Source organism: Pseudomonas sp. 29, from assembly GCF_002754355.1.
Taxonomy (GTDB): domain Bacteria; phylum Pseudomonadota; class Gammaproteobacteria; order Pseudomonadales; family Pseudomonadaceae; genus Aquipseudomonas; species Aquipseudomonas neuropathica.
Genome location: NZ_PEEY01000001.1, coordinates 1,805,344 through 1,863,014, shown reverse-complemented (window position 1 = coordinate 1,863,014; position 57,671 = coordinate 1,805,344). Strand labels below are relative to the sequence as shown.

The window sequence follows — 57,671 nt, the reverse complement described above, 5'->3', positions numbered from 1 at the left end:
ACCGAATCAGAACGGTGCGCCTCTGCGCTTGGTGGTGCCATGGAAGTACGGCTTCAAGAGCGTTAAATCCATCGTCCGTATCAGCCTGGTCAGCGAGCAGCCGAAGACGACCTGGCAGAGTATCGCGGCAGATGAATACGGCTTCTATGCGAATGTGAACCCGACGGTTGATCACCCACGCTGGACCCAGGCGCGGGAGCGGCGATTGCCAAACAGTCTGTTCAAGCCAAATGTGCGGGATACGCAGATGTTCAACGGCTACTCGGATGAAGTCGCTTCTTTATACACAGGGCTCGATCTGCGGAAGAATTACTGATGCGATTCCCGTACTGGCGTATAGGCGTTTTCATTGCGGCGGCAGTCTGGCCGATGCTGTGGTTGTATCAGGCTCTCGGGGATTTACTCGGGCCCGATCCTGGCAAAGTGCTGGTGGATCGGCTGGGCTTGGGGACGTTGGTGTTGTTGTTGATCACTCTGAGCATGACACCTATGCAGAAGCTCACCGGTTGGGCTGGGTGGATTGCAGTGCGCCGACAACTGGGGCTCTGGTGTTTTGCCTATGTGGTTTTGCATCTGTGTAGTTATATTGCGTTTATTCTGGGTTTCGATTGGTCGCAGCTGACTGTCGAGTTGCGTAAGCGGCCCTACATAATAGTGGGGGCTTTGGGTTTTCTCGGATTGTTGGCGCTGGCGGTGACGTCAAATCGCTACAGTCAGCGTCGTTTGGGTTCGCGCTGGAAGAAGCTGCATCGTCTGGTCTATGTGATTCTTGGCCTGGGTTTGCTGCATATGCTGTGGATCGTGCGTGCTGATCTCGAGGAATGGGCGATCTATGCCTTTGTAGGCGCGGTGCTTCTGTTGCTGCGTATTCCGCCAGTGATGCGTCGGATCCCGCGTTTGCTGGCTAAAAAGCAGGTTTTGCAAGAAAAGCGAAATTAACGGTTGACGGCAGATTCAGGATGTCTATAATTCGCCCCACTTCCGGCGCAGTCGAAACGGAAAACTCCTTGAAATTCAATGAGTTATGTAGGTTTCGGCGGCAGGTTGCTTCAGTTCATCGAAGCCAAAAAGAAGTTGAAAAAGAGGTGTTGACAGCAGCGTGTAACGCTGTAGAATTCGCCTCCCGCTGACGAGAGATCGGAAGCGCAAGTGGTTGAAGTTGTTGAAGAATTCTTCGAAAACTTCTGAAAATAATCACTTGACAGCAAATGACGCTGCTGTAGAATGCGCGCCTCGGTTGAGACGAAAGATCTTAACCAACCGCTCTTTAACAACTGAATCAAGCAATTCGTGTGGGTGCTTGTGGAGTCAGACTGATAGTCAACAAGATTATCAGCATCACAAGTTACTCCGCGAGAAATCAAAGATGTAACCAACGATTGCTGAGCCAAGTTTAGGGTTTCTTAAAAACCCAAAGATGTTTGAACTGAAGAGTTTGATCATGGCTCAGATTGAACGCTGGCGGCAGGCCTAACACATGCAAGTCGAGCGGATGAGAGGAGCTTGCTCCTGGATTCAGCGGCGGACGGGTGAGTAATGCCTAGGAATCTGCCTGGTAGTGGGGGACAACGTTTCGAAAGGAACGCTAATACCGCATACGTCCTACGGGAGAAAGCAGGGGACCTTCGGGCCTTGCGCTATCAGATGAGCCTAGGTCGGATTAGCTAGTTGGTGAGGTAATGGCTCACCAAGGCGACGATCCGTAACTGGTCTGAGAGGATGATCAGTCACACTGGAACTGAGACACGGTCCAGACTCCTACGGGAGGCAGCAGTGGGGAATATTGGACAATGGGCGAAAGCCTGATCCAGCCATGCCGCGTGTGTGAAGAAGGTCTTCGGATTGTAAAGCACTTTAAGTTGGGAGGAAGGGCAGTAACTTAATACGTTGCTGTTTTGACGTTACCGACAGAATAAGCACCGGCTAACTCTGTGCCAGCAGCCGCGGTAATACAGAGGGTGCAAGCGTTAATCGGAATTACTGGGCGTAAAGCGCGCGTAGGTGGTTCGTTAAGTTGGATGTGAAATCCCCGGGCTCAACCTGGGAACTGCATTCAAAACTGTCGAGCTAGAGTATGGTAGAGGGTGGTGGAATTTCCTGTGTAGCGGTGAAATGCGTAGATATAGGAAGGAACACCAGTGGCGAAGGCGACCACCTGGACTGATACTGACACTGAGGTGCGAAAGCGTGGGGAGCAAACAGGATTAGATACCCTGGTAGTCCACGCCGTAAACGATGTCAACTAGCCGTTGGGAGCCTTGAGCTCTTAGTGGCGCAGCTAACGCATTAAGTTGACCGCCTGGGGAGTACGGCCGCAAGGTTAAAACTCAAATGAATTGACGGGGGCCCGCACAAGCGGTGGAGCATGTGGTTTAATTCGAAGCAACGCGAAGAACCTTACCAGGCCTTGACATCCAATGAACTTTCCAGAGATGGATTGGTGCCTTCGGGAACATTGAGACAGGTGCTGCATGGCTGTCGTCAGCTCGTGTCGTGAGATGTTGGGTTAAGTCCCGTAACGAGCGCAACCCTTGTCCTTAGTTACCAGCACGTTATGGTGGGCACTCTAAGGAGACTGCCGGTGACAAACCGGAGGAAGGTGGGGATGACGTCAAGTCATCATGGCCCTTACGGCCTGGGCTACACACGTGCTACAATGGTCGGTACAAAGGGTTGCCAAGCCGCGAGGTGTAGCTAATCCCATAAAACCGATCGTAGTCCGGATCGCAGTCTGCAACTCGACTGCGTGAAGTCGGAATCGCTAGTAATCGTGAATCAGAATGTCACGGTGAATACGTTCCCGGGCCTTGTACACACCGCCCGTCACACCATGGGAGTGGGTTGCACCAGAAGTAGCTAGTCTAACCTTCGGGAGGACGGTTACCACGGTGTGATTCATGACTGGGGTGAAGTCGTAACAAGGTAGCCGTAGGGGAACCTGCGGCTGGATCACCTCCTTAATCGACGACATCAGCTGCTCCATAAGTTCCCACACGAATTGCTTGATTCATTGAAGAAGACGAAAGAAGCAGCCCGAAATTGGGTCTGTAGCTCAGTTGGTTAGAGCGCACCCCTGATAAGGGTGAGGTCGGCAGTTCGAATCTGCCCAGACCCACCAATTTTGTGTGGGAAACGCCTGTAGAAATACGGGGCCATAGCTCAGCTGGGAGAGCGCCTGCCTTGCACGCAGGAGGTCAGCGGTTCGATCCCGCTTGGCTCCACCACTACTGCTTCTCTTGTATAAAGCTTAGAAATGAGCATTCCATCATGATGATGGTGAATGTTGATTTCTAGTCTTTGACTAGTTCGTTCTTTAAAAATTTGGGTATGTGATAGAAAGATAGACTGAACGTTACTTTCACTGGTAACGGATCAGGCTAAGGTAAAATTTGTGAGTTCTCTTAATTGAGAAATTCGAATTTTCGGCGAATGTCGTCTTCACAGTATAACCAGATTGCTTGGGGTTATATGGTCAAGTGAAGAAGCGCATACGGTGGATGCCTTGGCAGTCAGAGGCGATGAAAGACGTGGTAGCCTGCGAAAAGCTTCGGGGAGTCGGCAAACAGACTTTGATCCGGAGATGTCTGAATGGGGGAACCCAGCCATCATAAGATGGTTATCTTGTACTGAATACATAGGTGCAAGAGGCGAACCAGGGGAACTGAAACATCTAAGTACCCTGAGGAAAAGAAATCAACCGAGATTCCCTTAGTAGTGGCGAGCGAACGGGGACTAGCCCTTAAGTGGCTTTGAGATTAGCGGAACGCTCTGGAAAGTGCGGCCATAGTGGGTGATAGCCCTGTACGCGAAAATCTCTTAGTCATGAAATCGAGTAGGACGGAGCACGAGAAACTTTGTCTGAATATGGGGGGACCATCCTCCAAGGCTAAATACTACTGACTGACCGATAGTGAACTAGTACCGTGAGGGAAAGGCGAAAAGAACCCCGGAGAGGGGAGTGAAATAGATCCTGAAACCGTATGCGTACAAGCAGTGGGAGCAGACTTTGTTCTGTGACTGCGTACCTTTTGTATAATGGGTCAGCGACTTATTTTCAGTGGCGAGCTTAACCGAATAGGGGAGGCGTAGCGAAAGCGAGTCTTAATAGGGCGTCTAGTCGCTGGGAATAGACCCGAAACCGGGCGATCTATCCATGGGCAGGTTGAAGGTTGGGTAACACTAACTGGAGGACCGAACCGACTACCGTTGAAAAGTTAGCGGATGACCTGTGGATCGGAGTGAAAGGCTAATCAAGCTCGGAGATAGCTGGTTCTCCTCGAAAGCTATTTAGGTAGCGCCTCATGTATCACTGTAGGGGGTAGAGCACTGTTTCGGCTAGGGGGTCATCCCGACTTACCAAACCGATGCAAACTCCGAATACCTACAAGTGCCGAGCATGGGAGACACACGGCGGGTGCTAACGTCCGTCGTGAAAAGGGAAACAACCCAGACCGTCAGCTAAGGTCCCAAAGTTATGGTTAAGTGGGAAACGATGTGGGAAGGCTTAGACAGCTAGGAGGTTGGCTTAGAAGCAGCCACCCTTTAAAGAAAGCGTAATAGCTCACTAGTCGAGTCGGCCTGCGCGGAAGATGTAACGGGGCTCAAACCATACACCGAAGCTACGGGTATCATCTTCGGATGATGCGGTAGAGGAGCGTTCTGTAAGCCTGTGAAGGTGAGTTGAGAAGCTTGCTGGAGGTATCAGAAGTGCGAATGCTGACATGAGTAACGACAATGGGTGTGAAAAACACCCACGCCGAAAGACCAAGGTTTCCTGCGCAACGTTAATCGACGCAGGGTTAGTCGGTCCCTAAGGCGAGGCTGAAAAGCGTAGTCGATGGAAAACAGGTTAATATTCCTGTACTTCTGGTTATTGCGATGGAGGGACGGAGAAGGCTAGGCCAGCTTGGCGTTGGTTGTCCAAGTTTAAGGTGGTAGGCTGAGATCTTAGGTAAATCCGGGATCTTAAGGCCGAGAGCTGATGACGAGTGTTCTTTTAGAACACGAAGTGGTTGATGCCATGCTTCCAAGAAAAGCTTCTAAGCTTCAGGTAACCAGGAACCGTACCCCAAACCGACACAGGTGGTTGGGTAGAGAATACCAAGGCGCTTGAGAGAACTCGGGTGAAGGAACTAGGCAAAATGGCACCGTAACTTCGGGAGAAGGTGCGCCGGTGAGGGTGAAGGACTTGCTCCGTAAGCTCATGCCGGTCGAAGATACCAGGCCGCTGCGACTGTTTATTAAAAACACAGCACTCTGCAAACACGAAAGTGGACGTATAGGGTGTGACGCCTGCCCGGTGCCGGAAGGTTAATTGATGGGGTTAGCTAACGCGAAGCTCTTGATCGAAGCCCCGGTAAACGGCGGCCGTAACTATAACGGTCCTAAGGTAGCGAAATTCCTTGTCGGGTAAGTTCCGACCTGCACGAATGGCGTAACGATGGCGGCGCTGTCTCCACCCGAGACTCAGTGAAATTGAAATCGCTGTGAAGATGCAGTGTATCCGCGGCTAGACGGAAAGACCCCGTGAACCTTTACTATAGCTTTGCACTGGACTTTGAATTTGCTTGTGTAGGATAGGTGGGAGGCTTTGAAGCGTGGACGCCAGTTCGCGTGGAGCCATCCTTGAAATACCACCCTGGCAACTTTGAGGTTCTAACTCAGGTCCGTTATCCGGATCGAGGACAGTGTATGGTGGGTAGTTTGACTGGGGCGGTCTCCTCCTAAAGAGTAACGGAGGAGTACGAAGGTGCGCTCAGACCGGTCGGAAATCGGTCGTAGAGTATAAAGGCAAAAGCGCGCTTGACTGCGAGACAGACACGTCGAGCAGGTACGAAAGTAGGTCTTAGTGATCCGGTGGTTCTGTATGGAAGGGCCATCGCTCAACGGATAAAAGGTACTCCGGGGATAACAGGCTGATACCGCCCAAGAGTTCATATCGACGGCGGTGTTTGGCACCTCGATGTCGGCTCATCACATCCTGGGGCTGAAGCCGGTCCCAAGGGTATGGCTGTTCGCCATTTAAAGTGGTACGCGAGCTGGGTTTAGAACGTCGTGAGACAGTTCGGTCCCTATCTGCCGTGGACGTTTGAGATTTGAGAGGGGCTGCTCCTAGTACGAGAGGACCGGAGTGGACGAACCTCTGGTGTTCCGGTTGTCACGCCAGTGGCATTGCCGGGTAGCTATGTTCGGGAAAGATAACCGCTGAAAGCATCTAAGCGGGAAACTTGCCTCAAGATGAGATCTCACTGGAACCTTGAGTTCCCTGAAGGGCCGTCGAAGACTACGACGTTGATAGGTTGGGTGTGTAAGCGCTGTGAGGCGTTGAGCTAACCAATACTAATTGCCCGTGAGGCTTGACCATATAACACCCAAGCAATTTGCGTCGAAGAGACCAGATTGCGGTGTGTGAAGACGAAACGAACCGAAAGTTCGATGTTCACAAACGCCGAAAGCTGTCACATACCCAATTTGCTGAAGCGAGACCACAAGGTCACGAGTCAGTACCCGAATTTCTTGACGACCATAGAGCGTTGGAACCACCTGATCCCATCCCGAACTCAGCAGTGAAACGATGCATCGCCGATGGTAGTGTGGGGTTTCCCCATGTGAGAGTAGGTCATCGTCAAGATTAAATTCCGAAACCCCAATTGCGAAAGCAGTTGGGGTTTTGTTTTGCCCGCAGGAAAGTTTTTTACTCGCGACAACGAACAAATTTGCACAGTTATTTTCGAATCAGAACACTAGAATAGCCCCACCTTATTCGGAGCCAGAGCCTTTATGTCAGAGTCGGTTGACGCCCCCGGGCTGTCAGATTTACCGCTGGAAGACTTGGTGGCCTGTCACGAGTGCGACCTGCTGATGCGTAAGCCAACGCTTGCCCATGGCGAGAAAGCGCTCTGCCCACGCTGCGGTTACGAGTTGTATGCCCACCGCCATAACGTGGTGCAGCGCAGCCTCGCCTTGGTGATTGCAGCATTATTGCTGTACATCCCGGCAAACTTTTTACCGATCATGCAACTCAATATCCTCGGACAATCTTCGCAGGATACGGTCTGGAGCGGCGTGCTCGGCCTGTTCAACACCGACATGCAGGGTGTTTCCATTGTCGTATTCCTGTGCAGCATGGCCATACCGCTGCTCAAGTTGCTGTGCCAGTTATTCGTATTGCTGACGATCCATTTCGATATCGGCCGCAGTTACGGCTTGTTGCTCTATCGCATTTACCACCACCTCAAAGACTGGGGAATGCTCGAGGTCTACCTCATGGGCGTACTGGTGGCGATCGTCAAACTGGCTGATATGGCAGCGATCACCGTTGGTCTTGGCCTGGTATGTTTCATTGGTTTGTTGTTGGTACAGGTCTGGCTGGAAGTGGTGATGTCACCGCATCAGATCTGGCAGGCGTTATCAGGAGAGGACGCTCATGCGGGCGATTGATGCGGGCATTCTGGTGTGTACCGAATGCCACGAATTGAACAAGCAAGAAGCCGACACCGACGAGCAAACCTGCACCCGTTGCGGTGCACTGGTTCATGCCCGGCGTCCAAACAGCCTCACCCGCACCTGGGCACTGCTGATCACGGCAGCGATCATCTATATTCCGGCCAACGTCTTACCAATCATGACTGTCAGTTCTTTGGGTCAGGGTGATCCGAGCACTATCATGTCCGGCGTGATCCAGTTGGTGCAGCACGGCATGATTCCGATTGCTGCGGTGGTGTTTATCGCCAGTATTCTGGTGCCGACCTTCAAACTGGTGGGCATCGCGCTGCTGCTGTTTTCGGTGCAACGACGTCAGCCGTTGTCCGCCCGTCAGCGCATCTGGATGTACCGTTTTATCGAGTTTATTGGCCGCTGGTCGATGCTCGATATTTTTGTGATCGCCATTCTCGTGGCGGTCGTCAACTTCGGCCGGCTTGCCAGTGTCGAAGCCAATCTTGGCGCCATCGCCTTCGCCAGTGTGGTGATTCTGACGATGCTCGCCGCAGTAACTTTCGATCCCCGACTGATTTGGGATAACACGGAGTCGGACGACGACCATGACTGATTTGCCCGTAGCGAAAACCCGACCGGCCTCGAACTGGTCTGCCATTTGGGTACTGCCTCTGATCGCGCTGATCATCGGCGGCTGGCTCGGCTGGCGTGCCTACTCCGAAACCGGTATCGAGATCCAGATCCGCTTCGAGAGTGGCGAAGGCATCCAGGCCAACAAGACCGAGGTCATGTACAAAGGCATGTCGGTCGGGAAGGTCAAGGCGCTCAAACTCGACGACGAAGGCAACTCCAAAGGCGTGATCGCCACCGTCGAGATGAACAAAGACGTCGAGCAATACCTCAAGACCAGCACGCGTTTCTGGCTGGTCAAGCCGAGCGTGACCCTGGCCGGCATCACCGGTCTGGAAACCCTGGTCTCCGGTAACTACGTGGCCATCAGCCCTGGCGAAGGCGAACCTGTGCGCAAGTTCAAGGCGCTGGCCGAAGAGCCGCCGCTGTCGGATGCCAAACCCGGCCTGCATCTGACCATCAAGGCCGATCGTCTCGGTTCGCTGAACCGTGGCAGTCCGGTGTTCTACAAACAGATCAAGGTTGGCCAGATCAAAAGCTACGTGCTTTCGGAAGATCAAAGCACCGTTGAGCTGAAAGTCTTCATTGAGCCGACCTACGCCAAACTGGTGCGCAAACACACGCGTTTCTGGAACGCCAGCGGCATCAGCATCGACGCCAACCTGTCCGGGGTGAAAGTGCGCAGCGAATCGCTGGCCAGCATCGTCGCCGGTGGTATCGCCTTCGCCACGCCGGAGAACCGCAAGGACAGCCCGCCGACCGATCCGAGCCTGCCGTTCCGTCTCTACGAAGATTTCGATGCTGCTGCGGCCGGGATCCGGGTGAAGGTCAAACTCAGCGACTTCGAAGGCCTGCAGGCTGGCCGCACGCCAGTCATGTACAAAGGCATTCAGGTCGGCAACCTGAAAGCATTGAAGATCGACCCGGATCTGAACAGCGCCACTGCCGAGCTGACTCTTGATCCGTTGGCCGAAGACTATCTGGTCGATGGCACCCAGTTCTGGGTGGTCAAACCGTCGATTTCTCTGGCCGGTATCACCGGGCTGGAAGCGCTGGTGAAAGGTAACTACATCGCCGTGCGCCCGGGTGACAAGGGCGCTGCGCCGAAACGCGAGTTCGAGGCTCGGCCGAAGGCGCCGCCGCTGGATCTGCGTTCGCCGGGGCTGCACCTGGTGTTGTTCACCGATGTCCTTGGCTCCATCGATGTTGGCAGTCCGATTCTGTACAAGCAGGTCAAGGTCGGTTCGGTGCAGAGCTACCAGTTTTCCAAGACTCGCAAGCAACTGGTCATCGGTGTTCACATCGAGAAGGAATACGAAAACCTGGTCAATGCGTCGACGCGCTTCTGGAATGTCAGCGGCATCACGCTGACCGGCGGACTGACCGGCGGCATTCAAGTGAAGAGCGAATCGCTGCAGACCCTGATGGCCGGTGGCATCGCTTTTGAAACACCGCAGGCCAAGGCGCCGTTGCAGAAGCGTATTCCACGTTTCCGCCTGTTCGCCAACCATGATGAGGCGAATCAGAAAGGCGCGGTGGTGACGATCAAAGTCGATCGCGCTGATGGTCTGCGCAGTGGCACCCCGGTGCGCTTCAAGGGACTGGATGTCGGCAAGATTGAAAGCGTCGATCTGACCGATGATCTGCAATCGGTGATCCTCACGGCGCGGATTACCGAAGTGCCGGAGAAGATCGCCCGGGTCGGCAGCCAATTCTGGGTGGTCAAACCTGAGCTGGGCCTGATCAAGACAGAAAATCTGGAAACCCTGGTGACCGGAAAATACGTGGAAGTGCAACCGGCGGCGAAGAATCTGGGGCCGCAGAAGAACTTCGTGGCCCTGGCCAATGCGCCGGAAGTGACCAAGCAAGAGGCGGGTCTGAGTCTGGTCTTGAGCGCGGCCCGTCGTGGTTCGCTGAAACCGGGTGTGCCAGTGACTTACCGTGAAATTACCGTGGGCAAAGTCACCGGTTATGAACTGGGCCAGACCGCTGATCGAGTGTTGGTGCACATTCTGATCGAGCCGAAATACGCACCGTTGGTGCGCAGCGGTAGCCGTTTCTGGAACACCAGTGGTGTCGGGTTTGATATCGGTTTGTTCAATGGGCTGACAGTGCGCACCGAGTCGCTGGAGACGGCGATTCAGGGTGGCATCGCCTTCGCCACGCCGGACGGTGAGCGCATGGGCAATCCGGCGCGCCCTGAGCAGACGTTCCCGTTGTTCGACAAGTTTGAGGATGAGTGGCTGACGTGGGCGCCGAAGATTTCCCTCGGTAAGTAACCCGAAGTTGATGTGGCGTCTATTAAGACGCCTTCGCGAGCAAGTCGAATCGTCGCACCGTCGCTCCCACATTTGGAATGCGTTTCATGTGGGAGCGAGCTTGCTCGCGAAGAGGCCCTTTAATTCAACACAAACCCCAAACCATAAAAAAGGGCCGCGATCCCAGCAGATCGCGGCCCTTTTTTTGCCTTCAGTTAATGCCGATCAAACCGCATCCAGCTCCGGTTCATCCGCTTCAACATTCAGCGTTGCCTTGACCACATCATGGCGACGGATGTACTTCCAGTCCGCCTCATCGATGTAGATGCCCGCCGGGCCGCTGCCGCCTTCCAGGTCGATCGCGACACTGGCGCAGACCTGCGGCTTCACACTCGCCAGAATCGGCACGAAACCCAGTTGCAGACTGGTTTCCAGCAGCGCAGCCTGGTTCTTCTCGTCGATATCCGCTGCTTCATCAAGGTAGTACGGCAGACGTACGCGACCGGCCTGATCGCGGTCCATCAAGTGCAGCAACAAGTACATGTTGGTCAGCGCTTTGATGGTCATGGTCGTGCCGTTGGACGCCGCGCCATCGATGTCGGTGTGGATCACTGGCTGGCCGTTGACCTTGGTGATCTCGAAGGCCAGTTCGAACAAGTCCTTGAGGCCGAGCTGGTTGTGGTTTGCCGCCACCAGCCGTGCCAGGTATTCCTTGGCCTCTTCGTTCTTGTTGTCCTGCTCGGCGCTTTGGCTCAGATCGAACACCGACAGGGTTTCGCCTTCTTCGTACTGACCGGCGCTGTGGATGATCTGGTCGATGTGCTTGAGCGCTTCCTTGTTCGGCGCAAGGACGATGCGGAAGCTCTGCAGGTTGGACACCTGACGCTTGTTGATCTCGCGGTTGAACAGCGCCAGTTGATGCTCGAGGCTGTCGTAGTCGCTGCGAATGTTGCGCAGGGTCCGGGCGATGTCGGTGACCGCCGCGCGACGGGCCTTGCCCAGGGTCAGCGCCTCATCGGTACGGTGCGCGTAAGCGTTGATCAGCAGCGACAGACGGCGCTCCATGTCGTCTTCGCTGTCGAACTTGGCCACGCCTTTCAGACGCACTTGCGCGTACAGCGCTTCGATCTGACCATCGGCGCGAAGCAAGCCTTGCCAGCTGTCCTGATAGTCGTTGAGCAGCGGCAACAGGTTGTCCATCGAATCATCGACCGGATCCATGAACGGCGTACCGAACGGCAGATCCGCCGGTAGCAGCTGACGACGGCGCAGCGCATCGTCGAGGGTGCGTTGCTTGGCTTCCATGTCAGCGATCTGGCGGCCGACCAGTTGCAGCTTGGCCGACAGTTGCTGGACGCGCTCGGTGAACGCATCGCTGGAACGCTTGAGTTCGTCCTGGGCGCCTTCCATCTGCGCCAGTTGCTCGAGCTTGTCGCCTTCCTCGGCACTCAGAGTCTGGGTGCGGCGGAAATCTTCCAGCGCCTTCTGCGCGTCCAGCACTTGCTGGTACAGCGCTTCGGTCTGGGTTTTGCTCGCGGCGCGGTCGGCGGCTACAGCCTGTTGAGTCTTGAGTTGCTTGAGCTCTTTTTCCAGACGCTCTTTCTGATCGCGCAGCGCGGCACGGTCAGCCAAGGCTTGCAGCGCCGGCGGCTCGATGTGCGAGATGTCGATCGACAGGCCAGGCACTTCAAAACGCTCGCCCTTGAAGCCGTCGAGAATCAGCTCAACCGATTTGACCCACTCGCCATCGTCGTCGAGGGTAATGCCGTGTTCGCCCAGCGGCAGACTGAACAGCGCGCTGTTGAACAGGCGCATCAAACGCTCGACGTCCTGCTGCGAGAACTCTTCGCGCAGACGGGCGTAGCTGTTGTTGTCGGCGTGATCGAGTTGTTGCTTCACCGACTTCAGGCGTTTTTCCAGATCGCGCACGCGCTCTTCCAGATCTTCAGCACTGAACTGGCGCGATTGCGCCAGAGCACCGGCCAATTCGTCATGCGCGTCTTTGGCCGCGAGCAATTGTTGCTCGAGCACTTTGACGTCATCTACCAGCGCGAAGCGATTCTTCAGTACCGACAATTCGCCGAGCCAGCGCTGGATGCCGGAAATCTCCCGCTCCAGACGCATCAACTCCTGAGTGCCGCCGCGCTGATCGTTTTGCAGGCTGTCCTGCTCGCCACGGTAGTGGTCAGCCTGAATGGTCAGTTCTTCTTTGCGCGCACTGGCGTAGTCCGACCAGGTGCCGAGCAACGAATCGAGCAGCGGCGATAGGCGATGCAGTTTGCCGCGCAGCACGTCGCGCTGTTTCACGCCGTTGGCCAAGGCCTCAACCAGCGGGCCAGCGGCGACCAGCGAGTTGTAGTCCTGTTCCATCCGGCGCACGTCGCGGAAAGCTTCTTCGCACGCGGCGATGTAATCGACGCTGCCGGAACGCAGGCTGTGTTCGAAGGCGTCGAGGAACAACTGCTTCAACTTGGCCGCAGTGATTTCGCGCATGTGCAGCAGGTTGATGAACAGCGCGCGGAAGGTCTTCAGGCTCTGCTCGCTGGTGGAGCGCAGCGGGATCAGCGTCAGGTCGAGCGGGATCGACGTGTGACCGCCAACCAGCAAACGACGCAGTTCGTCCGGCTTGAGTTCGTAGGCTTTCAGGCCTTCTTTCTCAAGGTTGCTGAACAGCTCTTTCTGGCGCAGGCAGGTGTCGTTCTTCTGGTAATGCGCCAGATCGAGTTTGCCGGCATAGGCAAAGAACTGGTGACCGAAACCACCGCCCGGGCCACGACCGACCACGCCGATCACGTGCGGACCGTGCGGCAGGTTCACTTCGACAAGGATGTAGCTGGTGTCGGAAGCGAAGTAGAAGCGCCGCGATTGTTCGAGGCTGTACTTGCCGAAACTCATGTCCGACATGCGCGCCAGAATCGGGAATTGCAGGGCGTTGATCGACGCCGATTTACCGAGGTTGTTCGCGCCGTAAACCGACAGCGGTTCTTCCAGCGGGAACAGGCCGAGGCTGTAACCGGCGGTGTTCAAAAGGGCAAAGCGGCGGATGCCGTAGCGTTCCTGGCTCATGCGTCGGACTCCTGTTCTTCGGCAATGGCGCGGGCCAGTGCGTCTTCTTCGCTTTCCTCTTCAAACTCTGAAAGATCGAGCGGATCGTCGGTTTCGAGGAATTTGGCTTCCGCCGCTTCGTCGATCAGCACCGGTGCCGGCAGCGGCAATACGCTGTGCACGCTGGCCGCCAGATCGCGGTCCTGCTGTACCGACAGGCACACGTCGAGGAAACGGTGCATTGGCGGCAGGAAGCGATAAACGCCGTTTTCTTCGCTGGCAAAACCGAGTTGAGTCATGCGGCGCATGATCTTTTCTTCGAGCTCTTCAACGGTCTGCACCTCGGCCTGAATGAACAGGTCGCGGTACTTCTCCAGCAGCGATGGCAGTTCTTCACGGCCGAGGCTGCCGCCATCGAGCACGGCGATCGGATCGCGGCCCTGATCGGCCAGATGCTCGACGAGGATAAAGGTGAACAGCGCCAGACGCTGCGCAGTCTTGTTTACCGCCGCAGCGGCCATGTCCGGCACAAAGTAGTAGAAACCACGGGTGTCGCAGACCAGTTCAAAACCCAGCGCCTTGAACAGCGTGCGGTACTGATCCTGGAAGTTCGACAGTTGCGCGTACAGCTCCGGATCGCGGCGGCTGACGTGGTAACCCTTGAACAGCTCGCGGAAGATCGGCGCGAGTTGCGACAGTTCGGAAAGATCAAGATGCATTGGGGATGCTCGCAGAATTCTCGGCGGCGCTGTCGCTGGCCGAGAGCAGGGCGAAGGAGCGCAGGCTGACCTGGTGCTCGTGAGTGTGGTATTCGCGGCGTTCCAGACGCTCGCGCTTGAAGCGTTTTTCCCGCGACAGGCGCGAGAACCAGTAGAGCAATTCGTCGGTGGCGCCGTCCGGTTCCTGCTCGAGCAGCCAGGTCATCAGATCCGGCATCGGCAAGGCTTCTTCGCAGCGGTCGACCATCTCGCGCACGGTGCGGGGCGCGCGTGGGGCTTCGCCTTTCTGGGTCTTGTGCGCCTTGGGGAAACGCGCCGGTTTTGGCTCGAAACGCGCCAACGCATAGACGTAGGCTTCGACCTGACTGGCGCTGCCGAGGAAGGTGCTTTGCGGGCGGGTGAACAGCGGCATCGCGGCTTGCGGCACGGCGTCGATGCCTTTACGGCGAATCGCTGCCAGGGCTAACGCGGCACCACGGGTCACCGCGTTGTGCCGGCGCGCTTCTTCACGCAGCGGCAGCAGCAGTTCGCGGGCGTGACGCAACGTCAGTTGGGCGCTGGTCTGCATCTCGAGGATGCGTGCGTGGGTGCGCAGCAGCATGTCGTCATCGACCAGATGGCCGAGACGCTGCTGTTCGCTGAGCATCTTCAGCAATACGGTTTCGACTTTGCGCACGCCTTGTTCGAAGGCGCCGTCGGCGTTCACCAGATCGATCATCGGCTCGACGTATTCGTCCCACGTTGCCAACACTTCGGCATAACGCTGACGCAATGGAATCTGCCGGTCGCTGGTCTTCGCGCGCTCGGCGACGGCGACCAGCGCCTGTTCGTCGTTGTCGAGCTTCTTCAGTACGTCGCGCACGCGCATGTCGAGCAGGCGCAACTGGCGGGCGAGGTCGTGGCCATCGCGGACTTCGAATGCGTCCTGGATGTAACCGGCCAGACGTTCGAGGTGACGCAAATAGGCTTCGATTTCCAGGCACAGGCCCAGTCGGTGCTCGCGACGCAGATAAGCGAGGAAATCGTGGATCTGTGCGTTCAGCTCGAAACGGTTCGGGCTTTTCGCCACCGGAATCAGGATATCGAGGCGAATCCACACGTCGAGCAGGCTGGTGATGTCCTGCGGCGTGCTGTCCAGTTGTTGGGCGGCCAGTTGCGAGCGCAGTTCGTTGAGGCTCAATGTGCCTTGGTCGAAGTGCTCACACAGTGGCTCAAGCAGTGCCCAGTGTTCAGCGAGGGCGCGCAAGACGCGCTTGGGTTCGATCATCGGAATGCCCGGCTGGTTGGCAATGAAAAGCGGCGATTGTACTGCATCACGAAGGATGCGATTCACTCTCGGGACGGGCTGTCGCATTCTTTGTATAAAGAGCGTGGGTAAAGCGCCTCGTGAAAGAGTATCGATCTACAACGGGCGATCTTGAACGAAGGGCGGTAGAATCAGCGCACTTCAGTTATCCACAAGTGGCCGACCCTTGCTAATCGAGTCCCGCCGCCGCGCCTATTTGAACGCCATGCAGGTGGTCAACTGGCTGCCGCGCACCGAATTGCCCTTCGCCGCACCGTCGCGGCCCGAGCTGCTGGACATGCCCGAGCCCGAGGTAGAGGCGCCGGTCGTGCTTGCTCCGCAGGCCGAAGCCCCGGCAGCACCGGCTGCGCGTCCGAGTGAGCGGCCGAAGATCGAGGTGCCGCGTCCTTCGCTGGCCAGCACACGAACCAACGCCAAACCGGTAGAAGAGGCCGACGACACGCCAGTCGTCGCCAAACCGGCACCGGTGCCACCACCGCGTTTCGCCCTGCAATTACTGCGCGCCGGGCGATGCCTGCTGCTGGTCGAGTTACCCACAGGCGAACCGTTCCAGAGCCGTGATCCCGCCTATTTGCTGCTGAAAGACATGCTGCGCGCCGCCGGTCTGCCGGATGCGCCGCAAATCGTCGGTGAGCCGGTGCGCTGGCCGTGGCTCAATCGCGGCACCATGGATCAAGGCCCGGAGGCGGCGCGTGATTTCGTTCAGGGTTTCCTTTCCGTGCAAATGGAAGCCGCACCCTGCGCCTGTCTGTGGCTGATCGGCTTGCCGGCGGTGCGTTTTGCCGGTGAAGCGGATGCCGAAGCGTTCAATCGTGAATTGCAGATCGAAGGTCTGCGCTCGGCCTGGGCCATTCCCGGTCTGGAATTGTTAATGGAAGAGCCACAGCGCAAGGCCGCTGTGTGGCAAGCCATGCGTCGGCTGATGGCGCGCTGGATAGAATCGAATGAGTGACGCTGTATCGTTCCGCCCGATGACAGAGGCGGATCTGGAAACCGTGCTGAAAATCGAGTACGCCGCGTACAGCCATCCGTGGACCCGGGGGATTTTTCTCGACGGCCTGGGTAAATACCAGATCTGGCTGATGTTCGAAGGTGAGCAACAGGTTGGCCACGGGGTGGTGCAGATCATTCTGGATGAGGCGCATCTGCTCAACATTACCGTCAAACCGGAAAATCAGGGGCGCGGGCTGGGGCTGACGTTGCTCGAGCATCTGATGTCGCGGGCCTATGCGGCTTCGGCGCGGGAATGTTTTCTGGAAGTGCGTGACAGCAATACGGGGGCGTTCAAGTTGTATGAACGTTATGGCTTCAACGAGATTGGCCGGCGTCGGGATTATTATCCGGCGGTGGGTGGGCGCGAAGATGCTGTGGTCATGGCCTGCACCCTGGTTGACTGATCCTGCTTAAAAGCTTCGTCGGAACGCCCCCCGGAGCAAGCTCGCTCCCACAGTGGATTTGATTCGCACACAAATTTTGTGATCAAACCAAAAACCTGTGGGAGCGAGCTTGCTCGCGAAGACGTCCTCTCAGGCACTGATGATCAACGGTTGCCATCCAGCGGATCGCGCCGCGCCAGTTCCGCCTCATCCAGCCCGTTGCCTCCGCCAATGTCATCTTCATCGACGATGCTCAAGTCCCAATCGGCCTGATTGCCTTCCCCGGCCTCTTCGGCGTCCCGCGCGCCATCTTCATGGATCAGCGTTTCCGGGCTCAGGTCATCGTCAGTCGGCTCATGATCACTGACCGAAGCCCCGGTCATGCCCGCCTCTCGTACACGCTCACGGGGCATCAACTGTTCACGTTCACGCTCGGGGATTTCATCACCGATTTTCGCACTGGGTTCGTCTTCGTCGAAATCCAGCTCATGCACCGAACCCATGCGGTCTTCGTTATCATCGATGGGCTCTGGTTGCACCGCATCGTAAGGGCGTTGTGAATCAGTCATGGCAATTCCTCATACTGTGGGCCTTACTTAGGTGGACTCACCGGGCACACGAGAATTCCAATGAAATCACTTGCGGTGACGGCGTGACCCCGACGGGCGGTCGTCTGTCAAAGCAGCGCATCTTTCTTGAGGCCTTACAGCATGCACGACTTACAAGACCTGATTGATAACAACGAGCGTTGGGCTGACGCGATCACCAAGGAAGACCCGGATTTCTTCGCCAAGCTGGCGCGCCAGCAAACGCCGGAATATCTGTGGATCGGCTGTTCCGACGCACGTGTGCCGGCCAACGAGATCGTCGGCATGCTGCCGGGTGATCTGTTTGTGCACCGCAACGTCGCCAACGTGGTGCTGCACACCGACCTCAATTGCCTGTCGGTGATCCAGTACGCGGTCGACGTGCTCAAGGTTAAACACATTCTCGTCACCGGCCACTACGGCTGCGGCGGTGTGCGCGCGTCGATGCAGGACCGTCAGTTCGGTCTGATCGACGGCTGGCTGCGTTCGATCCGCGATCTGTACTACGAAAAACGTGAAGAACTGGCCAAGTTGCCGACTGAAGAAGAGCAGGTTGATCGCATGTGCGAACTCAACGTGATCCAGCAAGTGGCCAACGTCGCCCACACCAGCATCATCCAGAACGCCTGGCATCGCGGGCAGAGCCTGTCGATCCACGGTTGCATCTACGGCATCAAGGACGGTCGCTGGAAAAGCCTGAACACCACCATCAGTGGTTTCGAGCAATTGCCGCCGCAATACCGTTTGCGTCCGGTTGGCGCGTTGTAAACGGCCTTTCAGCGCAAACCCGAGTGCCGCCAGCGCTGTAAAAAGTGCTGGCCCTCGATGCTGGGCGGTTCGTCGTAACCGGTGATCCACCCTCGACAGCGTTTGGCTCCGCAGCCGCAGGCAAACTGATGCAGCAGTTTGTCTTCGGTGGCGGCGTAGTCCATGGTCAGCCGCTCCCCCCTGTGGATATCTTTCAACGCCCACAACCACAGCTCGCTCATGTCGAGAAACACGTTGGGGTCGCAGGCGTGTTCGATCAAACCGCAAAAGCGCGGATCGTAAATGTGGATGCCCGTCAGCATCTGTCGGGTCTGTCGGCAGCGATAGGGCAGAAGTTGCCCTGACACCCGGCACATCCGATGGCTTTGCAGAAACTCACGCCGCGCCGCGACCCCCATAGGGCTGGCGTGCGCATCGTGGATGATTTCGAAATCGGTACTGGCGGGAAATCCCAGTCGCACGGGAAGACCGGCGAAGGGATAAATGCCCTCTGTGTCGCGTGGCGACGATTGCGCCATGGCGTGGATATTCATAACAGTCCTTGTCGCAAGGTTTCGCGACTTCCTGGGTTGACGTCCTGTCAGTGCTGCAACACTTCTGTTTGGATCCAATCTTGTCGTATTAGGTATAGCTGGTCTACTGTCAGATCTGACAGGCGAGTTAGACGCTTTCCCGCGTCAGCATTGGCTGACACGGGAGCGCTTCAAGCGATTACAGGTGCGGGGCGGGAACGGCGGTGGCAGGCAGCGGTGCCTGCAACTGCTTCAGTTGTGCCTTGATCGGAGTGGTCGCGCACTTGGCGACAGCCTGTTCCGGGGTCAGGTTGCGGATCGAGGTGTAGAACAACTCGCAGGTTTTGACCTTCTGCGTCACCTGCCACGTCTGCGTGCAACTGTTGAGCGTGGCCTGTGCATCGCTGCCTGGTTTGCTGCCCATGCCCGCCTGCCAGCAGGCCGCGCTCAAATCCTGGCCCATGACTTTCAGGCCCGCAGCATCAGCCTTGGCCTGTGCGTCGTCGCCGGTGTAGCTTTTCGGGTCAGCGGCGTACCAGATATAACTCGGGTGGTTGGAACCCAGCACCGGCACTTTCACGCCTTCGCTCGGGCTGATCGTCGCCAGGCCCAAGACATTCACGGTTGGCCCGTATTGCTGCTTGATCCAGTTACGCACCGGCGCGCCGAACGCGACCATCGGCAGCGTCGTGCCGCTGGCGGTCTGGCTGAACTGTTTGACCAGGGTGGTCTGGTAGTCCTTGAAGTAGTCATACACGCCTTCCAGATCACTGCCAGCATTGGACGGCGCAGCGATCGGGGCGATATCGATGATGGTTTGATAGGCCGGCGTCTGCTCGGCAGGAATGCCATTGTCAGTCAGCAGCGTCGCCCAACGATCGGTGGTGTTCGAACGCAAATAGTCCTGCGCTTGGGTCAGCGAGTAATCCGGCGGGAAGTGCAGCAACTCGACACTTTTACGGTTTTCCAAAGCCATGCCCAGCGGCAGGAACAGGTACCAGCTGTAGGCCCATTTACCGTCGGCGTTGAGTTTGCTGGCGCCGGTGTAGGCCAGATCTCCCGCGTCCAACAGCGCCGACAGCGGTTTGTCGTAATCCTTTGGCACGCCGGTGATCTCGGCGTAGAGCTGGCCGTTATCGGTTTTTACCAACACCTTGGCATCGGCATAACCATCGCGTTGCACGCTCTGGCTCAGGTAATGGGCGACGGTCTGTTCCAGCGTCCAGTTGCGGAAGCAGATTACGCTGCAATTGTTGGGGTAAGCGAACAGGCGGGTAACGCGTTCGGTGCTGCCCAGTTTCAGATCGACATCGGCGTGGGCGGCCGCGCTCAGCGTCAGCGCGGCAAGTGTGAGTCCTGCGAGTTTGAACATGCTCAGATCCTTTTCAGCGTGGGTTCCCCGCGTGTCGGGGGCGCCTCATAGTGGATCAGCCGCGTTTGACAGAGAAGCTGTCATCCGCAGATTTTTGCGCAAACTCGCTGGGCTGGGTTTCAGGCCGGAAAATGCAGGGCGTTGGTCAAATCGCCCATGGGTTGCTGGCCCCGGGCAACCATCGCCTCGTCACGTTGTTTGAGACCGTCGAGCGTTTCCAACTGGAAGACACGGGTGATCAACCGCAGGATCGATGCCGTGTCGTAGACCGTATGATCCACAGTGCCCCTGCGTGCAAACGGCGACACTACCAGCGCCGGCACTCGCGAGCCCGGCCCCCAGCGGTCGCCCTTGGGCGGCGCGACGTGATCCCACCAGCCGCCGTTCTCGTCGACCGTGACGATCACCACCATGTTTTGCCACTGTGGACTTTCACGCAACACCTTCAGCGCACGCACGATGTGCCGATCCCCGGACGCCACGTCGGCATAACCGGCGTGCATGTTCAGGTTGCCTTGCGGTTTGTAGAAGCTCACTGCCGGCAACTTGCCCGCTTCGGCATCGGCGAAGAATTTGTTGCTGCTCGACTCATCGCCCAGGCCAGCATCGCGCAGGCGTTTATTGCGCTCGTCGGGGTTCTCCGGGCCTTGTTGCTTGAAGTAGTTGAACGGCTGATGGTGATACTGGAAGTTGGGGATTTTCGGAATGCCGCCGGAATCCTTGTATTGCTCCAGCGTCGCCTGCCACGCGCCGGCATACCACGCCCAGTCAATGTGCTTTTTCGACAGCTTGTCGCCGATGTGTTCGTGGGTCTGCGGCACCATCACGTTGGGCAGATCCGCTTTTGAATACGCCGGGCGTTCAGGGTCGCGAATCCACGTCGGCCAGTAGGGTGGGGCGAGGGTGTTGACGCCGAAGCCATCCGGGGTCAGTGCACTTGGGCCGAACTGCGGCGGGCCGGTCATGGCGCTGGCCGGCGATTGCTCCAGCGGCTTGAGGCGCGGGTCGCTCGGATCATTGCTTTGCAGCGCGGCGATCTGCGATTTGGCCACCGAATTGGCCGCGTCAGGATAGAACGGCGCGGTGGCGCTGATCAGGTATTGGTGGTTGAGGAACGAGCCTCCGAAGGCGCCCTGGAAGAAGTTGTCGCACAGCACGAATTCCTGCGCGACATCCCACAGGCGCAGGGAATAGCGGCTCTGGGCGTAGTGGCCCATGGTCAAGCCGCCGGAGTCGGCCCAGGCGACGAAGCCATCGTTCTTGCCGCCATTGATCTGCATTTGGTTTTGATAGAACACGTGCCACAAGTCGCGGGTCACCAGGCCGAACGGCAAGTCCTCCCCGTTCGGGCCTTTGAGGGCGAACGGTGCGTTGGGCAGGTTTTCCTGAAACTGCGTGGCGTTGGGGTAAGTCACGCCATCAAGGGTTTGCGGGCCGATCTGCAGCACACCGCCCCAGACCGTAGGCAGGGTTTGCAGCAGCGAGCCGTCGCGATCACGTTGTTGATAGTCGCCGGGCTTGAGCGCGGCCAGCGGCTTTTCGACTCCGGGGAAATCACCGAACAGGTTATTGAAACTGCGGTTCTCGGCGTAGATCACCACTACGGTTTTCACTTGGTCGCGCAGGGCTTTGTCCAGCTCGGCGGGCGTCAGCGGGCGTTCGGTCGGTTTGCCCGGTTGATCGCTGGCGCTGCCACACCCGGCCAGCGTGGCACCGACACCGAGCACCGCGACGCCGCCGAGAAAGCGGCGGCGACTGGTGTCGGTGGGGTGATTGGATTCAGGTGCGTCAGTGCCGTCTGTTTCATCTTTCATCGGTCAGCCCGCTTGCTTAATTGTTTCAGTATGTTTCGGGCGGACGCTAGCAAGGCAATATGACGGTTGGGTGACAGAGCGTTTTGTCGTTGCGCTCCTAGCCGGGCATGAGCTGGGTGAGCGAATAGCCGAGCCTGCTCGCCGCTGTTACGGCGGTCATGACCACCAGAAACAGCAATTGCAGCGGACTGAAGTGCGCCCAATGCAATGCGGTCAGCCAAGGGTGGCGGCTGCTCAGTTCTGGATCGAGCGAACCGATACGGCGTTTGTGCACCAGCCCGATCAGGAGCGTGCCGACATAAGTGAGCGCGCCCAGCGGCCCGAGCATCAGCGAAAACAACAGCAGCATCACCACCTGCGGAACCCCGTGGCGTATCACCAGCCAGCGCGTGTCAGGGTTCCATTTGCGCGGAATCAGTCCCTCGGTGAGCCACAGATCCGGCACGATCACGTGGGCCGTGAGCACCACCCACCAACTCAATGCAAAGCGAAAAAACCATACCGGTACGCAGGCAAAGATCATCGGAATGAAGATGAGATTGGCGGCATCCCTTTTCTCAATACCCAGATAGAACAGGCACAGCGCCAAGGCAATTGCCGCCCATACCCGTACCCAGGTCTCGGCGGCGATGGGCCGTGGAAAGAACCGTCGCCAGTAAAAAACATCGGCATAGGGCAAACGTGCGAGCAGCTCGGGGAAGCGCCAAGCAAGCTTTTCCGACAAGTCATGGCAGGCCTGCCATTCATTCTGGCCAAAGCCATCAATGATCTTCTTCTGCTGCAGGGGCTTGAGCGGATTGATCAACAGATGCGCGGCCTGAACGTCGGCCGCCCACGTGCGGTCACTTTCCGCCTTGCCCCGCAGATTGTCATAGAAGCTTTCCTGATCGCAGCGTTCGATCAGTCTGTCCCAGAGCCAGTCCGGTTGCGGGTGCAGGCCTTTGTTGTGATCCCAGCCGAACAGTTGGCCGATGCGGTCGAACAGCGGCACGCTCCACTCGCTGTCATTGAGCAAGTGCAGCAGGGTTTGCTGCCATTGTTCGCGGCGATCGAAAACCTGCAGCCACGGTTGGGCGCTGTAGCGTTTGAGCACGTTGAGGAATTCGCGCTCGCTCTGGCTTTCCAGCAGCGCTTGCAGGGTGTTTCGGTAATCGGCCATCAGGCTCTCGGCGAGCCCGTCACGCTGACGATCATTCATCAGCACGTCTTGCCACGGCCCCAACCATCCCAGTTGCTCGACGGCCCAGTGCAGCACTGGGCTGCGCAGATGTGGCTGGTCAAAACACCGTTGCAGCAACAGCCTTTCGAACGCCTCGGCGCAGCCTTGCTGTTGCGCCTGATCCCAACGCTCGTCGAGGTTGTCTGGCGACAGGCCTTCGAGCAGTTGCTGTGCGGCTTGCGTTTCAAGCACATACGCTTCTGTGTCCGGGGCCGCCGTCAGAGGCTCGACAGGCAAAGCATCATCCTTCGCCGGCGGCGCAAAAGGCTCCGGGGCTGCCGGGTTGACGGGCGGAATGTCGAGATCGGCAAAATCCCACGCGGTGTTTTGCGGGTGGCTGCGGTTGTTTGCCAGCGCAGCATCGAGAGCCAGTGCGGCAAAGGCGCTGGAAGCCGTGGCCACGGCGACGTCGTCTTCGTCCGCAGGCTCAGCGTTTTCAAGGCGCCACCGGGCAATCGCCAACGCTTGTTCGTAGGCTTCGCGCAAACGCTGGAAACCCTCGGCATCCTCATCGGGGCGGAAGGTTTTCAGCAGACGCGCATAGGCGCGTTTAATGTCGCGCGCTTCAGCGTCATCGTGCAGGTGCAGCACCGACCAGCAATCCATGGTCAGGCTCCTTATTGCCACGGGGTGCGGTCAAGTTCGCTCAGGCGTCGGCTCAAGTCGGTGCGCACTTCGCGGATCTGGCGCTCGTCCTGAGAGTCGAGGGCTATCTGGAATTGCTTGGCCCAATCGCCCATCAGATCACGCATATCGCCCAGGCTTTCCTGATAGAGGCGCTCCAGACGTGCAGTCAACAGCGTGTTGACCTGCTGCTCGCGCGGATGAATTTTCAGCTGTGCCAGGTTCTGCAGGCGTTGCTGGATTTCCTCCGGCGAGAGCACGCCGGGGTTGTTCTCGATCACCAGCGAATGCTGTTGCCCAGTCAGGGGGATTTTCACCTGGGCTTCAAGCAGGCCGTTGTTGTCGTAGGTGAAACGCACATCGAGAGCGACTTCGCCGGCCTTGCGTTTCGGCACCTTGATGTCCAGTTCGCCGAGTGCCACGTTGTCTTTGACCAGGCGGCTTTCGCCCTGAAAGATGCGCACGACCACCTGTTCCTGATTGTCGTGCAGGGTGTACACGGTTTTCACCCGACTGACCGGGACGATGCTGTTGCGCTCGATGATCGGCAGGTAGTGGCCGCTCTCATAGTTACGGCCGACTTGTGTGGAGGTCTCGATGCCCAGGGTGTAGGAGCAGACATCGGTCAGCACCACCTCTTCCAGCGCTGCAGCGCGAGCCTTGAGTGCCGCTTGAATCGCCGCGCCCTGTGCCACGACCTGATCCGGGTCGAGGGTGATCGACGGGAAGCGGCCGAACAGCCCGGCAGCGAGTTTGCGCACCAGCGGCATGCGCGTGGTGCCGCCGACCAACAGAATTTCGTCCAGATCGCTGACGCGGATGCGCGCATCGCGCAGCGCCCGCTCAATCGGCGCACGTAGGCGTTCGAGCAGCGGCATGTACAGCGTTGCCAACTGTTGTTGGGTGATGGTGTGCGTCCACTGCCGCTCACCGAGTTGCAAGCGGAATTCGGCGCTGTCGTCCTGGCCCAGCGCCTTGCGCACGCGCTCGGCCTCGCGACGCAGCGGCTGGATGACGCTGCTGCGCTCAGGGAAGTCGGCGGCCGAGCGGTGCTGGCTGATGAAGTGCTCCAGCAGCACCGTGTCGAAGTCTTCGCCACCGAGGAAGTTGTCACCGGCGCTGGCGCGTACCTCCATCACCCCTTCAAACAGCTCCAGAATCGATACGTCGAACGTGCCGCCACCGAGGTCGAAGACCAGGAACGAAGTTTCCTTGTCGCGTTGGTGCAGTCCATAGGCGAGGGCGGCAGCGGTCGGCTCGTTGATCAGCTTCTCGACCTTCAGCCCGGCCAGTTCGCCGGCGATGCGCGTGGCTTTGCGTTGAGCGTCGCTGAAGTAGGCCGGTACGCTGATCACGGCTTCGGTGACGGTTTTGCCATAGGCGCGTTCAACGTCTTCTTTCAGACTCTTGAGCACCAGCGCGGACAGCTCTTCGGGGCGAAACGCCTTGTCGGCCAGATACGTTTGCGTGGCGCTGCCCATGTGGCGCTTGAACAGCGACGCGGTCAGGCGCGGATGCGTGTGCAGACGCTCGCGCGCCGCCTGACCCACCAGAATCCGGCCCTGATCATCCAGGCCGACAACGCTCGGTGTCAGGAACTGACCCAGGGCATTGGGCACCAACTCGGTGGCATCGCCACGCCAGACGGCGACCAGGCTGTTGGTGGTTCCCAGGTCAATCCCTACGATCATTGCAACGAACTCCCTTTGCGCTTGGTAAAAAATGGAAACATTTATGGGCGCGCAGAATATTACCGAGGGAGCGATGCGGTAAAGCAGGATGATGGCTCTGAGCCATTATTTGCGACAGGCAGCCCGACACAGAGCTGTTTCAGGAGAAAAGTGTGGGGCGCGGCCATCATGACTGCGCCCCGCTTGGGTTAAGGCATCACTGGCGGCGTATACGCCAGCGTCGTCCCCAACGCCCACAGCAACAGTAGCACCAGCGGCGTGTGCACCAGCAATTGCACAAAGGAGAATCCGATCAGGTCCCGCGCTTTCAGCCCGAGTACGCCGAGCAGCGGCAGCATGTAGAACGGGTTGATCAGGTTCGGCAGCGCTTCGGCCGCGTTGTAGATCTGCACTGCCCAGCCGAGGTGGTACTGCAGATCATTGGCGACCTGCATCACGTACGGCGCCTCGATAATCCACTTGCCGCCACCGGATGGAATGAAGAAACCGAGAATCGCCGAGTACACGCCCATCAACAGTGCATAAGTGTCGTGGGAGGCGATGCTGACGAAGAACGTTGAGATGTGGTGCGCCAGGGTTTGCGCATCGGCGCCTTTGACCGTGGTCATCAGCGCGGCAATCGAGCCGTACAGCGGGAACTGGATCAACACGCCTGTGGTGGTCGGCACGGCGCGGGCGACGGCATCGAGGAAACTGCGCGGCCGCCAGTGCAGCAAGGCGCCGAGCATGATGAACAGGAAGTTATAGGTGTTCAGCCCGGAAATCGCGGTGATCGCCGGTTTGGTTGAAAACTCATGGAACAGCCATCCCGCTGCCAACAGCACCAGCACGATGATCAGCAGCGGACTGTGTTCCAGCCATTCACCCGGACGCGTACGCGGTTGCAGCGGTGGCAGGTTGAAGGCCGGGTCGATGCCACAGGCCTTGGCGTCGCGCGCCGAATTCGGCCCGGGGGCGGTGGCGTAGGCGATGATGATCGAGATCACTATCAGCGCCAGCAACATCACGCCGGACTGCCAGAGGAAAATCGTTTCAGTGAATGGAATCACCCCGGTGATCGACAGGATCGACGGCGGCAGGCTGGCGGGGTTGGCCTGCAACTGTGCAGCCGACGACGACAAGCCCAACGCCCACACCGCGCCAAGGCCCAGATAAGCTGCAGCACCGGCGGCGCGGTAATCCATTTTCAGATCAGTGCGGCGGGCGAGGGCGCGCACCAGCAAACCGCCGAACACCAGCGACAGGCCCCAATTGAGCAGGGACGCAACCATTGAGATCAACGCGACCCAGGCCACGGCGGAACGGCCGTTTTTCGGGATCCGCGCCAGCCGGTCAATCAGTTTTACAGCGGGCGGCGAACTGGCGACTACATAGCCGCCGATTACCACGAAGGCCATTTGCATGGTGAACGGGATCAGGCTCCAGAAGCCGTCACCAAACGCCATCGCCGCATCGGTGGGTTTCGCGCCCATGGCCAGGGTGGCCAGGGCGACGATGATCACGGCCAGCGCGGCGAAAACCCAGGAATCGGGAAACCAGCGTTCGGCAAAGCTTGAACAGCGCAGGGCAAAGCGCGCAGAGCGGCTATCTTCGATATCAACGGCCACAGGAAGTACCTCGGATTTTTTATGGTTATTTTTGATCCGGCAGGCGAAACGCAGATCTCCTGTAGGAGTGAGCCTGCTCGCGATGGCATCGGCACGTTCAACATGGAGGTGACAGACACACCGCTATCGCGAGCAGGCTCACTCCTACAAGGTTCCCGGCTCGGCTCGAGGTCGGTGGGTTTCACCTGGCAGGACAGGCTTCAACAGTAAATCAAGCGAAGACGATTTGTGAGCAGGTTTTGCAAAACCGGGACTATGGTCTAACGGGTTGTCCATCCGCGCATTTGCGTAGACCATGGGCGCCTTGGTTTTTTGCCTGCCAGAGTTCTTTGCCATGACCGCCCAATCCACGGCCAAACCCTTGCCGTTCAGCCGCTCCGACTACAAGACCCTCGGCCTTGCGGCCCTTGGCGGGGCGCTGGAGATTTACGATTTCATCATTTTCGTATTCTTCGCCCTGACCCTCAGTCAGTTGTTTTTCCCGCCGGAAATGCCTGAGTGGCTGCGTCTGCTGCAAAGCTTCGGGATCTTTGTCACCGGCTACCTGGCGCGGCCGCTGGGCGGGATCCTGATGGCGCATTTCGCCGACAGACTCGGGCGCAAGAAAGTCTTCAGCCTGAGCATCCTGATGATGGCGCTGCCGTGCCTGCTGATCGGGATCATGCCGACCTATGCCCAGATCGGTTATTTCGCGCCGCTGCTGTTGCTGGCGCTGCGCATCCTGCAGGGCGCGGCGGTTGGCGGGGAGGTGCCGAGTGCCTGGGTGTTTGTCGCCGAGCACGCACCGGCCGGCCATCGTGGTTACGCGTTGGGCTTTTTGCAGGCCGGGCTGACCTTCGGTTATCTGATCGGCGCGTTGACTGCGACGTTCCTCGCGCAAGTCTTCACCCCGGCGGAAATCCTCGATTACGCCTGGCGCTATCCGTTCCTGCTCGGTGGTGTGTTCGGCGTGATCGGCGTTTACCTGCGGCGCTGGTTGAGCGAAACCCCGGTGTTCATGGCCATGGAAGCGCAGCGCGAGGCGCGGGTTGAACTGCCGCTGCGCACGGTGCTTCGCGAGCATCGATTGGCGATGCTGCCGGCGATGCTTTTGACGTGCGTGCTGACTTCGGCGGTGGTGGTATTCGTCGTCATCACCCCGACCATGATGCAGAAAACCTTCGGCATGACCGCCAGCCACACCTTCGCCCTCAGCGCATTGGGCATCGTCTTCCTCAATATCGGCTGTGTGATTGCCGGTCTGTTGGTTGATCGCCTCGGTGCCTGGCGCACGGTCATGCTCTACAGTCTGCTGCTGCCATTGGGTATCGGTGTGCTTTATGGCTGCCTGATCAGCGGTGGCGAGTGGATTGGCATTGCGTATGCCATTGCTGGTCTGGCGTGCGGTGTCGTCGGCGCTGTGCCATCGGTGATGGTCGGCTTGTTCCCCGCGCGTATCCGTGTGTCCGGCATTTCCTTCACCTACAACATTGCCTACGCGGCGTGGGCGAGCATTACACCGCTGTTGCTGATCGGCCTGATGCCGTGGAGTCCGTGGATCTGTGTGATGTTCTGCGCGGTGATGGGCGTTGTGGGGCTATTGACGGCAGCGTATTTTGGCTCGCGAATGCCGCGCACAGGACAATGTCAGGTGGCCGGAGCTGCCTGACAGCGTGCGCTCGAACTATTTTTGACCGACGGGTCGCAAACGCTCTTCAGAAAAGCTTTTCAAGGCCGATGGCTAGGCTGTATCCCGCTTTCTATCCTGCCCATCGGTACTTTCCCATGTTCAACAAACGCCTGAAGCAAGAGCTGGCCGCTCTTCGTGAAGAACTCTCCAGCCTTGTGCAGGTGAAGGAAAGCCTGGAAAGCGAGATGCTGGTGCTGTGCCTGGAACCTGACGGGCGCATTCAATCGGTCAACCAGAACTTCCTTACCGAGATGCTCTACAAGAGCCAGGACCTGATCGGTCGAGCGATTGAAGATATCGTCCCGGCCCACGTAAAGACCGACGAATTCCATCACCGCTTCAAAAACGCCATGACCCGCGGCGAGCATTTCGCCGGTGCCGTGCGCCTGTTGCGCGGCAATGGTGAGGAGGCGTGGCTGCGTTCGATCGTGCAACCGGTGCGTTCTTCGGACGGGCGGATCAAGCACATTTCGCTTTACGCCAGCGACCTGACCCGCACCATCGAAGCCTCGCGTGAACACGAAAACCTGATCGGTGCGCTGGTGCGTTCGACGGCGGTAATCGAGTTCGACCTTAACGGTAATGTGCTCAACGCCAACGATCGCTTTCTCAGCGGCATGGGTTACAGCCTGGCGCAGATCAAGGGCAAACATCACCGCATGTTTTGCACGCCGGAGGAATACAACAGCACCGAGTACCAGAACTTCTGGCGACGTCTGAACAACGGCGAATTCGTGGCTAACCGCTTCAAACGTGTCGACAGTCATGGTCGTACGGTCTGGCTGGAGGCATCCTACAACCCGGTGGTCGATGCCAACGACAAACTCTACAAAGTGGTGAAGTTCGCCACGGTGATCACCGATCAGGTCAACCGCGAGCAAGCCGTCGCCGACGCGGCGAGCATTGCCTACAGCACCTCGCAGCAAACCGACAGCACCGCCCAGCGCGGTACCACGGTGGTGACTGAAGCGGTAAACGTAATGCGAGATCTGTCGCGACATATGCAAGCCGCCGGTGAGGGTATCGAAGCACTCAACGAGCAGTCGCAGGTGATCGGCACCATCGTCAAAACCATCAGCGGCATTGCCGAACAGACCAACCTGCTGGCGCTCAATGCTGCCATCGAAGCGGCCCGTGCCGGCGAGCAGGGCCGTGGTTTTGCGGTGGTGGCCGACGAGGTGCGCCAACTGGCCTCGCGTACCAGTCAGGCGACCGAAGAGATTGTCACCGTGGTGCGGCAGAACCAGGAAATGGCGCGCAATGCGGTGGCGCTGATGACCGACGGCAAGCTCCAGGCCGAACAGGGCCTGGCGCTGGCGGCAGAGGCGGGCACGGTGATTGTCGAGATTCAGGACGGTGCGCAGAAAGTCGTGAATGCTGTCGGCCAGTTTGCCAACCAACTCTCCCACTGACCTGCACTGGTCCCATGTGGGAGCGAGCCTGCTCGCGAAGGCGTCAGTTCACTCAGCAGTGCTGTTGACTGACACACCGCTTTCGCGAGCAAGCTCGCTCCCACAGGTTCTGTGTTTCTTCAGTGGCAGCGCTACAATCGGCTCCTTTTCCCCCGGAGCAGATCCCATGAGCGATTCCCACCGCCGCCCGGTGCCCCTGAACAAAGCCTACCGTTTGCTCAACCACGGGCCGACCGTGCTGGTCAGCGCCGCTCACGACGGCCAGCGCAACATCATGGCTGCCGCTTGGGCCATGCCGCTGGATTTCGAGCCACCGAAAGTCGCCGTCGTCCTCGATAAATCCACCTGGACCCGCCAGTTGCTCGAAGCGTCCGGCACCTTCGTGCTCAACGTCCCGTGCGTCAATCAGGCCGACATCGTGCAAACCGTTGGCAATACGTCGGGCCTGGACATCACTCAAACCCAAGGGCAAGACAAGTTTCAGGCCTATGGTTTGCAGACTTTTGCCGGTGAACAAGTCGAAGCGCCGCTGCTTGACGGCTGCGTCGCATGGCTGGAATGCCGCTTGCTGCCTGAGCCGCGCAATCACGAGCAATACGACCTGTTCCTCGCCGAAGTCCTCGCCGCCCACGCCGATGAACGCGTATTCAGCGAAGGGCGCTGGCATTTCGAAGGGCATGACGGTTTGCGCACCTTGCACCACGTGGCGGGCGGGCATTTCCTGAAGATTGGTGATGCGGTGGATGGCAAGACGCTAGCGGTCTGAATGGCGGCTGATGGCAAAACATTGCCGGATGTTGCAAGGTAGAGGGCATCGTCGAACCGATCAGGCGCATGCCCCATGGATCTTTCCCTTTCAAGTTATCTGGCGCCGCTGTTGTCGTTGGCCCTGTTATGGACGGTGGCCGTGGTCACGCCCGGCCCGAATTTCTTCAACATCGCGCAACTGGCGGTCAGCCGTTCCCGCCGCCACGGTGTCGTCGCGGCACTCGGCGTGGCCAGCGGGACCGTGGTGTGGGGGCTGGCGGGTGGCCTGGGCATTCAGTCACTGTTCAGTGCCGCGCCGACGCTGTACCTGAGCTTCAAGATTGCCGGTGGCTGCTACCTGATCTACCTCGGGCTCAAGCAGTTCAAGCGCAAGGCGCCGATTGTCGCGGGCACGCTGGATGACTCGCAGCAAACGTTGCTCGGCGCTTACTGGCGGGGCTTTCTGGGCAACATGACCAATCCCAAATCGGCGTTATTCGTCGCCACCGTCTTCGCCACCGCCATGCCGGCTCACATCCCGCCACTGTTGCTGGCGCTGGCGGTGCTGACCATGGCGACGTTGTCGTTCAGTTGGTATTGCTGCGTGGCGCTGTTCTTCGCCAGTCGGCGGATCGCCGGTGTGTATGAGCGGTCAAGGCAATGGCTGGATCGGCTCGCGGGTGGATGCTATCTGTTGTTTGGTGCGCATCTGGTGGCGAATCGCTGAGCCATAGATTTTGGATGGGAAAGCTGTGTGGCCTCGTAGGCTTCGATAAGGCTGATCATGATGTCGAAGTGATCGCCTTCAGCAGTGCCCGGTACTGGCTCGTTGTCGAAAAGTGCAGACACGTTCTTAAGCGCCGCACGATAGTCGTCTTCGTTATGAATCGGGCGTACTTTCATGGATTACTCCACTTCAAAGGAGTCCGCCTAATAGGGCTAAAAGGGACACCAGGTTTATTCCGGGCAACGCCAGGAAATAAGAATCCGATGCCTGCACGGCATCGGATTTTTTATGCATTGCGAAAACTACGTAACCGGCTGAACGTTATCCAGCGCCTGATTCACCGCCAGCTCACTCAGCATGACGATTTGTGCGATACCCAGCGCGGTCTTGCGGTGCGCGCTATCCAGCACAGCGGCGAAATTGTTGAGCATCTCGGTGACCGAGCCCAGGGTTTCGCTGGCATTGGCCAGCAGGGATTCGGTGTCGTACACCGGGTTGGCGAGGTACATGGGTTCAGCTACGCGGGTGGACGCCATGATGTGAATGGTCGGTTTGAGGTAGTGGTCGAGGGCGCGGTCGGCCGCTTCGTTGAGTTTTTTGCTGTCGATGGTTGCGTACGGGGATGTTGGGTCGGTGTTTGTTTCGGGGGGATTGGGTGTTGGTTTTTTCATGGTGTTCTCCGATCAGGATTGGAGCTGGCCGATTCGGTTTCCGAACGAATAGGTGGCAGCTGTACGCAGGTTGGAAACCCGGGGAACGGAGAACCCGGTTGACCCGAAGGTCTCCCGCGCACAGCCGCCATAACGGAGTGCACACCATGAAGGTGCGCAAGGATACGTTATGAAAGGCGCTTGTGCGCTCGGTTCTACTCGGGGTTTCCAATCCCGGTCACTGAATTGGCAGCGACGAGTACAGGCTAGAGAGCTGACGTCCGACGGACAACCTGAAAACCTTGTGGGACGGTTCTCTGTTTACCTCGCAGTTTTTAAACATCCCGATTTGAAATACGCAGTGTGCTAAGCAAAAGGCCTACCTCCCGGTAAGCCTTTTTTGTTTGCGTCCTAGCCTCAATCCCCCAACGCTTCGCCTTCACGCCGTGGATCCGCGCCACCCTCCAACGACGCTTTCCCCTGCGCATCCTTGACCCGCACGATGGCCTGGGTGCCGCTGGTCATGTCGATTTCATTCACCGCGTGGCCCTTGTCTTTCAGTGCCTGAATCAGCGCCGGGCTGAACTGGCCTTGTTCCAGTTCGGTCGGGCCATTGCGGCTGCCGAAGTTGGGCAGGCTGATGGCGCTTTGCGGGTCGAGGTTCCAGTCGAGCAGGCCGACGGTGGTTTTCGCCACGTACTCGATGATTTGCGAACCGCCCGGCGAGCCGACGCTGGCGAGGAATTCGCCGCTGTGGCGATCGAAGATCAGCGTCGGGGCCATCGACGAGCGTGGGCGCTTACCGGGTTCGACGCGGTTGGCGACTTTCTGGCCGTTCTCTTCGGGGATGAACGAGAAGTCGGTCATCTGGTTGTTCAGCAAGAAACCTTGAACCATCAGGTGTGAACCGAATGCGGCTTCGATGGTGGTGGTCATCGACACCGCGCCGCCGAGGTCATCCACCGCGACCACTTGCGAGGTGGAGATGCGCAGCGGCGAACGGTCCGGTGCGTAGGCGACCTGCACACCCGGTGGCGTGCCCGGTTTAGCGCTGCCCATGCTGCGTTCGCCGATCAGGCTGGCGCGGCTGGCCAGATAACCCGGGTCGACCAGGCCTTTGACCGGCACTGGCACGAAGTCGGTGTCGGCGACGTATTGCGCGCGGTCGGCGTAGGCAAGACGCTCGGCCTCGGCGATCAGATGCACGGCTTGCGGATCCGGTTCAATGCCGGCCGGTTTATCGGTCTTCAGCGGTTTGAGCGGCGTCAGGGAAAGACGTGGATCGCGGGTTTCCAGCGCCTGCAACGTGCCGAGAATCTGCGCCACGGCGATCCCGCCCGACGACGGTGGCGGCATGCCGCAGACCTGCCAGCGTTTGTAATCGGTGCACAGCGGCGCACGTTCCTTGGCCTGATAGCGCTGCAGATCGTTCAGCGACAGGCTGCCGGGGTTGGCGTGGCCCTGCACCTTGGCGACGATTTCTTCAGCGATCGGGCCTTTGTACAACGCATCCGGGCCTTCGTTGGCAATGCGTTTGAGCACTGCGGCCAGAGCCGGGTTTTGCAGGCGCGTGCCGACGGCTTTGACGCTGCCATCGGTGTTGAGGAAGTACTTGGCCATATCCGGCGACTGGCGGATGACTGGATCTGATTCCAGCAGCGAGTGCAAACGCGCAGATATCGCAAAGCCTTGCTCGGACAGTTTGATCGCCGGTTCAAACAGCTTCGCCCACGGCAGGCGACCGTGTTGTTTATGTGCCATCTCCAGCGCGCGCAACACGCCCGGTGTACCGACCGAACGACCGCCGATCTGCGCCTGCGGGAACGACATAGGCTGGCCATCGGCACGCAAGAACAGCTTCTCGGTGGCTCCGGCCGGTGCGGTTTCGCGGCCGTCATACGTGCGCACCTGTTTACCGTCCCACAACACGATCATCGCGCCTCCGCCGATCCCGGAAGACTGCGGCTCAACCAGCGTCAGCACCGCTTGCATCGCAATCGCCGCATCAATCGCCGAACCGCCCTGACGCAGCATCTCCCGACCGGCCTCGGCGGCCAGTGGATTGGCAGCGGCGGCCATGTGTTGGCTGGCGTGACGGGTTTGCAGATCGGTGCGGTAACCGGACGCGGCTTCCGGTGCAAGCGGCAAGGTTGAGGAGGGCGGGGCGTTGCAGGCGGTGAGGGTCAGGGCGCTGATGATCAGCGTCAGGGCTGGCAGGCGCAAGCGGCTCAAGGGCAAGGCTGAAAACACGCGGGCTCTCCGTCCGTGGGATAAAAGTCTCAGGGACTTTATCGACCGCCCGGTCGCGACGCAAACCGATGGGCATTTTTGTCTTTCTTTTCGGGGCGGATGTTCGCTAGGGTCAACCGCAAATTTATGGAGCACCAACATCCCCTGTAGGAGTGAGCCTGCTCGCGATAGCGGCATTACGGCCAACATCAGTGTTGACTGAACCACCGCTATCGCGAGCAGGCTCACTCCTACAGGTAAAGGCATAAAAATCACAAGAGGCCAGGCATGCACAGCGAGTTCCCCACCAAATCCAGCTACCACGATCAACGCGAACAGTTCATCGCCGCCGCCAATGCCGCCGGTGCCGCGCTCACCTCCTACGCACATCCACGCTGCGGGCCATTCGGCGAACCGCTGAGCACCGACGTCGCCGTGCTCGGCGATCCGCTGGCCAAGCGCCGGCTGGTAGCGCTCAGCGGTACCCACGGAGTCGAGGGCTATTACGGCTCGGATTGCCAGATCGAATGGCTGAAAACCTTCGCACCCGGATCGCTGCCCAAGGATGTCGCAGTGGTGATGGTGCACCTGATCAACCCATGGGGTACGGCGTGGTTCCGCCGGGTCAACGAAGACAACATCGACCTCAACCGCAATCACCTCGATTTCACAGGACCCTTACCGGATAACCGCGCGTACGCGGCACTGCATGAAATCTACGCCTGCACCGATCTGCATGGCCCCGAGCGCCAACGCGCGGATGCCTTGCTCGATGCGCAGATCAACGAACACGGCTGGCCGGCAGTAATGTCGATTGTCGAGGGCGGTCAGCACAGTCATCCCGATGGACTGTTTTACGGTGGCCGCGCGCCGAGCTGGTCGAATCGCACCTTGCATCAAATCATCGACGCGCATCTGGCGGGAGCGGAAACCGTGATGTGCTTCGACCTGCACACCGGCGCCGGCGAGTACGGTCATCCGATGTTGCTGACCATCACCCAGGCGCCTTACCCGGCACTCGCGCAGGCCCAGGCAATTTATGGCCCATGGCTTTACACGCTGCACACCGGCGCCGACACCTTGAGCGAAACCGGAGTGGCCGCGACTGCCACCGGTTACACCTCACAGGCGTTGCTTAATGCATTGCCGGACGTGCAATTGATGCCGTTCGTGATCGAGTGCGGGACGTATCCGGGGCCGGCTGTGCATCGGCATTTACGTGATGACCATTGGCTGCATTTGCACGGTGATCCGCTGGATGCGGTAGGGCGTGAGATCAAACTGAATCTGCTCGAGCAGTTCTATCCGGCTGATCCGGATTGGCGAGCAATGGTCGGTTTGCGCACGCGGCAGATCTGGGTGAAAGGGTTGGCGGCGCTGACAGGCTGAAAACCAGATGAGGGGAGAAATCCCCCATCACGAAATCGCACTTTTCTCGAAGCATAAAAAAACGGCCTACCTTTCGGTAAGCCGTTTTTAGTACTTGGTGGCTACACAGGGACTTGAACCCCGGACCCCAGCATTATGAATGCTATGCTCTAACCAACTGAGCTATGTAGCCAAGTGGCGCGCATTATTCCCCTGAAATGGAAAAGCGTCAAGCGTAAATTTAAAAGTTTTTTCTACGCTTTCAACCGTTTATCAAAATCACCGACTCAGCAGCGGCGAAGGGCAGCGTTGGAACCAGCGGCTGGCCTGCTCATAAGCGTGCGCCAATTGCAGGACAGCGAAGTCGGCCTGGTGCTTGCCGATGATTTGCAGCCCCATCGGTAAACCGTCCGAATTGAACCCCGCCTGAACATTGGCGACCGGGCAACCCGACAACGTGCCGGGGATGACCACCTCCATCCAGCGGTGATAGGTGTCCATCGCCACGCCTTCGATAGACGTTGGCCACGGCTGGGTTTTATCGAAAGGGAACACTTGGGCGCTGGGCAGCAGCAGGTAATCGTACTTTTCGAACAGCCGAGAAATCGCCCGATACCAATCGCTGCGCATCACGGAGGCGGCGAACACTTCACTGGCCGATAGCTTCAAACCGTTTTCCACTTCCCAGATCGCTTCCGGTTTCAGCAATGCGCGTTTCTGCGGATCGGCATACGTCGCGCCCAGCGACCCCGCGACCATCCAGTGCCGCAACGTCCGCCAACTGCTCCACAGCCGCTCAGGCGCGAAATCCGGCTGAACGGACTCAACGTGGCAGCCGAGGCTTTCAAAGTCGGCAAAGGTCTTCTCACACAGCGACAGAACGCCGTTCTCCATCGGCAGATAACCGTTGAAGTCGCCCAGCCAACCCAACCGCGAGCCCTTGAAATCACGCTCCAACGGCGCCGCAAACGCTTCACCGGATTCAGCGATGGACAACGGCGCCCGCGCATCGCCGCCAGCCTGCACCGACAACAGCAACGCCGCATCCTTCACGCTGCGCGCCATCGGCCCTTCATAACCGAGCTGATCAAAAAACAGATCCGCGCTGTCATCGAACGGCACTCGCCCCTGCGACGGGCGAAACCCAAAGATGTTGTTGAACGCCGCCGGATTACGCAGCGAACCCATCATGTCGCTGCCATCCGCCACCGGCACCAGATGCATCGCCAGTGCCGCCGCCGCGCCGCCACTGCTGCCGCCCGCAGTTTTGCTCGAGTCATACGCGCAAGCGGTGGCGCCAAACAACGGGTTGTAACTTTGCGAGCCGAGGCCGAATTCCGGGGTGTTGGTCTTGCCGATGATGATCGCGCCGGCCGCCTTGATCCGCTCGACCATGATGCCGTCGCGATCAGGCACAAAATCCTTGTACAGCGGCGACCCCAGCGTGGTGCGAATACCTTGGGTCAGCGACAGATCCTTGATCGCGTGAGGCAAGCCATGCATCCAGCCACGGTACTCGCCGCGCGCCAGTTCGGCATCGCGCTCATTGGCCTGAGCCAGCAGATGTTCCGGCGATTGCAGGCTGATCAGCGCATTGACCAACGGATTGAAACGTTCGATATGGGCAAGATAAGTCTGCATCACTTCCCGGCAGGACACCTGGCGCAGGCGGATGCGGTCGGCGAGCGCGTGGGCCTGCAACAGGACCAGTTCGCTGATGTTATTAGAGTTCATTGCAAGCGGCCTTTCAGACGGCTGGAAAAGCGCCCCGCCAGTGCGACGGGGCGGTAAAGATCAACGCATCAGGTTGGTCCAGAGACGGTCGGCGAGGCGGATCGCGCCTTCGCCGCAGGTCTTGCTGAACACCACGTTAGTGCCCTCGGGAATGTGCAATTCCGGCGCGTCCTTGAGCGCCGCGTCGAGGAACGGTTCGACGCCTTTGATCGGGCTCTGGTGCTTGAGGAAGTTCTGCGTCATCGCCGAGTTTTCCGGCTGGCTGAGGAAGGCGATGAACGCCTTGGCATTCGCCGGATTCTTGCTGCCGGTAGGGATGACCATATTGTCGACCCAGGCCAGCACGCCTTCTTTCGGGTAGAGGTATTTCAGCGTCGGTTTCATCTCGCGGGCGCGCATCGACGAGCCGCCCCAGAACATCGACATGTCGATTTCACCCGAGGCAAGATTCTCGCGAATCGAGCCGGCCTTGGAGCTGTAGGTTTTCACGAACGGCTTCTGTGCCTTGAGCAAAGTCAGCACTTGCTGCATCTGTTTCGGGTCTTCGCTGCACAGCGGAATGTTCAGATAGAGGCTGGCCATGTCGACCATGTCGCTGACCGAGTCGAACATGTTGATACGCCCCTGCAATTCTGCTGGCGGCTCATACAAAACCTTGTAGCTGTCGGCCGGGCCTTTGTAGCGCGCCGAGTCCAGCACGACGCTGGTGGTGCCCCAAATGAATGGCACCGAATACGCGCCCTCCGGGTCCCAGCTCGGTTTTTTCAGGTTATCCACAACGCTGGCGTAGTAGGGTTCCTTGACCGGGTCGAAGCGCTCGAGCAGATTTTCCTTGATCAGGATCGGCACGAACTGGTGCGACGGAATCGCCACGTCATAACCGGCGCCGCCCTGTTTCAGTTTCGCCAGCAGCGTCTCGTTGGAGTCATAGGAATCGACGGTGACCTCGATGCCGGTCTGCTTCTGGAACTTGGCGAGAATCTCCGGCGAAAAGTAGCCGCTCCAGCTCACTACGTTGAGTTTTTCGGCGGCCTGAACACTGCCCATCATCGCCAGCGGCACAGTCAGAAACAACGAAGTGCCAACGCTTTTTATCCACTTGCTCATGCTATTTCCCCACAGGTCGTAGAAGGTTCAGGCGTTCTTTTTGCCCAACAGGTAAGAGAGGCTGACGAACAGCACCGAGACGCCGAGGATCAGCGTCGACACGGCGTTGACGTCGGGTGTCACGCCCATCCGTAGCAGGCCGAAAATGAAGATCGGCAGGGTCGTCGTGCCGGCCTGCGAGACCATCATCGAGATCACGAAGTTATCCAGCGAGACGATGAAGGCCAGCATCAGCCCGGAGAAAATCCCCGGCATCAGCAGCGGCAAAGTGACTTTGCGAAAGGTGCGCCACGGGCCGGCGTAGAGGTCGGCGGAGGCTTGTTCCAGCGACAGGTCCATGTCGTTCAGTCGTGCCCGAATCGGCAGGTAGGCGAAGGGAATGCAGAACACCGTGTGCGCGATGATCAGGTTGCCGTAACCCAGCGACAGACCGATGGTGGAGAACAGCGCCAGCGTCGCCACACCGACGACAATTTCTGGCAAAACCAGCGGCAACATGATCGCGCCCATCGACAAGTGCAGGCCCTTGAACTTGGCGCCGCGCGAGGTGCCGAGGGCGGCGAGGGTGGCAATCACCGTGGCGATCATGCTTGCGCAGACGGCGATCAATAGGCTGTTGCCAGCGGCCTGGCGCAGGGCCTGATTGGCGAACGCGGCGCGATACCAATCGAGGCTGAATCCGGTCCACACCGTCGCCGATTGGTTGGCATTGAAGGAGAACACCACCAGCACCACGATCGGCGCATACAGGTACAGATAGAATAGAAAACTGAAGCCGCCGAAACCGGGGAAGTCCTGCACGCCCAGGCCTTTGCGTTTGAATAATGCAAGCATCACGCACCTCCTTTGGCGATGCGCTGGCGCTCGGCGCGCAGGGCATACACGGTCAGCACCAGCATCACGGCGGCCATCAGCACCAGCGACAACGCTGCACCAAACGGCCAGTTACGCGCATCGCTGAACTGCCGGAAGATCAGGTTGCCGAGCATCATTCGCGTGCCGCCACCGAGCAGTTCCGGGGCGATCATCGCGCCCAGGCACGGTACAAAAGTGAGGATCGCGCCGGCGAGAATTCCCGGTTTGGCGATGGGCAAAACCACTTTGCGCAAGGTGCGTATGCGTCCGGCGTAGAGATCCTGCGCGGCTTCGAGCAGGCGGATGTCCATCTTTTCCAGCGTCGCGTAGATCGGCAAAACCACGAATGGCGCATAGGTGTAAACCAGCCCCAGCAGCACCGCGCCGTCGGTGTAGAGCAACTGCAACGGTTCGTGGATAACGCCCATGCCCATCAGGCTGTTGTTGATCACCCCGGTGTTGCGCAGCAGCAGAATCCACGCGTAAGTGCGGATCAGCAGGTTGGCCCAGAACGGCACGGTGATCAGAAAGATCAGCAAGCCACGGCGATGCGCCGGTTGCATGGCCAGCCACACAGCCACCGGAAAACCGATCAACAACGTGATGATCGTGGTCAGCCCGGCAATGCCGATCGAGCGCAGGGCGATGATCAAATACGAGTCGGCAAACGCGAGGCTGTCGTCCAGTTGCCGCTCGAACAGCAGTGAGGTATAGGCGTCGCTGCTGAAGACTTTGTTGACCCCGCCGTAGGGGTTGGCCTCCATCAGCGAATAGCCGATGACGATCAGAATCGGCACCAGCAGAAACAGGCCGATGGCGATCAGCGCCGGGCTGACCCCGAGGAAGCTCTGGAAAGCCTTGCGGCGTTCCAGCGTGTTAGCAATCGGTAAGGCGTGCATGGCAATTCCTCCGGCTCAATCGTGCAGGACGCTGGCGCTTCCACGGTCGAACAACAGACCGGCCTGAGAGCCGACGGCAAAGCGCAGGCTCTGGTCGACGCAGTTGGGTGTACGCACGGTGAGGCGCGAACCGTCGCTGAGGCTGACCTGATATTGCAGATCGGTGCCGAGATAGATCTGCGCTTCGATCCGGCACGGCAGCGCGTTTTCGGTAGCCGCTGGTACCAGATGCAGACGCTCAGGTCGAACCGACAAGGTGACATTGGCGCCGACCTGCACATCGCTGCACGGTTGCGCCGGCAATGGATGACCCGCCGGGCCGGCGAACCACGCCTGACCGTTTTCCACGCGAGTGACAGTGCCTTCAATGAAATTGGTTTCGCCGATGAAATCGGCGACGAAGCGATTGCGCGGACGTTCGTAGATGTCTTCCGGGCTTCCGACCTGCTGCACTTCGCCTTCGGAGAGCACGGCAATGCGGTCGGACATGGTCAGCGCTTCTTCCTGGTCGTGGGTGACGAAGATGAAGGTAATGCCGGTCTTGGCCTGGATGGTTTTCAACTCTTCGCGCATCGCCTGACGCAGCTTGAGGTCGAGTGCCGACAGTGGCTCATCGAGCAGCAACACTTTCGGATGCGGTGACAAAGCGCGGGCGAGGGCGACACGTTGTTGCTGGCCGCCAGAGAGTTGCGCCGGCTTGCGATTGGCGAAGCGCTCCATCTGCACCAGCGCCAACATCTCGCTCACGCGCTCGGCGATTTGCGCCTTGCTGAGGACTTTGCCCATTGGGTGCGATTCGAGGCCGAAGGCCAGATTCTCGGCGATGGTCATGTGCGGGAACAGCGCGTAATGCTGGAACACCGTGTTGACCGGACGCTGGAACGGCGGGCGATCAGCGATGTTTTCGCCGTAGAGCAGGATCTCGCCTTCGGTGGGAAATTCGAAACCGGCGATCATCCGCAGCAGCGTGGTCTTGCCGCAGCCGGAAGGGCCGAGAAGGGTGAAGAATTCGTTGTCGCGAATGTCCAGGTCGATGCTTTTCAGCGCCACCGGACCGGTCTGCGGATCACCGTAAACCTTGCGCACCGAGCGGATCGAGACCGCCAGCGTTTGCAGCGAATGCAGGGCATTCATGCGTTACCTCCGATTCCCCCATCGCCTGTGACTCGCTTTGCAAAGCGTTGCCGTCGGGCCATGGATATTATTTTTTTGGGCAGGATCGAGATTGCGTTCGGGTGTGAAACCAGCTGTTTTTTTGTTCTGCTGTGGCTCGATTATCAGCCAGGGGTTGCGCGGCGCGACACTTCAATTTAAACATGGCAGGTGTTAGTAAATTTAACAGCCGAAGGTGCCAGGAATCATGCCCGACCACCGTTTGCCGCCGCTCAACGCGGTGCGCGCCTTTGATGCCGCTGCCCGTTTGGGCAGCTATGTCGAAGCCTCGAAAGCCCTGCACGTGACCCAGCCTGCGATTGGCCGCCACGTGAAATTGCTCGAGGACTGGCTGGGCATTCAATTGTTCGAGCGCACCTCGCGCGGGGTCAATCTGACGACAGCGGGGGAGAAGTATCACCGCAAGATCAGCACCGCTTTGCAGTTGATCATCGAGGCGGGCAAAGAAGCGCAGCCGAAAGATACCGAGCGCTGGCTGCGGATCATGGTGGTGCCGGGTTTCGCCAAGCGCTGGTTGATGCCTCGGATCGAAGCGCTGCGGCATCTGCGCCCGGGATTGAAACTGGCGATCGAGCCGAACTCCACTTTTACCGAAGTCGATGGCAAAAGCGCCGATCTGGGCATCGTCTACGGCCTCGACGGGCAATATGCCGACTCACGGGAAGCGCTGATTTGCCCACGGGTTTTTCCGATCTGCACGCCGGCGTATCTGGCCAGCATCGCACCGATCAACAGCTCGGCTGATCTGGTCAGAAACGATCTGATCCACGTCGACGACGGCGAATGGTGGAATCTGTGGTTCGCCGCCCATGACCTCGATATCCACCTCAATTCCGACATGCTCTACGTCAACAATGACCACGCGCTGTCGGTCGCCGAGAGCGGGCAGGGCATCGCGCTGGCCAACGAGGTGCTGGTGCGCCATGAACTGGCCAGCGGCAAACTGGTGCGCGCGGTCGACGCTCAGGTGAAGCTTGAGAGTTATCGGGTGCTGACGCCGTCCGCCGAACTCTCGGCGGATGTGGCGTGGTTTATTCAATGGCTCAAGGCTGAACTGGAAGCGGACTTCCCCGAGGCTGTGATCAACTGAGGCGGAAGCGTGCGGTGTTGTCACTCAGCGCTTTGCTACCCTGGCTCAGGGTGTCTGCGGCAAGATTCACCGCCCGTGCGCCTTCAAGCAAACGCACGGCCGCCTGATCGACCTGCTGGATATTGCCGCTGACTTCGTCGGCGGTGCTCGCTTGTTCCTCCACCGCCGTGGCGATCTGCGCCAGGGTGTCGGTGACGCTTTGCACGGCGCTGGCGATTTCGCCCAGGCGTTCACCGAGACCAGTCACCGACTCGGCATCGGTTTGCGCCTGGCCGCACGCCGCTTCCATCAAACTCACGGCTTCGTTGACCGTCGCGCGCAGGCTGTCGACCGTGCCGGCGATCTGCGCGGTGGACGACTGTGTACGTTGTGAAAGGCTGCGCACTTCATCGGCGACCACGGCGAAACCGCGTCCCTGTTCACCCGCGCGAGCAGCCTCGATGGCTGCGTTGAGCGCCAGCAGATTGGTTTGTTCGGCGACGCCGCGAATGGTGTCGACGACCAATTGAATCTGCTGACCTTGTTCACTGACCCGACCCAACGCCGCAGCCGTTTCATTCAAACGCTGATTGAGCTGCTGAATACTCGCCGTGGTGCGCTGGCTGTCGCGGCTGCTGTCGGCGGCAATGCGCTGGGTGTGCTGGGCGCTGCCGGAAGCCTGTTCGCAACTCTGCGCCACGCCTTGCGAGGTGGCGGCCAACTGCGTGGCGGCTGCGGCGATCTGGCTGATCTGCAACTGCTGCGCCTCGACTTCACTGAGGGCGCCGCTGGAATGCTCGTTGAGGCTGCGCACCGCGTTGCTCAGTTGCGAGGTCTCGTGATCGACACCGAGCATGCTGCTGCGCAACTGCACCACGGCAACGTTGAGCGCAGTGCTGATCGCGGCCAGCTCATCGCGGCCCACCACCGGCACTTGCAAGCTCAGGTTGCCATCGCGCAGGGCTTCGGCGAGCAGGGTGATGCCGCTGGCGCTGCGGCGGATCGAGGCTTGCAGGCAGACAAACAGGTACAACGCCGCGAGCAGCAGGCAGCCGAAGATCGCCGCGACGATGATGAACTGGCGGATCGCTGAGCTGTGGTAAGCGTCAAGTCGCTGATCCAGTGACACCAGCGATTGCTGGCGCAGTGCGGCTAGGTCGGTCAGCAGCGCATCGAGGCTGCGTTCGAACTCTTCGGGTTTGAGATTGATAGAGCCGCCGAACACGCCGTCGTCCAACACCTTCAGACCGCTGTCGAGGTTTTTGAGGCTGTCGTGGTATTGGCTGGCCCAGCTCTGCTGATCTTGCGGCAGACGTGCTTCGAGCAGCGTGGCCGTTTTGACCAGTTGCTCGCGGGCGTCACCGATGCGGCTGCGCAGGTCGCGCAACTGCAGACGGCTTTGCAGGGTGAATTGGCCGGAGACGACCGAGGCCTGGCCGACGGCGGCAAGGCGTCCAACGCGTTCGATCAGGTCCGGGGCGTGTTGCGTGGAGATCTGCGTGAGCAGATAGGTTTCCAGCCACGGCGCGAGGGTCAGGCGATTGTCCATGACGATCTGCTCGCGCAACGCTTGCAGGGCGCTGAGGGCGTTGGTGAAACGGTCGTAACCGTCCGGCCACCAACCGACACCGCTGAGGCTTTTCGAGTCCAGGCCGTTGAGCGCGGTTTGCAGCGCTTGATAGCGGGTGAGTGTTTCCCCCTCGGCGCCTTCATTTTTCAGCGCAGCGCCTAAATCGGTGGTGGCTTGCAGAACCGCCGGTTGCACCGCGTCGAATGCGCCCATGGCGGCGAGGGTGGCCGGCGTCGGTTGGCGATTGGTTTCCGTGGCGCGCCAGCGCGCGGCGCGGTCACGTTGGGCGGCGAGCAGGTTGTCCAGCGCATCCAGCGCGAGCAACTGACGCACGCCGGCACGTTCGCCGGAAATCAGATTGAGTTTGTCGCGATAGTCCTGGCCAATCATCAACAGGCTGCCGGCCAACGGCAGAATGAACAGCAGAAACAACAACTGGAATTTACCTGCGAAGCCAAACCGCCCCAGCAATTTGATCCCCGGTGAAAGGAAAGCCTGCATGCCCCATGACTCCTCTGGACACCACGCACCAATGGCGTGCATCGCGGTCGTGCGACGTTGATGTTGTGCCCTGCTAAAAGGCCTCGAAAGTTCACTCTCGCCCGCTCTGTAGGCCGGCTCTGTAGCGAAACTTCCCATTGTCGGTCGCCTTTGTAAGGCGCCCGCGTTCAAGGGATGAAACAAGGCAAGATTCAGACCATGGCGTTGCGCTATCACTTTGCAGTCGACGACCAGTCAGTTAGTTAGCTGGCTAAGGGGATGGCGCTGGCGCACCGAAAAATGGCACATTGACGCACCTGCCTGCGTGCACCCATCTGCTGTCCGGAAACTTTCATGGCTATCAGCAACGTTCAGACCGCCGCTGCCTCGGCGCCCGCTGCTCCGCAAAGCAGCCCATTGGTGATGCGTATCATCGGCGCGGTGGCGCTGGCGCATTTGATCAACGACCTGATCCAGTCGGTGCTGCCGTCGATCTACCCGATGCTCAAGGCCAATTACGGCCTGACCTTTACTCAGGTCGGCCTGATTACTCTGACCTTTCAGCTGACCGCATCTTTGTTGCAGCCGTGGGTCGGTTATCACACCGATCGGCATCCGAAACCGTGGTTGTTGCCGGCCGGTTCGATTTGCACACTGATTGGCATCGTGATGATGTCGATGGTCGGCAGTTTCCCGTTGATTCTGCTGGCGGCGGCGCTCATCGGTATCGGTTCCTCGACGTTCCACCCCGAAGCCTCGCGGATCGCACGACTCGCCTCGGGCGGACGCTTTGGTCTGGCGCAATCGACCTTCCAGGTCGGCGGTAACGCCGGTTCCGCCTTCGGTCCGTTGCTGGCGGCGGCGATCATCATTCCGTTCGGTCAGGCCAACGTGGCGTGGTTCGGCCTGTTCGCGGTGTTTGCGTTATTCGTGCTGTACCGCATCAGTCGCTGGTACGCCCATCACTTGAACCTGTTCAAGCTCAAGGCCGGTCAGGCAGCGACTCACGGGCTGTCGAAGGGCAGGGTGATCAGTGCGTTGGTGGTGCTGGGGCTGTTGGTGTTCTCCAAGTATTTTTACATGGCCAGCCTCACGAGCTATTTCACGTTCTACCTGATCGAGAAGTTCGACCTGTCGGTGGCCAGTTCGCAGTTGCACCTGTTCCTGTTCCTCGGTGCGGTGGCGGCGGGCACGTTCTTTGGCGGGCCGATCGGCGACAAGATCGGGCGTAAGGCGGTGATCTGGTTCTCGATCCTCGGCGTGGCACCGTTCACGCTGCTCATGCCTCACGTTGATCTGTTCTGGACCAGCGTCCTCAGCGTGGTGATCGGCTTCATTCTGGCTTCAGCGTTCTCGGCGATTGTGGTGTACGCGCAGGAACTGGTGCCGGGCAATGTCGGGATGATTGCCGGGGTGTTCTTCGGTTTGATGTTTGGTTTTGGCGGGATTGGCGCGGCGCTGCTCGGCCATCTGGCGGATATTCACGGGATTGAGTACGTGTATTTCCTCTGCTCTTTCCTGCCGTTGTTTGGCGTGTTGGCAATCTTCTTGCCGCGTACCAAAAAGGCCTGACGCCACACCATTCCCAACTGTGGGAGCGAGCTTGCTCGCGAAGAGGGCGTGTCAGGCGACGAATGTTTACCTGACACACCCTCTTCGCGAGCAAGCTCGCTCCCACAGGGGAAATGTGTTGGGCCATAAATCGCAGGCACAAAAAAGCCGCGTATCAAACGCGGCTTTTTCTTGGGCGTAACGTTTACACGTTGAAGCGGAAGTGCATCACGTCGCCGTCTTTGACGATGTAATCCTTGCCTTCCAGACGCCATTTACCGGCCTCTTTGGTGCCGGCTTCGCCCTTGTACTGGATGAAGTCGTTGTAGGCGATCACTTCGGCGCGGATGAAGCCCTTCTCGAAGTCGGTGTGGATCACGCCAGCAGCTTGAGGTGCGGTGGCACCGACTTTGACGGTCCAGGCGCGGACTTCTTCGACACCGGCGGTGAAGTAGGTCTGCAGGTGCAGCATTTCGTAACCGGCGCGGATCACGCGGTTCAGGCCAGGCTCTTCCAGGCCCAGGGCCTCGAGGAACATGTCCTTCTCTTCGCCGTCATCCAGTTCGGCGATTTCCGCTTCGATCTTGTTGCAGACCGGAACGACCATGGCGCCTTCTTCTTCGGCAATGGCACGAACCACGTCCAGGTGCGGGTTGTTCTCGAAACCGTCTTCAGCGACGTTGGCGATGTACATGACCGGTTTGGTGGTCAGCAGGTGGAAGCCCTTGATCACTGCTTTTTCGTCGGCGCTCATGTTCTTCATCAGGCTGCGCGCCGGCTTGGCTTCGGTGAAGTGCGCGATCAGTTGCTCAAGCAGAGCTTTCTGAACCACGGCGTCCTTGTCACCGCCCTTGGCGTTGCGCGCGACTTTCTGCAGTTGCTTCTCGCAGCTGTCGAGGTCGGCGAAGATAAGTTCCAGGTCGATGATTTCGATGTCGCGCTTCGGGTCGACGCTGTTGGACACGTGGATCACGTTTTCGTCTTCGAAGCAGCGCACGACGTGAGCGATCGCGTCTGTTTCACGGATGTTGGCCAGGAACTTGTTGCCCAGGCCTTCACCTTTCGAGGCGCCGGCAACCAGGCCTGCGATGTCGACGAATTCCATGGTGGTCGGCAGGATGCGCTTCGGATTGACGATGGCCGCCAGTGCTTCCAGGCGCGGATCCGGCATCGGCACGATGCCGCTGTTCGGCTCGATGGTGCAGAAGGGGAAGTTCTCGGCCGCGATACCGGATTTGGTCAGGGCGTTGAACAGGGTGGACTTGCCGACGTTAGGCAGGCCGACGATGCCGCAATTGAATCCCATGGTGTTTCCCCTCGGAGTAGAGTCAGGCCTTCTGGCTGTGCAGGTTTTTCATCGCGCGGTTCCATTCACCGGCGAGGATATCCGGCAGCACGCCGAGGGCAAAGTCGATGCTGGCATCGAGTTTTTCCTGTTCGGCGCGTGGCGCACGACCCAGGACGAAATTTGAAACCATACTGGCGACGCCCGGGTGGCCAATGCCAAGCCGCAGGCGGTAGAACGTATTCTGATTGCCCAGTTGCGCAATGATGTCGCGCAACCCGTTGTGACCGCCATGGCCGCCGCCCTGCTTGAGCTTGGCAACGCCCGGAGGCAAGTCGAGTTCGTCATGCGCCACCAGAATTTCTTCAGGCTTGATGCGGAAGAAACCGGCGAGTGCCGCCACGGCCTGGCCGCTGCGGTTCATGTAGGTGGTGGGAATCAGCAGACGAACATCCTGACCCTGATGCGAATAGCGCCCGGTCAGGCCGAAATATTTGCGATCGGCCACAAGATTCACATTCTGTGCGTGGGCGATGCGCTCAACAAAAAGGGCCCCTGCGTTATGCCGGGTCTGGTCGTATTCGGCGCCTGGATTTCCCAGGCCAACGATCAGTTTGATGGCAGTCACGATAGGGGCCCTTCCTTTGAGTGGTGAGTAACATCGCCGTGATCAGGCAAAGCGGCGAAAGTGGACGAAAAATGCTCATTTACCATGGATGTAAACTCCGCGTTCTCGCCCGCTTTCTCGCTACGTTCCAGTCCGCGATGTTACTTGCTCACTCAGGCTAAACAGAGTGAATTACTCTGTTGCGCCTTCTTCGGTAGCTTCTGGAGCAACGCGTGGAGCGTGTACGTTTGCAACAGCTTTGTCGTCACCGTGAGCCAGTGCAACGAACTCAACGCCTTTAGGGGCTTTGATGTCGGACAGGTGGACGATTGCGCCGATTTCCAGAGCCGACAGGTCGACTTCGATGAACTCAGGCAGATCTTTCGGCAGGCAAGTTACTTCGATTTCGTTCAGGACGTGCGAGATCTCGCCGCCTTTCTTGATCGGAGCTTCTTCACCAACAAAGTGCACAGGCACGATAGCGGTCAGTTTCTGACCGGCTACGACGCGTACGAAGTCAGCGTGCAGAACGTGACCCTTGGACGGGTGACGTTGCAGAGCTTTGATGATGACGTTCTGCTTTTTGCCGCCAACGTTCAGTTCGATAACGTGGCTGTAGGCAGCTTCGTTTTCGAGCAGTTTGGCAACTTCTTTGGCCAGCATACTGATGGATTCAGGGGCTTTTTCGCCACCGTAAACAACAGCTGGAACCAGAGCGGCGAGACGACGCAGGCGGCGGCTCGCACCTTTCCCCAGGTCGGAACGCACTTCAGCATTCAGAGTAAAATCGTTCATTTTGTATCTCCAAAATAGCCATGACCGAGTGGCGTTTGCGACCAGCGCCGAACACGGTATGGGCAAAAAAGCCCCGCCCCGGCAGGAATGCCGGGGCGGGGCGCTTTTCGTCAACGAGACATTTCGAGAAGGGCAGGGCCCTTAACGGAACATCGCGCTGATCGATTCTTCATTGCTGATGCGGCGAACCGCTTCGGCAACAACCGGTGCGATATCCAGTTGACGGATACGTGCACAGGCTTGTGCTGCAGCGGACAGCGGGATGGTGTTAGTCACCACCAGCTCGTCCAGCACGGAATTTTCGATATTCTCGATGGCCCGACCCGACAGCACAGGGTGTGTGCAGTAGGCAAAGACCTTGGCTGCGCCATGCTCTTTCAGGGCCTTGGCCGCGTGGCACAGAGTGCCGGCGGTATCGACCATGTCATCGACCAGAATGCAGGTACGCCCTTCGACATCACCGATGATATGCATCACTTCAGAGTGATTGGCTTTCTCACGGCGTTTGTCGATGATCCCGAGATCCACGCCCAGGGATTTGGCAACGGCACGTGCACGCACGACGCCACCAATGTCCGGGGACACGATCATCAGGTTTTCGAAGCGCTGATCTTCAATGTCATCCACCAGAACCGGGGAGCCGTAGATGTTATCTACCGGAATATCGAAGAAACCCTGAATCTGGTCAGCATGCAGATCAACCGTGAGAACACGGTCGATGCCGACTACGGTGAGCATGTCAGCAACGACTTTCGCGCTGATAGCCACACGTGCGGAACGCGGACGGCGATCCTGACGGGCATAACCAAAATAAGGAATAACAGCAGTGATACGAGTAGCCGAGGAGCGGCGGAAGGCATCAGCCATCACTACCAGTTCCATCAGGTTATCGTTGGTCGGGGCGCAAGTCGGCTGAATAATGAAAACGTCTTTACCGCGAACGTTTTCATTGATCTCGGCAGTAATTTCGCCGTCGGAGAACTTACCGACAGAGATGTCACCGAGAGGGATATGCAGCTGACGTACAACACGCCGAGCCAGATCGGGGTTAGCATTCCCCGTAAAGACCATCATCTTGGACACGCGCAGTACCTAGAGGCTGAGGGTAACCTGGATGAGTATAGAAAATGGCAGGGGCGGCTGGATTCGAACCAACGCATGGCAGGATCAAAACCTGCTGCCTTACCGCTTGGCGACGCCCCTGTATCTGTTGCATCAAGTGCCGTGCACTTGGTTCCTTTAGAGCAGACTTTGCAGCTTGCGGTGCAACATCGAAACGTTGCTGCCTTTGGCTACAAACCCTGTAAGGGTCTCTGTCAGAAGGGCCGAGACTTTATCAGCTTCAGCTTTGCTTGGGAAGCCCCCAAACACACAACTTCCAGTTCCGGTGAGCTTTGCTTCGGTAAATTTACCTAACAAATCCAATGCGTTACGTACTTCTGGATAACGCCTTGCAACCACCGGCAAGCAGTCATTTCGACTGTTTCCCTCGGGAACGGGGCGCACTTTAATGGGCGGCGTGTTACGTGTCAACAAAGGATCGGAAAAAATTTCTGCCGTACTTACAGAGACTTGCGGCACGAGCACCAGATACCACGGTTCTTCGGGATCCACGGGGGTGAGTTTCTCGCCCACGCCCTCGGCAAACGCCGCATGGCCACGGACGAAAACCGGTACGTCGGCCCCCAGCGAAAGGCCCAGTGTGGCCAGGCGATCTTCATCCCAACCCAACTGCCACAAATGATTCAGGCCGAGCAAAGTCGTCGCCGCATTCGAACTGCCGCCACCAATTCCGCCGCCCATGGGCAGGACTTTATCAATCCAGATATCGATGCCGAGCGAGCAACCGGACTGTTGCTGGAGCATTTTTGCTGCACGCACGATCAGGTTGCTGTCATGCGGCACGCCGGCGAACTCGGTGTGCAACTGAATCACGCCGTCATCACGCACGGCAAAAGTGATTTCATCGCCGTAATCGACAAACTGAAACAGCGTCTGCAATTCGTGATAACCGTCTTCACGGCGACCGAGAATGTGCAGCATCAGGTTGAGTTTGGCCGGCGACGGCAGGGTCAGGCGTGCTGCGGTCATGGGTTACTGCCCCAACTTGCGCGGTTGCCAGGTCTTGATCACCAGCGTCACGTCGAGGTCAGTGCCGTGCAGTTTGATGCGCTCGGGCAACCAGTAAGCGTTTTGTTCGGTGTAAGCGGTGTATTCGACTTTCCAGCCATCCTGTTCCAGGTTGGCCAGACGGCTGTTGGCGTCCAGATTCAGGCGACTTTTGCTGTCCGGAGCCGGCAGGCCACGCACCCACCAGGCCAGATTCGACACCGGCAGTTTCCAGCCAAGCTGTTCTTCGAGCAAGGCTTCCGGGGACTGCGATTCGTAGCGCCCCTGATTGGCGACTTCCAGCGACACTTTGCCCGGACGCCCGGTCAGGCGTGCGGCGCCACGACCCAGCGGGCCGGACAAACGAATGTCGTAGTAATCCTGACGTTGCAGCCAGAACAGTGTGCCGCTACCGGAATCTTTCGGTGCGCGGATGCCAATCTTGCCGTCGATCTGCCAGCCATCAAGGCCGGTCAGCTGTTGTTTGTTAGCGGCCCATTGAGCCGGACTGCCGTGGCCCTCGACCGATTCGCGGGTACCAAAACCCGAGCAGCCGGCGAGCAGGGCGATGAAGCTGAAAACAATAACGTGGCGCAAAAACATGGGTTAAAGAGTCTCGGATCCGGTCAGGCGCTTGATGGTGCTGCGCAGAATGGTGCTGTCGGGCTGATCCTTGAGGAATTTGCCCCAGATTTGTTTGGCTTCACGCTGGTTGCCCTTGGTCCACAAGACTTCACCGAGGTGCGCGGCGACTTCGTGATCAGGGAAGCGCTCCAGCGCCTGACGCAGATATTTCTCGGCGTCATCCAGATTGCCCATGCGGTAATTCACCCAGCCGAGGCTGTCGAGTACGGCTGGGTCTTCCGGATTGATCTGGTGCGCCTGCTCGATCAGCGCTTTCGCTTCAGCGTAGCGAGTGGTGCGGTCGGACAAGGTGTAGCCGAGCGCGTTAAGTGCCATGGCGTTGTCCGGATCGCGCTTGATGATCAGGCGCAGGTCTTTTTCCATCTGTGCCAGATCATTGCGTTTTTCCGCGAGCATCGCCCGGGTGTAGAGCAGATTCAGGTCGTCCGGGTATTGCTGCAAGGCGTGTTGCAAGACTTTCCAGGCCTTGTCGTCCTGTTTGTTGGCCGACAGGGTTTCCGATTCGATCAGATAGAGCTGAATCGCGTAATCCGGTTGCTCGTCGCGCTGGGCGGCGAGTTTGCTCTGCGCTTCAGCGGTCTTGCCGTTATTCATCAGAATATCGGCCTGACGCAATTGCGCCGGCAGATAATCATTGCCCGGGCCAACCTGGGCGTATTCGATAAGGGCGCCTTGCGGGTCGTTGCGCTCTTCAGCGATGCGACCGAGGTTCAGGTGCGCCGAATCGACGTGACTTTCGCGGGCGATCAAATCTTCCAGATAACCCTTGGCCTCGTCCCAGGCCTTGGCTTCCAGGCAGACCAGAGCCAGCGAGTAACGCAGTTCGTCGTCTTCCGGGTATTGCTGAACCAGACTGGAAAACTCGGCCTTGGCGTCGTCCATGCGGTCTTGCTCAACCAGCATGCGCGCGTAAGTCAGGCGCAGGCGCTTGTCGTCCGGGTACTTCTTGATGCTTTTTTGCAGCAGGGGCAGCGCTTCGTCGCCACGGTTCAGCAATTGCAGCAGGCGCGCGCGCAGCAGAATCGGGGCGATCTCGCCTTCTTCCGGCGGGTGGTCTTCGAGCAATGCCAGAGCTGCTTTGTTGTCACCGTCCTGTTGCAGGAGCAGGGCCTTGCCGAAAATCAGCTGGCTGTTGTTCGGATGGCGCTGCAACAAACGGTCGAAACTTTTCATCAGGCCGTTACGGGTTTCCTGATCGGTATCGGCGGCCGACAGCGCGAGGAAGTCGAAATGGGTATCGCCCTTGCCCTGCAGGACTTTCTCCATATAGACCATCGAGTCGTCATAACGCCCGGCGCGGGCCAGTTGCACGGCGGCGGCGCGTTGCGCTTCGAGGTCGTCCGGGGCGTTTTTCGCCCAGATCAGCGCGGTATCGAGGGCCGGTTGATCGGCGCCCAGATATTCGGCGATACGGAACGCACGCTCGGAGACACCCGGATCCTGGGTGTTGATGGCCTGGGTCACGTAGTTATCCAGGGCAATGTCGAAACGATTGCGCTGGCCGGCGAGTTCGGCGCTCAACAGGCTGAAAACGGTTTCCTCGCTGAACGAGCTGTAAACCTTGGGCTTTTCAGGCGCAGGCGTGGTGTCTTCGACCGACGGCGTACCGTCCGGCGAAACGGGCGCCAAGGCCTGGCAGCCGCTGAGGAAGACAAAAGCGAGGAGCAACGCGGAAGATCTATTCATATAGGAAGAGGACGACTAACCTGCGGTCGGATCATCATGACACAAGCCTTCGGCCAAACATAACCGAGACTCAATTGTGCCCATTATAGGGGCTGACGATTGGGACAATAGTCAGCGGTAGTTGTTCTGAATCTTTCGAAGTAGGACAATTGCCGGCTTCACGTCACCATCAGCGACCTTGAATGGCCTTCCTTGCACTCGGTATCAACCACAAGACTGCGTCAGTAGACGTCCGCGAGCGCGTGGCTTTTACTCCTGAACAGCTGGTGGAGGCCTTGCAGCAGCTCTGCCGACTGACCGACAGCCGCGAAGCTGCGATCCTCTCCACCTGCAATCGCAGTGAGCTTTATATAGAACAGGATCAGCTTTCGGCCGATATCGTGCTGCGCTGGCTGGCCGACTATCACCATTTAAGCCTCGATGAGCTGCGCGCGAGTGCTTATGTGCATGAAGATGATGCGGCAGTTCGTCACATGATGCGCGTCGCCTCCGGGCTCGACTCGCTGGTGCTGGGCGAGCCGCAGATTCTTGGCCAGATGAAATCGGCCTACGCCGTGGCCCGCGAGGCCGGCACCATCGGGCCGCTGCTGGGGCGGCTGTTTCAGGCAACCTTCAATGCCGCCAAACAGGTACGCACCGACACCGCCATCGGTGAAAACCCGGTGTCGGTGGCGTTTGCCGCCGTCAGCCTGGCCAAGCAGATTTTCAGTGATTTGCAGCGCAGTCAGGCTCTGTTGATCGGCGCCGGCGAGACCATCACTTTGGTCGCCCGCCATTTGCACGAGCTGGGCGTCAAGCGCATCGTCGTCGCTAACCGCACACTGGAACGGGCCAGTCTGCTGGCCGAGCAGTTCGGTGCTCACGCGGTGTTGCTCTCGGACATCCCGGCCGAACTGGTGCGCAGCGATATCGTCATCAGTTCAACCGCCAGTCAGTTGCCGATTCTTGGCAAGGGCGCGGTGGAAAGCGCATTGAAACTGCGCAAGCACAAACCGATCTTTATGGTCGACATCGCCGTTCCCCGGGATATCGAGCCGGAAGTCGGCGAGTTGGACGACGTTTACCTCTACAGCGTTGACGATCTCCACGAAGTGGTCGCCGAAAACCTCAAGAGCCGCCAAGGCGCGGCACAAGCCGCCGAAGAGATGGTCTCGGTCGGCGCTGACGATTTCATGGTGCGCCTGCGTGAGCTGGCGGCGGTCGATGTGCTCAAGGCCTATCGTCAACAGAGCGAACGCCTGCGTGACGAGGAGCTGCAAAAAGCCCTGCGCCTGCTGGCCAATGGCGGCAACGCCGAAGACGTGCTCGGGCAACTGGCCCGTGGCCTGACCAATAAACTGTTGCATGCGCCTAGCGTGCAGCTGAAAAAGCTTTCTGCCGAAGGCCGCCTCGATGCGCTGGCCATGGCCCAGGAACTCTTTGCCCTTGAGGGCTCACCGGATAGCTTTTCGGATAAAAAACCGCAATGAAAGCGTCACTGCTCAACAAGCTGGATGTCCTCCAGGACCGTTTCGAGGAACTGACCGCGCTGCTCGGCGACGGCGAAGTCATTGCCGATCAGGCCAAATTCCGTGCTTATTCCAAGGAATACGCCGAACTTGAGCCGGTGGTACAAGGCTATAAAAAGCTGCTCAGCGTACAAAGCGATCTTGAAGGCGCGCAGGCGCTGCTCAAGGACAGCGACCCGGACATGCGTGAAATGGCCGTGGAAGAAGTCCGCGAAGCCAAGGAATTGCTGATCACCCTGGAAGCCGACCTGCAACGCATGTTGCTGCCCAAGGATCCCAATGACGGCCGTAACGTCTTTCTCGAAATCCGTGCCGGCACCGGTGGCGACGAGGCGGCGATCTTCTCCGGCGACCTGTTCCGCATGTACTCGCGTTACGCCGAGCGTCGCGGCTGGCGTGTCGAGATCCTGTCGGAAAACGAAGGCGAACACGGTGGCTATAAAGAAGTCATCGCCCGCATCGAAGGCGACAACGTTTACGGCAAGCTGAAATTCGAATCCGGCGCGCACCGCGTACAGCGTGTACCCGCCACCGAATCCCAGGGCCGTATCCACACCTCGGCCTGCACCGTGGCGGTATTGCCCGAGCCGGACGAGCGCGAAGCCATCGAGATCAATCCGGCGGATTTGCGCGTCGATACGTTCCGCTCCTCCGGGGCCGGCGGTCAGCACGTTAACACCACCGACTCGGCGATCCGCATCACGCACATACCGACCGGCACCGTCGTCGAGTGTCAGGAAGAACGTTCCCAGCACAAGAATCGCGCTCGGGCGATGGCCTGGCTGTCGGCCAAACTCAACGATCAGCAAACCGCAGCGGCGGCCAACGCGATCGCCAGCGAGCGTAAATTGCTGGTTGGCTCGGGCGACCGTTCCGAGCGAATTCGTACCTACAACTTTGCTCAGGGCCGGGTCACTGACCATCGCGTCAACCTGACCCTGTACTCCCTTGACGAAATTCTTGCCGGTGGCGTTGAAGCGGTGATCGAGCCATTGCTGGCCGAATACCAGGCTGACCAACTCGCAGCGATAGGTGAATAAATGACCATCATTGCCAGCCTGTTGCGTGCCGCTGAATTGCCGGATTCACCGACTGCGCGCCTGGATGCCGAGTTGCTCCTTGCCGCTGCACTGGGCAAATCGCGCAGTTTTCTGCACACCTGGCCCGAGCGCATCGTGCCGAGTGACGCAGCACTGACTTTTGCCGAGTACTTGCAACGCCGCCGTAGCGGTGAGCCGGTGGCTTATATTCTCGGGCAGCAGGGTTTCTGGAAACTCGATCTTGAAGTCGCGCCGCACACGCTGATCCCGCGTCCTGACACTGAATTACTGGTGGAAGCGGCGCTGGAGTTGCTCCCCGCGACGCCGGCCAAAGTGCTCGACCTCGGCACTGGCAGTGGCGCAATTGCGCTGGCCTTGGCCAGCGAACGTCCGGCGTGGAAAGTCACTGCCGTGGATCGCGTACTCGAAGCCGTGGCCTTGGCCGAACGCAATCGTCAGCGTCTGCATTTGAACAACGCCACGGTGCTGAGCAGCCACTGGTTCAGTGCGCTGGAGGGCCAGCGTTTTCAATTGATCATCAGTAACCCGCCGTACATTGCCGCGGCCGATCCTCATCTGGTCGAAGGCGATGTGCGCTTCGAGCCGACCAGTGCATTGGTCGCCGGTGAGGATGGACTCGACGATCTGCGCCTGATCGTTGCGCAGGCCCCGGAACATCTGGAGGCCGCTGGCTGGCTGATGCTCGAACACGGCTATGATCAAGCCGAAGCCGTGCGCGATCTGCTGCTCACGCGCGGTTTTGAAGAGGTCCACAGCCGCACCGATCTGGGCGGTCATCAACGCATCAGTCTGGGGCGCCTGCCGTGCTGAATGATCAGGAATTGCTGCGCTACAGCCGGCAGATTCTGCTGCAACACATCGACATCGATGGGCAACTGAAGCTCAAGGACAGTCGCGTGTTGATCGTCGGCCTCGGCGGTCTCGGTGCACCGGTTGCCTTGTATCTCGCGGCGGCGGGTGTCGGTGAATTGCATCTGGCGGATTTCGACACGGTCGATCTGACCAACCTGCAACGCCAGATTATTCACGACACCGACAGCGTCGGTATGAGCAAGGTCGACTCGGCGCTCAAGCGTTTGACGGCGATCAATCCAGAAATCCAACTGATCGCTCATCGTCAGGCACTGGACGAGGATTCTCTCGCTGCTGCCGTGGCGGCGGTGGATCTGGTGCTCGACTGTTCCGATAATTTTTCCACCCGCGAAGCGGTCAACGCCGCGTGTGTGGCGGCGTGCAAACCTTTGGTCAGTGGCGCGGCGATTCGGCTGGAAGGGCAGTTGTCGGTGTTCGACCCGCGTCGTGCCGAGAGTCCGTGTTACCACTGTTTATATGGGCACGGCAGCGAAGCCGAACTGACTTGCAGCGAAGCCGGTGTGGTCGGGCCGCTGGTCGGCCTGGTTGGCAGCCTGCAAGCACTGGAAGCCTTGAAGGTTTTGGTCGGTTTTGGCGAACCACTGGTGGGGCGCTTGTTGTTGATCGATGCCCTCGGTTCGCGTTTCCGCGAGTTGCGGGTCAAACGCGATCCGGGTTGCAGCGTCTGTGGTCCGCGCCATGCGTGAAGCGCCGATCGGCGTGTTCGACTCCGGCGTCGGCGGCTTGTCGGTGCTGGCGGAAATCCAGCGTTTGCTACCCAATGAATCGCTGCTCTATGTCGCTGATTGCGGGCACATTCCCTACGGTGAGAAAACCCCTGAATTCATTCGCCAGCGCTGCAGCGTGATGGCCGGGTTTTTCCGCGAGCAAGGCGCCAAGGCCTTGGTCATCGCGTGC

Annotated in this window: 45 protein-coding genes, 4 tRNA genes, 3 rRNA genes and 2 pseudogenes (2 of these 54 only partly in view); 26 read left to right on the top strand and 28 right to left on the bottom strand. The window is 58.9% G+C overall.

Going from position 1 to position 57,671, the window contains the following annotated elements; all coding sequences use genetic code 11:
* The 10 genes from msrP to CLU80_RS08555 all read left to right on the top strand — a co-directional run.
* Positions 1-316: the end of a protein-methionine-sulfoxide reductase catalytic subunit MsrP gene (gene msrP, locus CLU80_RS08605; protein WP_099757194.1), read on the top strand. The gene continues 698 nt to the left of window position 1, outside the view; 316 of the gene's 1,014 nt are visible here — the last part of the coding sequence; the start codon falls outside the window, past its left edge; its stop codon occupies positions 314-316.
* Entirely contained in the window at positions 316-939 is a 624-nt protein-coding gene (gene msrQ / locus CLU80_RS08600) for a protein-methionine-sulfoxide reductase heme-binding subunit MsrQ (RefSeq protein WP_099757193.1), read from the top strand. The genes msrP and msrQ overlap by 1 nt, the downstream gene beginning before the upstream one ends.
* A gap of 484 nt (positions 940-1,423) precedes the next feature.
* Positions 1,424-2,960 (top strand): 16S ribosomal RNA (locus tag CLU80_RS08590).
* An 81-nt stretch (positions 2,961-3,041) separates the two neighbouring features.
* Positions 3,042-3,118, top strand: a tRNA-Ile gene (locus CLU80_RS08585).
* 30 nt (positions 3,119-3,148) lie between these two features.
* A tRNA-Ala gene (locus CLU80_RS08580) sits at positions 3,149-3,224 on the top strand.
* A gap of 246 nt (positions 3,225-3,470) precedes the next feature.
* Positions 3,471-6,364 (top strand): 23S ribosomal RNA (locus CLU80_RS08575).
* A gap of 151 nt (positions 6,365-6,515) precedes the next feature.
* Positions 6,516-6,631, top strand: a 5S ribosomal RNA gene (rrf, locus tag CLU80_RS08570).
* Together the 16S, 23S and 5S rRNA genes with 2 tRNA genes alongside form the textbook arrangement of a ribosomal RNA operon.
* Positions 6,632-6,780: 149 nt before the next feature.
* Complete coding sequence (locus CLU80_RS08565) at positions 6,781-7,440, top strand: paraquat-inducible protein A (RefSeq protein ID WP_099757192.1); 660 nt, start codon at positions 6,781-6,783, stop codon at positions 7,438-7,440.
* The gene (locus CLU80_RS08560) at positions 7,427-8,050 is read left to right on the top strand and encodes a paraquat-inducible protein A (protein WP_093441551.1); all 624 of its coding nucleotides are present in this window, start codon (positions 7,427-7,429) and stop codon (positions 8,048-8,050) included. Before CLU80_RS08565 ends, CLU80_RS08560 begins: the two co-directional genes overlap by 14 nt.
* Complete coding sequence (locus CLU80_RS08555; protein WP_093441546.1) at positions 8,043-10,346, top strand: PqiB family protein; 2,304 nt, start codon at positions 8,043-8,045, stop codon at positions 10,344-10,346. The genes CLU80_RS08560 and CLU80_RS08555 overlap by 8 nt, the downstream gene beginning before the upstream one ends.
* A 204-nt stretch (positions 10,347-10,550) precedes the next feature.
* On the opposite strand, the gene mksF is transcribed toward CLU80_RS08555, so the two are convergent.
* Genes mksF through mksB form a run of 3 tightly spaced genes read right to left on the bottom strand, consistent with a single transcriptional unit; the run spans position 10,551 to position 15,356 of the window.
* The gene (gene mksF / locus CLU80_RS08550) at positions 10,551-13,391 is read right to left on the bottom strand and encodes an Mks condensin complex protein MksF (protein WP_093441541.1); all 2,841 of its coding nucleotides are present in this window, start codon (positions 13,389-13,391) and stop codon (positions 10,551-10,553) included.
* Positions 13,388-14,089 carry an Mks condensin complex protein MksE gene (gene mksE / locus CLU80_RS08545; RefSeq protein WP_007912968.1) on the bottom strand — a complete coding sequence of 234 codons (702 nt, stop codon included), beginning with the start codon at positions 14,087-14,089 and terminating at the stop codon, positions 13,388-13,390. The genes mksF and mksE overlap by 4 nt, the downstream gene beginning before the upstream one ends.
* On the bottom strand, positions 14,079-15,356 hold the full coding sequence (gene mksB, locus CLU80_RS08540; RefSeq protein ID WP_007912967.1) for an Mks condensin complex protein MksB: 1,278 nt from the start codon (positions 15,354-15,356) through the stop codon (positions 14,079-14,081). Before mksB ends, mksE begins: the two co-directional genes overlap by 11 nt.
* Positions 15,357-15,600: 244 nt before the next feature.
* Between mksB and CLU80_RS08535 the strand changes: the two genes are divergently transcribed.
* Both CLU80_RS08535 and rimI read left to right on the top strand, forming a co-directional pair.
* Positions 15,601-16,347, top strand: a complete 747-nt coding sequence (locus CLU80_RS08535; protein ID WP_099757191.1) for an energy transducer TonB — start codon at positions 15,601-15,603, stop codon at positions 16,345-16,347.
* A complete protein-coding gene (gene rimI / locus CLU80_RS08530) occupies positions 16,340-16,792 on the top strand; it encodes a ribosomal protein S18-alanine N-acetyltransferase (RefSeq protein ID WP_007912963.1) in 453 nt (150 codons plus the stop codon). Before CLU80_RS08535 ends, rimI begins: the two co-directional genes overlap by 8 nt.
* 143 nt (positions 16,793-16,935) lie before the next feature.
* Here rimI and CLU80_RS08525 read toward each other — a convergent pair whose 3' ends face one another.
* Positions 16,936-17,340, bottom strand: coding sequence for a serine kinase/phosphatase (locus CLU80_RS08525; protein WP_099757190.1), 405 nt, complete (start codon positions 17,338-17,340; stop codon positions 16,936-16,938).
* Between the two features lie 141 nt (positions 17,341-17,481).
* On the opposite strand from CLU80_RS08525, the gene can reads away from it, so the two are divergent.
* Complete coding sequence (gene can, locus CLU80_RS08520; RefSeq protein WP_007912954.1) at positions 17,482-18,126, top strand: carbonate dehydratase; 645 nt, start codon at positions 17,482-17,484, stop codon at positions 18,124-18,126.
* 8 nt (positions 18,127-18,134) lie between these two features.
* Here can and CLU80_RS08515 read toward each other — a convergent pair whose 3' ends face one another.
* The 6 genes from CLU80_RS08515 to CLU80_RS08490 all read right to left on the bottom strand — a co-directional run bounded on the left by CLU80_RS08515 (position 18,135) and on the right by CLU80_RS08490 (position 26,965).
* Positions 18,135-18,659: an SET domain-containing protein-lysine N-methyltransferase gene (locus tag CLU80_RS08515; RefSeq protein WP_093441532.1), complete on the bottom strand. Its 525-nt coding sequence runs from the start codon at positions 18,657-18,659 to the stop codon at positions 18,135-18,137.
* A gap of 178 nt (positions 18,660-18,837) precedes the next feature.
* The gene (locus tag CLU80_RS08510) at positions 18,838-20,010 is read right to left on the bottom strand and encodes a hypothetical protein (protein WP_093441527.1); all 1,173 of its coding nucleotides are present in this window, start codon (positions 20,008-20,010) and stop codon (positions 18,838-18,840) included.
* A gap of 119 nt (positions 20,011-20,129) precedes the next feature.
* On the bottom strand, positions 20,130-21,824 hold the full coding sequence (locus CLU80_RS08505; protein WP_099757189.1) for an acid phosphatase: 1,695 nt from the start codon (positions 21,822-21,824) through the stop codon (positions 20,130-20,132).
* 97 nt (positions 21,825-21,921) lie between these two features.
* Positions 21,922-23,649, bottom strand: coding sequence for a J domain-containing protein (locus tag CLU80_RS08500; protein WP_099757188.1), 1,728 nt, complete (start codon positions 23,647-23,649; stop codon positions 21,922-21,924).
* An 11-nt stretch (positions 23,650-23,660) separates the two neighbouring features.
* The gene (locus CLU80_RS08495) at positions 23,661-25,358 is read right to left on the bottom strand and encodes a molecular chaperone HscC (RefSeq protein ID WP_099757187.1); all 1,698 of its coding nucleotides are present in this window, start codon (positions 25,356-25,358) and stop codon (positions 23,661-23,663) included.
* A gap of 188 nt (positions 25,359-25,546) precedes the next feature.
* The gene (locus tag CLU80_RS08490; protein WP_099757186.1) at positions 25,547-26,965 is read right to left on the bottom strand and encodes a short-chain fatty acid transporter; all 1,419 of its coding nucleotides are present in this window, start codon (positions 26,963-26,965) and stop codon (positions 25,547-25,549) included.
* A 334-nt stretch (positions 26,966-27,299) separates the two neighbouring features.
* Between CLU80_RS08490 and CLU80_RS08485 the strand changes: the two genes are divergently transcribed.
* From CLU80_RS08485 to CLU80_RS08470, 5 genes and pseudogenes are all read left to right on the top strand, one after another.
* A complete protein-coding gene (locus tag CLU80_RS08485) occupies positions 27,300-28,613 on the top strand; it encodes an MFS transporter (RefSeq protein WP_099759359.1) in 1,314 nt (437 codons plus the stop codon).
* A pseudogene (locus CLU80_RS30630) lies at positions 28,589-29,506 on the top strand (PAS domain-containing protein); the annotation flags it as partial. The gene CLU80_RS08485 and the pseudogene CLU80_RS30630, both read left to right, overlap by 25 nt.
* Entirely contained in the window at positions 29,486-30,046 is a 561-nt protein-coding gene (locus tag CLU80_RS30625) for a methyl-accepting chemotaxis protein (RefSeq protein ID WP_371748318.1), read from the top strand. The pseudogene CLU80_RS30630 and the gene CLU80_RS30625, both read left to right, overlap by 21 nt.
* Before the next feature lie 166 nt (positions 30,047-30,212).
* Positions 30,213-30,812, top strand: a complete 600-nt coding sequence (locus CLU80_RS08475) for a flavin reductase family protein (RefSeq protein WP_099757184.1) — start codon at positions 30,213-30,215, stop codon at positions 30,810-30,812.
* Between the two features lie 75 nt (positions 30,813-30,887).
* Positions 30,888-31,520, top strand: a complete 633-nt coding sequence (locus CLU80_RS08470; protein WP_099757183.1) for a LysE family translocator — start codon at positions 30,888-30,890, stop codon at positions 31,518-31,520.
* A gap of 23 nt (positions 31,521-31,543) precedes the next feature.
* Here CLU80_RS08470 and CLU80_RS08465 read toward each other — a convergent pair.
* The 3 genes and pseudogenes from CLU80_RS08465 to ggt form a co-directional block, all read right to left on the bottom strand.
* Positions 31,544-31,696 (bottom strand): annotated as a pseudogene (locus CLU80_RS08465) (transcriptional regulator); the annotation flags it as partial.
* 126 nt (positions 31,697-31,822) lie between these two features.
* Positions 31,823-32,191, bottom strand: coding sequence for a DUF6124 family protein (locus tag CLU80_RS08460; RefSeq protein WP_099757182.1), 369 nt, complete (start codon positions 32,189-32,191; stop codon positions 31,823-31,825).
* Between the two features lie 396 nt (positions 32,192-32,587).
* A complete protein-coding gene (gene ggt, locus CLU80_RS08455) occupies positions 32,588-34,420 on the bottom strand; it encodes a gamma-glutamyltransferase (RefSeq protein WP_099757181.1) in 1,833 nt (610 codons plus the stop codon).
* A 267-nt stretch (positions 34,421-34,687) separates the two neighbouring features.
* On the opposite strand from ggt, the gene CLU80_RS08450 reads away from it, so the two are divergent.
* Positions 34,688-35,788: a DUF2817 domain-containing protein gene (locus tag CLU80_RS08450; protein ID WP_099757180.1), complete on the top strand. Its 1,101-nt coding sequence runs from the start codon at positions 34,688-34,690 to the stop codon at positions 35,786-35,788.
* A 95-nt stretch (positions 35,789-35,883) separates the two neighbouring features.
* Here CLU80_RS08450 and CLU80_RS08445 read toward each other — a convergent pair.
* The 6 genes from CLU80_RS08445 to CLU80_RS08420 form a co-directional block, all read right to left on the bottom strand.
* Positions 35,884-35,960 (bottom strand) — tRNA-Met (locus tag CLU80_RS08445).
* Between the two features lie 86 nt (positions 35,961-36,046).
* On the bottom strand, positions 36,047-37,501 hold the full coding sequence (locus CLU80_RS08440) for an amidase (protein WP_099757179.1): 1,455 nt from the start codon (positions 37,499-37,501) through the stop codon (positions 36,047-36,049).
* Between the two features lie 60 nt (positions 37,502-37,561).
* Complete coding sequence (locus CLU80_RS08435; RefSeq protein WP_093441473.1) at positions 37,562-38,608, bottom strand: ABC transporter substrate-binding protein; 1,047 nt, start codon at positions 38,606-38,608, stop codon at positions 37,562-37,564.
* 27 nt (positions 38,609-38,635) lie between these two features.
* Positions 38,636-39,442, bottom strand: a complete 807-nt coding sequence (locus CLU80_RS08430) for an ABC transporter permease (RefSeq protein ID WP_099757178.1) — start codon at positions 39,440-39,442, stop codon at positions 38,636-38,638.
* Complete coding sequence (locus CLU80_RS08425; protein ID WP_064120432.1) at positions 39,442-40,362, bottom strand: ABC transporter permease; 921 nt, start codon at positions 40,360-40,362, stop codon at positions 39,442-39,444. Before CLU80_RS08425 ends, CLU80_RS08430 begins: the two co-directional genes overlap by 1 nt.
* Before the next feature lie 15 nt (positions 40,363-40,377).
* Positions 40,378-41,496, bottom strand: coding sequence for an ABC transporter ATP-binding protein (locus tag CLU80_RS08420; RefSeq protein WP_099757177.1), 1,119 nt, complete (start codon positions 41,494-41,496; stop codon positions 40,378-40,380).
* Positions 41,497-41,722: 226 nt separating this feature from the next.
* Between CLU80_RS08420 and CLU80_RS08415 the strand changes: the two genes are divergently transcribed.
* Positions 41,723-42,625 carry a LysR substrate-binding domain-containing protein gene (locus CLU80_RS08415; RefSeq protein WP_099757176.1) on the top strand — a complete coding sequence of 301 codons (903 nt, stop codon included), beginning with the start codon at positions 41,723-41,725 and terminating at the stop codon, positions 42,623-42,625.
* Here the strand turns inward: CLU80_RS08415 and CLU80_RS08410 are convergent.
* On the bottom strand, positions 42,618-44,675 hold the full coding sequence (locus tag CLU80_RS08410; RefSeq protein ID WP_099757175.1) for a methyl-accepting chemotaxis protein: 2,058 nt from the start codon (positions 44,673-44,675) through the stop codon (positions 42,618-42,620). The genes CLU80_RS08415 and CLU80_RS08410 overlap by 8 nt on opposite strands.
* A 333-nt stretch (positions 44,676-45,008) precedes the next feature.
* Here CLU80_RS08410 and CLU80_RS08405 point away from each other — a divergent pair, with 333 nt between their 5' ends.
* Complete coding sequence (locus CLU80_RS08405) at positions 45,009-46,226, top strand: MFS transporter (RefSeq protein WP_099757174.1); 1,218 nt, start codon at positions 45,009-45,011, stop codon at positions 46,224-46,226.
* Positions 46,227-46,410: 184 nt separating this feature from the next.
* On the opposite strand, the gene ychF is transcribed toward CLU80_RS08405, so the two are convergent.
* The 8 genes from ychF to CLU80_RS08365 all read right to left on the bottom strand — a co-directional run bounded on the left by ychF (position 46,411) and on the right by CLU80_RS08365 (position 53,332).
* Positions 46,411-47,511, bottom strand: coding sequence for a redox-regulated ATPase YchF (gene ychF / locus CLU80_RS08400; protein ID WP_007912904.1), 1,101 nt, complete (start codon positions 47,509-47,511; stop codon positions 46,411-46,413).
* A 22-nt stretch (positions 47,512-47,533) separates the two neighbouring features.
* Complete coding sequence (pth, locus tag CLU80_RS08395) at positions 47,534-48,118, bottom strand: aminoacyl-tRNA hydrolase (protein ID WP_008079560.1); 585 nt, start codon at positions 48,116-48,118, stop codon at positions 47,534-47,536.
* A 171-nt stretch (positions 48,119-48,289) separates the two neighbouring features.
* Positions 48,290-48,892: a 50S ribosomal protein L25/general stress protein Ctc gene (locus CLU80_RS08390; protein ID WP_099757173.1), complete on the bottom strand. Its 603-nt coding sequence runs from the start codon at positions 48,890-48,892 to the stop codon at positions 48,290-48,292.
* 141 nt (positions 48,893-49,033) lie between these two features.
* Positions 49,034-49,975: a ribose-phosphate pyrophosphokinase gene (locus CLU80_RS08385; RefSeq protein ID WP_003171603.1), complete on the bottom strand. Its 942-nt coding sequence runs from the start codon at positions 49,973-49,975 to the stop codon at positions 49,034-49,036.
* Between the two features lie 45 nt (positions 49,976-50,020).
* Positions 50,021-50,095, bottom strand: a tRNA-Gln gene (locus CLU80_RS08380).
* A gap of 36 nt (positions 50,096-50,131) precedes the next feature.
* The gene (gene ispE / locus CLU80_RS08375) at positions 50,132-50,983 is read right to left on the bottom strand and encodes a 4-(cytidine 5'-diphospho)-2-C-methyl-D-erythritol kinase (protein WP_016987220.1); all 852 of its coding nucleotides are present in this window, start codon (positions 50,981-50,983) and stop codon (positions 50,132-50,134) included.
* A gap of 3 nt (positions 50,984-50,986) precedes the next feature.
* Complete coding sequence (lolB, locus tag CLU80_RS08370; RefSeq protein ID WP_099757172.1) at positions 50,987-51,604, bottom strand: lipoprotein insertase outer membrane protein LolB; 618 nt, start codon at positions 51,602-51,604, stop codon at positions 50,987-50,989.
* A gap of 3 nt (positions 51,605-51,607) precedes the next feature.
* The gene (locus CLU80_RS08365; RefSeq protein WP_093441433.1) at positions 51,608-53,332 is read right to left on the bottom strand and encodes a tetratricopeptide repeat protein; all 1,725 of its coding nucleotides are present in this window, start codon (positions 53,330-53,332) and stop codon (positions 51,608-51,610) included.
* A gap of 182 nt (positions 53,333-53,514) precedes the next feature.
* On the opposite strand from CLU80_RS08365, the gene hemA reads away from it, so the two are divergent.
* The 5 genes in view from hemA to murI are tightly spaced (each overlapping or abutting the next) and all read left to right on the top strand, a layout consistent with a single transcriptional unit that may run on beyond the window.
* Positions 53,515-54,801, top strand: coding sequence for a glutamyl-tRNA reductase (gene hemA / locus CLU80_RS08360; protein ID WP_007951716.1), 1,287 nt, complete (start codon positions 53,515-53,517; stop codon positions 54,799-54,801).
* Positions 54,798-55,880 (top strand): peptide chain release factor 1, encoded by a 1,083-nt coding sequence (prfA, locus tag CLU80_RS08355; protein ID WP_077574521.1) that lies wholly within the window; start codon positions 54,798-54,800, stop codon positions 55,878-55,880. The genes hemA and prfA overlap by 4 nt, the downstream gene beginning before the upstream one ends.
* Entirely contained in the window at positions 55,881-56,711 is an 831-nt protein-coding gene (prmC, locus tag CLU80_RS08350; RefSeq protein ID WP_099757171.1) for a peptide chain release factor N(5)-glutamine methyltransferase, read from the top strand. It abuts the gene before it with no gap.
* A complete protein-coding gene (locus CLU80_RS08345; protein WP_095125793.1) occupies positions 56,705-57,460 on the top strand; it encodes a molybdopterin-synthase adenylyltransferase MoeB in 756 nt (251 codons plus the stop codon). The genes prmC and CLU80_RS08345 overlap by 7 nt, the downstream gene beginning before the upstream one ends.
* On the top strand, positions 57,453-57,671 hold the 5' end (the start) of the coding sequence (murI, locus tag CLU80_RS08340; protein ID WP_099757170.1) for a glutamate racemase. 573 nt of this gene lie beyond the right edge of the window; the window shows 219 of its 792 coding nt (coding positions 1-219); its start codon is at positions 57,453-57,455; the stop codon falls past the right edge of the window. The genes CLU80_RS08345 and murI overlap by 8 nt, the downstream gene beginning before the upstream one ends.

Excerpts from the sequence above, each read along its gene's own strand:
- msrQ (WP_099757193.1), top strand. The coding sequence starts at position 316 with ATGCGATTCCCGTACTGGCGTATAGGCGTTTTCATTGCGGCGGCAGTC.
- CLU80_RS08565 (WP_099757192.1), top strand. The coding sequence starts at position 6,781 with ATGTCAGAGTCGGTTGACGCCCCCGGGCTGTCAGATTTACCGCTGGAA.
- CLU80_RS08560 (WP_093441551.1), top strand. The coding sequence starts at position 7,427 with ATGCGGGCGATTGATGCGGGCATTCTGGTGTGTACCGAATGCCACGAA.
- CLU80_RS08555 (WP_093441546.1), top strand. The coding sequence starts at position 8,043 with ATGACTGATTTGCCCGTAGCGAAAACCCGACCGGCCTCGAACTGGTCT.
- mksF (WP_093441541.1), bottom strand. The coding sequence starts at position 13,391 with ATGAGCCAGGAACGCTACGGCATCCGCCGCTTTGCCCTTTTGAACACC.
- mksE (WP_007912968.1), bottom strand. The coding sequence starts at position 14,089 with ATGCATCTTGATCTTTCCGAACTGTCGCAACTCGCGCCGATCTTCCGC.
- mksB (WP_007912967.1), bottom strand. The coding sequence starts at position 15,356 with ATGATCGAACCCAAGCGCGTCTTGCGCGCCCTCGCTGAACACTGGGCA.
- CLU80_RS08535 (WP_099757191.1), top strand. The coding sequence starts at position 15,601 with ATGCAGGTGGTCAACTGGCTGCCGCGCACCGAATTGCCCTTCGCCGCA.
- rimI (WP_007912963.1), top strand. The coding sequence starts at position 16,340 with ATGAGTGACGCTGTATCGTTCCGCCCGATGACAGAGGCGGATCTGGAA.
- CLU80_RS08525 (WP_099757190.1), bottom strand. The coding sequence starts at position 17,340 with ATGACTGATTCACAACGCCCTTACGATGCGGTGCAACCAGAGCCCATC.
- can (WP_007912954.1), top strand. The coding sequence starts at position 17,482 with ATGCACGACTTACAAGACCTGATTGATAACAACGAGCGTTGGGCTGAC.
- CLU80_RS08515 (WP_093441532.1), bottom strand. The coding sequence starts at position 18,659 with ATGAATATCCACGCCATGGCGCAATCGTCGCCACGCGACACAGAGGGC.
- CLU80_RS08510 (WP_093441527.1), bottom strand. The coding sequence starts at position 20,010 with ATGTTCAAACTCGCAGGACTCACACTTGCCGCGCTGACGCTGAGCGCG.
- CLU80_RS08505 (WP_099757189.1), bottom strand. The coding sequence starts at position 21,824 with ATGAAAGATGAAACAGACGGCACTGACGCACCTGAATCCAATCACCCC.
- CLU80_RS08500 (WP_099757188.1), bottom strand. The coding sequence starts at position 23,649 with ATGGATTGCTGGTCGGTGCTGCACCTGCACGATGACGCTGAAGCGCGC.
- CLU80_RS08495 (WP_099757187.1), bottom strand. The coding sequence starts at position 25,358 with ATGATCGTAGGGATTGACCTGGGAACCACCAACAGCCTGGTCGCCGTC.
- CLU80_RS08485 (WP_099759359.1), top strand. The coding sequence starts at position 27,300 with ATGACCGCCCAATCCACGGCCAAACCCTTGCCGTTCAGCCGCTCCGAC.
- CLU80_RS08475 (WP_099757184.1), top strand. The coding sequence starts at position 30,213 with ATGAGCGATTCCCACCGCCGCCCGGTGCCCCTGAACAAAGCCTACCGT.
- CLU80_RS08470 (WP_099757183.1), top strand. The coding sequence starts at position 30,888 with ATGGATCTTTCCCTTTCAAGTTATCTGGCGCCGCTGTTGTCGTTGGCC.
- CLU80_RS08460 (WP_099757182.1), bottom strand. The coding sequence starts at position 32,191 with ATGAAAAAACCAACACCCAATCCCCCCGAAACAAACACCGACCCAACA.
- CLU80_RS08450 (WP_099757180.1), top strand. The coding sequence starts at position 34,688 with ATGCACAGCGAGTTCCCCACCAAATCCAGCTACCACGATCAACGCGAA.
- CLU80_RS08440 (WP_099757179.1), bottom strand. The coding sequence starts at position 37,501 with ATGAACTCTAATAACATCAGCGAACTGGTCCTGTTGCAGGCCCACGCG.
- CLU80_RS08435 (WP_093441473.1), bottom strand. The coding sequence starts at position 38,608 with ATGAGCAAGTGGATAAAAAGCGTTGGCACTTCGTTGTTTCTGACTGTG.
- CLU80_RS08430 (WP_099757178.1), bottom strand. The coding sequence starts at position 39,442 with ATGCTTGCATTATTCAAACGCAAAGGCCTGGGCGTGCAGGACTTCCCC.
- CLU80_RS08425 (WP_064120432.1), bottom strand. The coding sequence starts at position 40,362 with ATGCACGCCTTACCGATTGCTAACACGCTGGAACGCCGCAAGGCTTTC.
- CLU80_RS08420 (WP_099757177.1), bottom strand. The coding sequence starts at position 41,496 with ATGAATGCCCTGCATTCGCTGCAAACGCTGGCGGTCTCGATCCGCTCG.
- CLU80_RS08415 (WP_099757176.1), top strand. The coding sequence starts at position 41,723 with ATGCCCGACCACCGTTTGCCGCCGCTCAACGCGGTGCGCGCCTTTGAT.
- CLU80_RS08410 (WP_099757175.1), bottom strand. The coding sequence starts at position 44,675 with ATGCAGGCTTTCCTTTCACCGGGGATCAAATTGCTGGGGCGGTTTGGC.
- CLU80_RS08405 (WP_099757174.1), top strand. The coding sequence starts at position 45,009 with ATGGCTATCAGCAACGTTCAGACCGCCGCTGCCTCGGCGCCCGCTGCT.
- ychF (WP_007912904.1), bottom strand. The coding sequence starts at position 47,511 with ATGGGATTCAATTGCGGCATCGTCGGCCTGCCTAACGTCGGCAAGTCC.
- CLU80_RS08390 (WP_099757173.1), bottom strand. The coding sequence starts at position 48,892 with ATGAACGATTTTACTCTGAATGCTGAAGTGCGTTCCGACCTGGGGAAA.
- ispE (WP_016987220.1), bottom strand. The coding sequence starts at position 50,983 with ATGACCGCAGCACGCCTGACCCTGCCGTCGCCGGCCAAACTCAACCTG.
- lolB (WP_099757172.1), bottom strand. The coding sequence starts at position 51,604 with ATGTTTTTGCGCCACGTTATTGTTTTCAGCTTCATCGCCCTGCTCGCC.
- CLU80_RS08365 (WP_093441433.1), bottom strand. The coding sequence starts at position 53,332 with ATGAATAGATCTTCCGCGTTGCTCCTCGCTTTTGTCTTCCTCAGCGGC.
- hemA (WP_007951716.1), top strand. The coding sequence starts at position 53,515 with ATGGCCTTCCTTGCACTCGGTATCAACCACAAGACTGCGTCAGTAGAC.
- prfA (WP_077574521.1), top strand. The coding sequence starts at position 54,798 with ATGAAAGCGTCACTGCTCAACAAGCTGGATGTCCTCCAGGACCGTTTC.
- prmC (WP_099757171.1), top strand. The coding sequence starts at position 55,881 with ATGACCATCATTGCCAGCCTGTTGCGTGCCGCTGAATTGCCGGATTCA.